The organism is Nonomuraea turkmeniaca (genome assembly GCF_005889735.1).
GTDB lineage: Bacteria > Actinomycetota > Actinomycetes > Streptosporangiales > Streptosporangiaceae > Nonomuraea > Nonomuraea turkmeniaca.
Genome location: NZ_VCKY01000005.1, coordinates 57,672 through 109,715, shown reverse-complemented (window position 1 = coordinate 109,715; position 52,044 = coordinate 57,672). Strand labels below are relative to the sequence as shown.

Sequence of the window (52,044 nt, the reverse complement as noted above, 5' to 3'; positions counted from 1 at the left end):
CCAGCCCCCGTCGCCGCCCGCCGGGGCTCCGCGCCCACCCCGCAACGATCTGCCGCGTGACGTGCCCGACTTCACCGGACGCGAAGCCCAGCTCGCTGCCGTGCTGTCGGCGGTGGACAGCAGCCGGGTGCTCGCCATCGACGGCATGGCGGGCGTCGGCAAGACCTGCCTGGCGGTGCACGCCGCACACCAGCTCGCCGCCGACTACCCCGACGCTCAGCTCTATCTGGACCTGCACGGGTTCACCGAGGGGCGGGAACCGCTCGGTCCCGACCCCGCGCTGCGGGCCTTGCTCGCCGCCCTCGACGTCCCGTCAGAGAAGATCCCGCAGGAGGGCGGCATCGAGCCGCTGGCCGCCTGCTGGCGGTCCGAACTGGCCCACCGGCGGGCCGTCGTGGTCCTCGACAACGCCGCCGACGCCGACCAGGTACGCCCCCTGCTGCCCGGTGCCGGCCCCTCCGTCGCCCTGATCACCAGCCGCAACCGGCTGCTGGGCCTGGACGAGGTGCCCCCGGTGTCGCTGGACGTGCTGACCCCGCAGGAGAGCGCCGAGCTGCTGGCCCGCGCCAGCGGCGACCCGGGTGGACCCGACAGCCGGCTGGCCCGCGATCCGGAGTCCGCCGCCGAGGTGCTGCGGCTGTGCGGGCATCTGCCGCTGGCCCTGCGGCTGGCCGCGGCCCGGCTGCGGCACCGGCCGGGCTGGACCGTGGGCATCCTCGTCGAGCGGATGGCGGAGGGCGCCACCGAGTTCGACACGGCGTTCGCGATGTCGGTGCGACAGCTGGACCGGGCGCAGCGCCGCTTCTTCCGGTTGCTGGGCCTGCTGCCCGGCTCGACCTTCGACGAGCACGTGGCGGCGGCACTGGCGGACATACCGCTGCGCAGCGCCCGGGCGATGCTGGAGGACCTGCTCGACGCGCACTTGGTCCAGCAGCCGGCGGCCGGCCGCTACGGGCTGCACGACCTGGTGCACCAGCACGCGCGCCGGGCCGCCACCGAGCAGGATTCACCGGCGGAGCTCGAGCAGGCGCTGGGCCGGGTGCTCGACTACTACGTGCACGCGGCGGCCGCCGGTGACGCCGCGATGTCGTCCCTGTCCCCCAGCCGGGCGGTCTCCGCGGGCCGGCCTCCGGCCGAGCTGCCTCAGTTCACCGACAAGCGTGCGGCCCTGTTCTGGTTCGTCACGGAGTACACCAACCTGATGGCCGTCTTCGAGGCGGCGGTCGCGGCCGGAGCCGACGTGCACGTGTGCGAGCTGCCGCGCTTCATGCGGGCGTTCTTCGCGCGGCGCTGCGGCACGACGCACCTCAACGTCCTGTTCGAGCGGTCGCTGGTCGCCGCGCAGCGCCTGGGCGATCCGCTGCAGCTGGCCGAGGCGCACAGCGACCTGGGCTTCGCCCGCTACAACGCGGGCCGGATGGCGGAGGCGGGCGCCGCGTACGAGGCGGCGGCACCGCTGGTGTCCCAGATCGGGGACGCCAGGTCGGAGGCCGAACTCACCATGCGCCGCGGCTACCTGAAGTGGGACGAGGGCAATGTCGAGGAGCCGCTCGAGCTCTTCCGGCTGGCCGGCAAACTGTACGCGGACGCCGGCTGCCCGATGGGCACGGCCCACGCGACCGCGTACGAGGCCTGGGCGATGCTGCAGCTGGGACACCGCGAGGAAGCGGCCCGGCTGGCCCGCGAGGCGCTGGACATCCCGCACACCGACCCCGCCTGGCCGCCCACGCTGACGGCCAGGATCACCCTCGGCGTGGCCATCGCCCACGAGGAACCCGACGAGGCCGCCGAGCACCTGGAGCAGGCGCTGGCGCTGGCCCGTGAGGACGGGCACAAGCACAACGAGGCATGGTGCCTCAACTGCCTGGGCGTCGCGCTACGGCAGATGGGCCGGTACGAGGAGGCGCTGGCCAGCCATCGGCAGGCGTTCGCGCTGCTGGACGAGCTGTTCGAGGAACACTGGAAGATCCATTTCCTCAATGGCTACGCCGAGACCTGCCGGCTGGCGGGCCTGCCCGAGGAGGCCCTGCGCCTGCACCGGCAGGCGCTGGAGCTGGCCCCGAAACTGGGGTACCGGTACGCGGAGGCACTGGCCCACGAGGGAATCGCCGCCGTCCTCGACGAGACGGACCCGCCCGGGGCCGCCGAACACCGCGCGGCCGGGCAGGCCATCCTGCAGGAGCTCAAACCAGGGGCCTGACGTGACCGGTCGCTCCCCCGGATCACGTCGGGTCCGAGCTTCACGCGCCGCGGCGTCCTGCCGAACCCGACCGTGCGGGGACGTGAACCCGTTCCGATCCGTGACCATGCCGGGACCAGGACAGCGCTGCGGACAGCCCGTCGCCTGACCAGGGCGACGGGCCCGATTCTCCTCCCTCATCGGCTCGTGAGGCTGCGTCGCCGGTCACCGCCGACCGGCCGGCCCAGCCGGTCGTGCCCGGTCATCGGCTGCCCGTCGGTGTGCTCACCGGAGAGCTCGGTGGCGGCTACCTGGTCTGGCTGCTCGTCGCCGAACGCAGGGCCGGCAGGTTGTAGAGCTCCAGCTCATAGACGGCATACATGCTCCAGCGGGTGTAGTTCGCATCGTTGATCTTCAAGCGCAGCTTCCTGACGCCTTGCAGGTCGGGAAGATCGGCGACCGAATACTCCATGATTCCGTCGTCATCGTCATGCGTCCACCGGAAGGCGACGCCCTGCGCGGCGGTCGTCCAATCAGTGCCGTTGGCCGAGACCTCGACGTCGACATCGGTCAGGCCCTGCGGAATGCCGCCACGGGTTGCGACCACGAGCGTGTTGAACGCCTTCGGCTCGTTCCAGTCCAGCACGATTTCGTGCGGGAACGGGTTCGTGTCGGTGTAGCCCTGCTTGGCGGCGAACATCGTGCCGTATTCGCCGTCGACCATCTTCTGCGGGCCGTACTGCACGCCGCCATCGCCATCCCGGGCCGCCGAAGCCGACACCGCCGAATGGCTGCGGGCGATGTTGGCGTCCGCCGTGTTGACCGCACCCTTCACGAGCGTGAGCTCATAGACCTTCGCGGTCTGGCCATCGCCGGCCAGCGTGCGGATCTCGATCTTGTTCTTGCCGTCCGCCACGTTGACGTCGACGGTTGCACCATTGGCGACGGCGCCGCCGTCGACGGTGATCGTGCCCCCGGCGTCGGCCAGCGTCGGGGTCAGGCTGACACTGCTCGTGCCCTGGTCGACGAGCAGCGCATGGTCACCGCGATGCCCCTCGAACGTGAATTCCGCGACGTTGGTGAGCTTCAGGTCCTTCAGCGTCGCGTCGAAGTGCTGCTGCCCAGGTGCGAGATGCACGCGGAATCCGTCGAACCGCACCTCCTTGTTCTCGAGGTTGGTGATCTCGATCCGGTGCTTGCCCGGCGTCAACCCGGTCTTTCGATACGCGGTGAAGCGGTCGTACTGGACCGCCTCGTAGAGATCGATCACCGTCGCCGGACCACCGTCGACCGACACGGACACCTTTCCGGTCGTCGCGTTCTTCTCGAAGAACGCGTCGATACCGGTGCCGTCGAACTCGTAGGTCGCCTTGTTGCCGGTGGCCGTGCTGATGTGGACGCTGCCGAGGTAGGCGGACTGCCGCTGCCGCGGCGCCCAGCCGGCGGAGTAGGTGATGGTGTCATCGGTGTTGTCGAGCAGGAAGGTGCGCGGGATGTCCTGACCCTCATATGGGCTTGTCGGCTGGGGAATCGCGCCGACGGTCTCGCCCGCGGCCGCCCGCACGAGGTAGCCGTGCAGAGTATCGAGATATGCCGGGTCGAGAGTGTAGCGCCGCGGGTCCTCCGGGCTGATCGCGCTGTCCACGATCTGCTCCGCCAGGGCCGGGTCGCGCTTCTTCAGGATGTTGAGGAGCTCGTAGTCCTCGAGTCCGTCGCGATGTGCCTCGAGACGCAGGCTGCTCTTCACCGTCAAGTTGGCCCTGTCGGGATAGACGATGTAGGAGTCGCCCTTCCAGGGACCCACGTACCACGCGTTCCACGCCCAGTGCAGATGCCCCTGCACGCCCTCGCGCTCGAGGTCCCAGAACAGCATGCGGCCGGTCATCGTCGGCTGCGTCCAGAACCGGTTGAGCCACGGCGGAGTGTTGACCTCACAGGTGTAGACCCACAGCTCCTGGCCCGCGGCCTGCTGTGCCTTGTAGCCGGCCTTCTTGCGCTCGAATGCCGGCGTCAGCGGAACCCAGGTGTCGACGTAGGGCTTGGTCCTGTCGTCGAGCAGGATGCCGTCGGGGTCGGCGTCCATGGTGCGGAAATCAGCGCCGATCTGGGAGTTGATCTGCTGGATCTTGCGCGCGACATAGGTCCAGAGGTTGCGCACGTCGGCGGTCCCTGGCTCGTCACGGATGTGCTGGTACCACGTCAGGCCGTTCGTCCAGCCCTTGCTCTTCAGGTGCTCGTGCAGCGCGGTCAGGTAGTTCGTCAGGAAGGCGTCGGTGACCGGCAGGCTGTCCGGCAGTTTGGTGTTCCACCCGTCGTTGGGCTTCTCGTTGTCCGGCATCTTGTTCAGCGCGTGGATGAGATGCTGGTTCGCGAAGTTGGTGATCCCGTGCCGCTTGAACGCCTCGACGTAGCGGTCGAAGTTCGTCCAGTCGATGTCGCTCGGGATTCCCTGGACGAAATCCGACAACTCCGTGCCGGTGGACTGCAGGAACAGGTCGGTGCGCAGCCAGACCATGTTGGTGCGATATTCAGCGAGCTTGCGTGCGAACTCGTCCATGAGGCCGAACCACGCGTCACTGTAGGTCTCGACGCCGTAGTAATACTTGCCGACGTCGTAGGCCTGGCCGGCCTCACCGTTCCAGCTGAAGCCGTCCCAGGTGAAGCCGTTCGTCATCGTCCAGTGGTAGTTGGTGAACGGTGACTTGTCGATCGTGGGGATCTCGACGTTGTGCACCCTGAACCGGATCGGGACCGAGTAGTCGCCACGACTCGTCTCCACCGTCGCCGTGCCGCGATAGGTGCCGGGCGCCGTGCCGCGTGGCACGAAGCCGGTCACGAAGACGGGCTGAGTCTGGCCCGCCTCGACCCAGGTCGCCTTGTCGTTGGACAGCGGGTCTGGCATGACCGACTCGGGATAGAGCAGGTTCCCCTCGCGATCGGGGAAGAACGGGTTCGCCGCGACCTTGCTGTCGTCCTTGTAGGCGACGAAGCGGTAGCTCAGGTTGGCTCCCGCGATCCGCCGCTTGCCGCCTGCGGTCAGGTCGCCGAATCGGACGCGCTCGATGCGCAGCCGTTCCTTCGCGCGCACGGCGATCTGCGCGCTCTCGTACTCACCGCGGGCGGCTGTGAAGGTGATGGAGGTGCTCGGGCTCTGTGGGACCGTCGTCGTGCGATAGACGGTCTTTTCCGAACTCTCGACCCATAGCTGCGCGGCGTTCGCTCCGGCCATGGCAGCCGGCACGAAGGGTCCGAATGGCGCCAGCAGCAGGGTGACGCAGAGTAAGGGGAGGACTCGATGTCGCATGGGCACTTATGATGGATTCTTGTTTAAGTCTGGTCAAGTGATGGACCGCCCGGCGGTCCACTCAAGGGCGTTGATCGTCAAGAGGAAGGCTTCGGGAGGGGAGCGTCAAAGTCGTAGAGGCGGGCGTCCACGTGATCGAGCGCCCGCCGTACCGCACCCAGGACCACGGCCTGCTCCCCCAGATCGGAGATCGCCACCACGGGTGGTTCGAGGCAGAACGGGTCCAGGTGCCGACGCACCGGCGCGAGCAGCACGTCGCCCGAGCGGGAGACGCCGCCGCCGAGCACCACCAGCTCGGGATCCACGGTCAGCACCAACGCGGCGATGCCCTCCGCCAGGTCGCGGGCGTACTGCTCGACCGCCCACCGGGCGGCCGGATCCCCGGACCTGGCCGCGGCGAAGACCTGGGCGGCGGCGTCCTGTGGCGGCGTGCCGGGCGGCAGACCCTGGAATCCGGTCAGATGGACGGGCGCGCGGTGCCAGCCGAGCAGCGGCAGCGCACCTATCTCGCCCGCGCCGCCCCTGGCGCCTTTGAGCAGCTTGCCGCTCACCAGGATGCCCGCGCCCGTGCGCACGCCGGCCAGCACGAACACCAGCTCGTCGACGTCGCCGGCCTGGCCGCGCCAATGCTCGGCGAGCGCGGCCAGGTTGCAATCGTTCTCCACCAGCACGGGGCAGTCGAAGCTCGCGCGCAGCTCGCCCGCCAGATCGAGGCCGGTCCACTCGGGCAGGCCGACCGACAGCTTCACCACGCCCTCGGTGGTCACCACCCCGGTGGTGCCCGCGCAAACGGCGGCGATGCGGTCGGCGGTCAGCCCGGCGGCCTCCAGCGCGCCCGCGATCGCCGTCCTGAGGCCCGCGAGGCGCTCGGCGCGGCCGGCGGTGGAGGCGATCTGCTCGTCGTGCGCGGCCACGACCGTGCCCCCCAGATCGGCGACGCTGACCCTGAGCGTGTAGGAGCCGATGTCGATCCCGAGCACGTGGCCGCCCGCCGCGTGGAAGGCGAACAGCCTGGCCGGCCGCCCCATCTGCCCGCTCTCCGGCGGCAGCTCCCTGAGCCAGCCCGCCGCCAGCAGCTCCTCGACCAGGCCCTCCACGGTCGGCCTGGAGAGCGCGGCCCCCCTGGCGAGTTCGGTCAGTCCGAGCGGCCCCTGTGACCGGACCGTGCGGAGCGTCGTCACGAGATTGATCCGGCGAAGCCGAGAGGTGTCGCCGCCGCGAAGTGTCACGCTTGCCCCCTTGACAGATACTGCCCTGCACAAATAAAAACATCCTTCATTAATAATGTGCAACTCGTAGGGGATGTTGATGGTCACTCTTGCCGTGATCGGAGCGGGCCTGCGTGGCCTCGGCTACGCCAGACTGGCGCGCGAAGGCGGGCTCGCCGAGGTCGTGGCCGTCGCCGAGCCCGACCAGGACAGGCGGGCGGACTTCGCGACCGAGCACGGCATCCCGGCCGAGCGCGCCTTCGCCGACTGGCGGGACCTGCTGGCCGGTGAGCGGCTGGCCGACGCGGTGATCGTGGCCACGCAGGACCGTCTGCACCTCCAGCCCGCCGTACGCGCGGCCGAGCTGGGTTACCACATCCTGCTGGAGAAGCCGATGGCGCCAACGGAGAAGGACGCCGCGGCCATCGCCGAGGCCGCCGACCGCAACGGCGTGATCCTGGCGGTCTGCCATGTGATGCGCTACGCGCCGTACACCGTCAGGCTCAAGGAGCTCCTCGACGAGGGCCGGATCGGGCAGATCATGAACATCCAGCACTTGGAGCAGGTCGGCTGGTGGCACCAGGCACACTCCTTCGTGCGGGGGAACTGGCGAAACGAGGCCGAGTCGGCCCCGATGTTACTCGCCAAGGCGTGTCATGATCTCGACTGGATCGTGCACATCAAGGGCGAAGTGCCCGAGCGAGTCTCCTCCTTCGGCAATCTGGTCCACTTCACCGAGGAGAACAAGCCCGCGCGGGCTGCCGACCGATGCCTGGACTGCTCGGTGGAAGCCACCTGCCCCTACTCGGCCAAGCAGTTGTACATGGAGTGCCTCGCCGATCCGAACCGGCACTTCTGGCCGCTTGGCGCGATCACCCGCGACTTCACCGAGGAGGGAGTGCTCACGGCCCTGCGCGTGGGTCCGTACGGCAGATGCGTCTACGCCTGCGACAACGACGTGGTCGACAGCCAGGTGGTGATCATGGAGTTCGCCGACGGCACGAGCGCCACCTGCACCATGACCGCGTTCAGCGCGCTCGAGCACAGAAAGACCCGGATCTTCGGCACACACGGCTCGATCGAGTGTGACGGCGAGACGCTCCGCGTCCACGACTTCCTCACCGATGAGGTAGCGGTGATCGACGCCCTCGCCGGATCGGACGCCTCGGCGGCCTCAGGGCACGGAGGCGGTGACGGGGCGCTGCTGGAGGCGTTCGTCGCCGCCGTCCGTGACAATGACCCGGCCCTGGTCCCGACCACCGCACAAGCCAGCCTCGCCACCCACCGGGTGGTCTGGGCCGCGGAACAGGCCAGGCACACCCGCACCGTCGTCTCGATAGGAAAGGCCCCCCACCATGCGTAAATTGACGGCTGTCCTCCTGATCGGCGCCCTCGGCCTGGCCGCCTGCGGCAAGAAGAACAGCGGTGAGACCGCCGCCCAGGAATCCCTGTCCTACCGCTCCTCCTGGGGCGCGGCGGAACCGCAAGCGAAGATCATTAAGACGCTTTTCGACGATTTCGCCAAGGAGACCGGGGCCAAGGTCGACCTGAAGTTCGTCGGCCGCACCGGCAACGAGAACCTCAACGCCGAGATGGCCTCCGGCCAGGGCCCCGACCTGTTCGACACCACCACCGGCGACATCGAGACCCTGACCGCCCAGAACCTGATCAGCCCGCTGGGCGACGTGGAGGCCGCGCAGGTTCCCGGTGAGGGCAAGACGGTCAAGGATGTGCTCCCCGAGCCGGTACGGCGGGCCTCCTCCGGCAAGAACGGCCTGGCCTATCTTCCGCACACGATCATCTCGACCGCCGTCTGGTACAACGCGGCCGAGCACCCCGGGCTGAACCCGCAGACCTGGGAGGAGTTCATCGCCTTCCTCGACGAGTCCAAGAAGGCCGGCCGTACCCCGATCGGCCAGGACGGCACCATCGCCTTCTACAACGTCTTCTGGTTCTACAGCCTGCTGGTGGGCGCCAACGGCGCGGGGAGCCTCGCCGAGCTGGCCAAAGACCCCGCCAACTGGGACAAGCCCCAAGTGCTCGACGCGGCGGAGAAGGTCGAGCAGCTCGCCAAGGGTGGTTACCTCCAGCGGGACTTCATGGCGACCAAGTTCCCCGCCGCGCAGAACGCCTGGGCGCAGGGCACATACGACCTGAACATCAACGGCACCTGGCTGGCCAGCGAGGTCCAGCCCCAGCTGACTCCCGGCTTCAAGGTCGCCTCGTTCCAGGTCCCCGCGGGCGGTAAGAAGTCCATCGAAGTGGGCACCCTCGGCTGGGCCGTCAACGCCAAGGGCAAGAACGTCGCCACGGCCAAGAAGTTCCTGGCCTTCGCACTGCAGAAGAAGTACATGGAGCAGTTCTCCACCGTGGCGCTGAACATCCCCTCGCGCGGCGACGTGCCCGCGCCCGCGCACATGGCGGACGTGCAGAAGGCGGTGCTGGAGGCCAAGGAGACACACCTGTCCTACGACTACGCGGGCGCCGACAAGACCTGGTGGGGCGATATGTTCCTGCCTCTGAGCGACAAGCTCATCTCGGGCAAGATCGACGCGGCCACGTTCATCCGCGAGGGCAAGAAGCGGACGGCCGACCACCTGGCGAACGGGTGAAAACCTACGAGCGGGCCTTCTGGCCCTTCCTGCTGCCCGCGCTCCTGGTCTACACCCTGCTGTTCGTCGCGCCCTCGCTGTTCGGGTTCTGGGTCAGTCTCACCAGATGGTCGGGACCCGGCTCGGAGATGACCTGGCGCGGGCTGGACAACTACGTGGCGCTGCTGCACAACGAGGTCTTCGCCACGGCCTTCACCAACACCTTCGTGATGGCGATCGCCGGCGGGGCCCTGATCTTCGGCTTCACCTTCCTGTCCATGGTCGTGCTCAGGCAGCTCAAGGGGCGGGCGTTCATCAGGTCCGTCGTCTTCCTGCCGTTGGTCATCTCGATCATCGCGATCGGCGCGGCTGTGGGCTTCCTGCTCAACCCTGAGGGCGCGCTCAACACCGTGCTCGAGTGGTTCGGCCTGGACCCGCAGCCCTGGCTCGGCCCCGAGATGGTCTTCCGCTGCATCGTGGGTGGGCTGGTCTGGTCGAGCACCGGCTTCTACGTCGCGCTGATGATGTCGGCCGCTGATGCCATCCCGGCGCACGTGTATGAGGACGCCCAGCTCATCGGGGCCACCAAATGGGAGCAGTTCCGGCACATCACGCTGCCGTTGACCTGGGACGTCTTCGCGGTCTCCGCCGTACTCTGGGTGGTCAACAGCCTGAAGATCTTCGACATCGTGCTGGCCTTCACCACCGCGGGCACCGCTGCCGCGCCGCCGATCCCCGCCCGCACGATCGCGGTGCAGCAGTACATCGTGGTGAAAGGCTCTGGCCTGCCGGAGCTCGGAAGCGCGGCGGCCATGGGCGTGATGACGCTTCTCGTGACGGCCGTACTGATCGTGCTGACCCGGCGTATCACCAGGCGTGATCGAGTGGAGCTGTCATGAGACGTCTGATCGGGGACATCCTGCTGCCCAGGGTGACGGCGGTCGCGCTGTGGGTCTGGGTGGTCTTCAACCTCGCCCTGGTCGGGTGGGTGGGCATCCAGTCGCTGAAGGACTCGGGGGACGTGTGGCTGCATCCGTTCGCGCTGCCGGAGACCCCGCGATGGGACAACTTCAGCTCGGCGTGGCAGGCGGCCGAATTCTCCGCCGCGGCCTTGAACAGCGTGCTGCTGACGGTGTTCGGCGCCGGGTTGATCGTGGCGATCTCCGCCCCCGCCGCCTATGTGCTGGCCCGCTCGAGCCGGCGCGTCGCCGCCCCCACGATCAGCTATTTCGCGATGGGGCTGAGCATCCCGCTCCAGACGATCCTGGTGCCGATCGTGGTGATCAAGCTGTCGGTCTACACGTTCATGGAGGACTGGGTCACCGGCTGGTGGGACAACCGCATCACCTTGCTGATCTTCCAGGTGGCGCTGTCGGTGCCCTTCGCGGTGTTCGTGCTCACCGGGTACATGCGCTCGCTGCCGCACGAGATCGAGGAGGCGGCAGAGATCGACGGCGCCGGTCCGCTCCGCGCGTTCGTTCAGGTCATCGTGCCCGTGGCCAGACCGGGCCTGACCACCGTGCTGGTGCTCAACGTCATGGGCCTGTGGAACGAGACCCTGCTGGCCCTGCTGATCACCCCCCTCCCCGAGGAACGTAACCTGCCCGCCGCGCTCCTCGGTCTGTACAGCAGCATGCAGTACAGCTCCGACTGGGGTGGCATGTTCGCGGGTATCGTGATCTTGGTCTATCCCATGATCGTGCTCTACGTCTGGCTGGGCCGCCGCATCGTCGACGGCATGACCGCCGGAATCAGCAGATGACCCGCCGATCACCGCTGTGGAGGGACGCCGCTCGCCGTGTCACCTGCCGGCTGGGGCAAGGCAAGGGAAGGAGACGACATGAGTGACGTGGGTGACTACGTGTGGCCCAGTGATCCGGCCGTGCTGGCCAAGCTGAAGTGGTGGACCGACCAGAAGTTCGGCGTGATCATCCACTGGGGGCCGTACAGCAGGCTGGGGGTGTTCGAGAGCTGGACCCTGTGCCAGGAGGACGAGTCGTGGTGCCAGGCCCCGCCGGAGTGGCGCGACGACCCGGAAGGTTACCGCGCCTTCTACGAGCGGCTCCCCGAGGGCTTCGACGCGCCCGCGTTCGATCCGGACAGGTGGGCCGAGGCGTGCGCGGCGGCCGGGATGCGCTATGTGGTGTTCACCACGAAGCACCACGACGGCTTCGCCATGTACGACACGAAGTTGTCGGACTACAAGTCCACCAATACCCCGCTCGGCCGGGACGTCGCCCGTGAGGTGTTCGACGCCTTCCGCGCGCGCGGCATGGGCGTGGGCGTCTACTTCTCCAAGGCCGACTGGCACCACCCCGACTACTGGGCGCCGGGATTGCCCACGCCCGACCGGCACGCCAACCACGCCGATCCCGTCAGGTGGCAGCGGTTCGGCGAGTTCGCCCACGGCCAGATCGAGGAGCTGCTGTCCGGCTACGGCCCCGTCGACGTGCTCTGGCTGGACGCGGGCTGGGTCAAGCCGCCCCACGAGGACCTGGACATGCCCCGGCTGGCCGCCCGCGCCCGCGAGCTGCAGCCCGGCATCCTCGTCGTGGACCGGGCGGTGCACGGCCCCCACGAGGATTACCACACGCCCGAGCAGACCGTGCCGGAGCGGCTCCAGCCCTTCCCCTGGGAAAGCTGCCTGACGCTCGGCCCGTACTGGTACACCTTCGGCCCCGGCGAAACCTACAAATCCGCGGCCGAGATCGTCCACACGCTGTGCCGCATCGTGGCCCGCGGCGGGAACCTCCTGCTCGGCATCGGCCCCGACCACACCGGCGCGCTGCCCGACGCCGTCCACGAGCGGCTCACCGAGATCGGGGCCTGGCTCGACGTCCACGGTGAAGCCCTCTACGGCACCCGCCCGTGTGAGCCGTACGAGTGCGACGACCTCGTCTTCACCCGTCGTGCGGACACCCTCTACGCGATCGGCCTGCGCACCGACCTCGACCAGGTCAGCGTTCCTGTGGCGTACCCGCCACAGACCGTTCGGCTGCTCGGCCACCCCGGCCCGCTGAGCTGGAGCGCCGGTGACGGCGCCGTCACCGTGCGGCTGCCCGAAGGGCATCGCGCCGCCCATGCCTTCGCCCTTTCCCTCACCATGCCCCCGGCGCCTCCACCCGAGCCATGAAGGCCTGGTCGTCAGCTCATCCTGGACGGCGACGTCCTCCACCCGATCCAGGGTAGGCAGCGCCAGCACCCGGGAGGTCAGCTCCTCACGGACCGCGGCGTCGATCCGCCGCCCCACCCGGTCGGCCCGCTCGCTCGCGATCTGCGACGAGTGGGGCATCATGGGGTCGATGTCCGCCATGTCCATCGTCACGTTGATTCCCGTCTTCATCGTGTTCCTCGCCGGTCAGCGTCGCCTCGTCAAGGGGATCGCCACCACGGGGCTGAAGTAGCAAGGACGAACCACCATGACCCTCTCTGGCGACCCCCACGTGCGCCCGCTCGGCGGAACCGGTCTTCCCGTGAGCACGATCAGTCTGGGCACCTCGACGCTCGGTAACCCTGCCCAGCCCAACGGCTCTCCTGCGCCGGAGTCCGTGGAGCTCGCGCGGACGCTGCTCTCATCGCCGTACGCGGTCATCGACACCTCCAACGCGTACGCCCAAGGCCGCAGTGAGGCCGCCCTCGGGCAGGCCATCGGGGCGTTCGGGCTGCCGGCGGGACGCCACATCGTGTCCAAGGCCGACGCCGACCCCGAGACCGGGCGCTTCGACCGGGATCGCGTCTGGCGGTCCTTCGAGGAGACGACGGCGCGGCTCGGGCTGGAGACGCTGCCGCTGCTGCACCTGCACGATCCGTACACGATCACCGTCGAGGAGGCCTTCGCGCGCGGAGGGGCGGTGCAGGGCATGATCGAGCTTCGCGAGCAACGGCTGGTCGGCGCCATCGGGATCGCCGCCGGGGAGATCCAGCTGATGACCCGGTACGTGACCAGCGGCGCCTTCGACGTCCTGCTCACGCACAACCGCTACACCCTGGTCGACCGGCGCGCCGAGGAGCTGATGGCCGATGCGGCGGCGCGTGACATGGGCGTCTTCAACGCTGCTCCGTTCGGGGGCGGACTGCTCGCCGGCCGCGGCACCCGCTACGCCTACCGCGAGGCGTCGGCGGAGCTGCTGGCCTGGGTCGATCGTGCCCGCGAGCTGTGCCACGCGTGGTCGATCGAGCTGGCCGCCGCGGCGTTGCACTTCTCACTGCGCTGCCCGCTGATCCACTCCACGGTGGTCGGCGTCAGCCGGCCGGAACGGATCACGCAGCTCGAGGACCTGCGCCGGACCTCGATTCCCGACGACTTCTGGACCGCACTGGACGCGCTGGGCAGGCCGCCCTCCACCATCGACGACTGATCCCGGCACACCTGCCCTCCGCCGCCGTCACGCCGAGGTGGGCAGCCCTCTGGGACTCAACAACGCCGGGCCGGTCACGAACGAGGGCCCGGTCGTCTTCACCAGCCGGGAGGCGTAGGCGCGGCGGGTACAAGGAGTGCCTGGACTTCTCGCGCCCCGCCGCCCAGCGGGACGTCGCGCGTACGGTCACGCGGCTGCGCGCCATCGCCCCCAACACCGGTGCCTCCTTCGCCCTCGCCTGGCACCTGCCGCTCACCTGCGCCGGCTGGCCGGCCCCGGTGACCAACCCACCCACGCCCATGCCCCGTACGCTGCCGCCGCTCCTGGGCGCGGGAACCTGGCAGGACCATGACTCCACCCGCCGCGTGGTCGAGCAGATCCCCGGCAGCCGCACGATCGAACACGACGGTCCGGGCCACAACCTCTTCGGCGCGATGGCCAACCCCTGCGTCATCGACCACGTCAGCAGATACGTCACCGAGCGCCGGCTGCCGCCCCGGGGGACCACGTGCCCATGAGCCGACGGGTGGCAAGCCGTCGCGGGAGACGCTGGTGGATCGCGGGCGCCGTCACCGCGGTCCTCCTCACCGCCGCCGCGGCGCTGACCGCGATCGTCTTCCCGTCCGTCGCGGCCACCACCTGCCCCGGCTGTTACGGCCTGGAGCGGCTCCAGCCCGGTCTGTACGCCGAACCCGGCCTGCCGCAAGACCGACGCCGGCACGTGACCGAGGTCGTCGAGCAGGCCAACAAGCGGGTACGCGACTTCTTCGGAGGACGGAAGACCTCTCCGGACATCCTCGTGTGCCTGTCCGAGGACTGCTACCGCAGGATCGGCGGCGGCCGTGAGCGCGGCATCGCCGTACTCAACCGTTCGGTGATGTTGTCCCCGCGCGGCGTCGACCCCGTGATCGCCTCGCACGAACTGACCCACGTGGAGCTCCACGCCCGCCTCGGCGGCACCGAGGTCCCGCAGTGGTTCGACGAGGGCCTCGCCGTCCTGGTCAGCGACGATCCCCGATACCTGGCCCGCACCGGCGACCGCTGCCTGCTCGACTCCCGCCGGCCCCTCCCGGCCACGCTCGACGACTGGCTGCGGGCGGCGTCAGCGGATCCCCGGCTGTATGCCGAAGCCGCCTGCCAGGTGAGCCGGCGGGCAGGGATGAACGGCGGAAAAGAGGCCGTACGAACCTTCATCGAACAGCTGTCAACAGGACAGGCCGTCCTGGACGAGAAGGCCGGGTAGGCGGCAACGCGGTCGCCCGGCTCCGCCCCCCCGGGCCGGAGCGGTTCACCTCACCGCCCGCGACTCGGTTTTGCGGGCCTCTCAGGCCGGCATGGCCGCCATGGCCTTGCACGCGTCGGCGCAGGCCTTGCACTTCTCGGCACAGCGCATCATCGTCGCGTCGTCGCTCATGGTCATGCACGCCTCGGCGCACTTGCCGGCGACCTGGGCACACATCCGGGCCATGTCCATCGCCATCGGGGACTGGCGCATCATCATGTCCGCGCACAGGCGGGTGATGTCGGAACAGTCCATGAGCGCGCCCATCATCGCCATGTCGACATGCCGGCCGCCCTGCTTCAGGCAGTAGCTCATGGTCTGCTCGCAGGAGCTGTGACTCTCCATGCATGCGTCGATGCATCGCTGCATCTCAGGACTCAGCTGTCCTTCAGTTCGCATTGTTCCTCCCGTGTCGACGACCGCTCCCGTGCCGGGCCGCGGGTCTTGTGGTCGGATACCCCAATGCGGACAGAAGGGACTGCAAAGGCCGGAAGCTTTGGCGTATGTTGACACGTTCGTTGAGCACCCGGACGCCGGCGCGACCGGGTGCCTGGTACGCCACCCGTGCCTTACGGAACCCGAGCCGCCTCCACCAGCCGGGCGATCTCGGGGAGCACGGCCTCGGCTACGGTGATCTTCCGGTCGATCAGGCCGCTGGCGTGGAAGAGATCTGCCGCGCGCTGCTGCTCGGCGACGAAGTCCTCAGTGACGGGGTGCAGCCCGAACGGACGGTGGCGCAGGGCATGCTCCCAGGCGTCGACGTCCCCGTGATCGGCGTCCTCCGCGGCGAACAACTCCGCCGCGGCCCGGTGGTTCTGCTGGATCCAGGCGTCGGACTCCTGCAGAGCGGCGACAATGGCGGCGAGCTCTCCGGGATGTTGCTCGGCGAAGTCGCGGCGGGTGAACCAGAGCGAGCGGTGGCTGAACAGTCCGTCCGTGGCGACGAGGTCCCGGGTGGTGGCTTCCTGCTCGACGCGGGTGAGGGCCGGGTACGAACCGACCCATGCGTCCACTGCGCGGTCCAGGAACAGCTGGGCGGCGTTCCCGTACGCGTCGACCGGCTCGATGTCCTTCCACGTCAGCCCTGCCCGGTCGAGGGCGAACAGCAGGAGTGTGGTCTGCCAGGAGCCATGCCCGAGCGCGACCCGCTTGCCCTTGAGGTCCGCCGGCGTCTTGATCGGGGAGTCCTCGTGTACGACCAGCCGGCCGTTCTCATGACGCGAGCCGGAGATCGCCACGTACACGATGTCGTGCCCCTTGCCCTGTGCGGTGACCGGGGGCGTGGAGCCGGTGCCGATGAAGTCGTAGCCGCCGTCGAAAAGCCGGTCACCGTGCACGGTGGGGAGCCCCTCGGTCGGGGCGGGACGGCCACCCTGCGGGAGGCTGCGCAGGTCCACCCACTCCACATCGGGCAGGGAACGCTCCAGGATGCCCCGGTGCCGCAGCACCCAGAGTGAGTTGTTGCTGGGGAAGTAACCGACGCGAACGCTCATCAGATGGAACCTTTCGTTGCCGATATCGGGGACAGCGAGGAGTGCCGGCGGATCTCGTGGCCGCGGAGCAGCGGAAGCACCTCTTCGCCGACGCGGTACGCCTCTTCGAGGTGTGGCACGCCGGCGAGGATGAAGGCGTCGACGCCGATGCCGATCAGCTCGTCGAGCCGCTCGGCGACCTGCTGGTAGCTGCCGACGAGTCCGAACGCCGGACCGCCGCGGAGCAGGTGGAAGCCGCCCCAGACGTTGGGCGACACCTCCAGTTCCCGGTAGTCGCGCACCGGCCAGGAGACGAACGACTGGCTGCGCAGCCACCCGACGGAGTCGCCGTCCGCGCCGCGCAGCGCCGCCGGGTCGACGTGTGCCCAGCCGCGCCGGATCTCGTCCCATGCCGCCTGCTCGGTCTCGCGGGCGAGCACGTCGACGCGTACGGCGAACTTCGGTGCCCGCCCGATCGCGGTGCTGTGCTCGCGAACCTGGGCGAACTTGGCCGCCAACGCGGGGAAGGGCTCCAGCCACGACAGGTAGTAGTCAGCGTGCCGGCCCGCCGCCTCGATCGCGGCCTTGGACGAGCCGGAGAAGTAGATCTCCGGGAAGGGCTGCCGCGCGAGCGGCTCGGGCAGACCCGCTCCCTCGACCTGGTAGAAGCGGCCCTGGTAATCAAACGGGCCACCACTCCACACGCCCTTGAGCACGTCGAGGAACTCCGAGGTACGGGCGTACCGGTCATCGTGGTCGACCCGGTCACCCCACCACAGCTGGGCGGGACCGCCACCGCCCGAGATGATGTTGTAGACCACCCGCCCGCCGGTCGCCCGCTGCAGGCTCGCCGACATCCGAGCCGCCTGCACCGGATGGAGGAATCCCGGCTGGTAGGCGATCATGAAACGGTAGGTGGTGGTCTCGCGGGCCAGGGCCGCGGCCGCGGCCCACGGATCGTCGGTGAAGGGGAACGACGGCAGCAGGCCGCCGACGAACCCGGAGCTTTCCGAGGCTCTGGCGACATCGGCCATGTGCTCGACGTACGAGTACCCGTCGCGGCGGCCGTTGCGCACCCCTGGAGCGAGGCTGCCCGGCACTACCGGCGCCCACTCCCCTCGGCTGGACACCCGGCGCCGCAACGACTGCTGGTCACCGTGGGTTCCGATCCGCCAGTAGATGTCAATGGGCATGCTCGATCTCCTTGGCGAACAGCGGCAGCAGCCGCTCACCCAGCCGGTAGGTCTCCTCGATGTGCGGCCGCGCGTCCAGGACGAAGGAGGTGACACCCCGGTCGAGGTAGCCGCGGAGTCCGGCTGCGACGGTTTCGTACGAGCCGACCAGGCCGAACGGGCCGGAACCGGCGATCCGGTCGAACCCTCCCCACAGGCGGGTACGCGGGTCCGGGTCCGGCAAGCCCTCCCCCGCGCCGCCGGCGAGGTCCCACAACCGCCGGGCCTCCGCCCACGCCTCGTCGTCGTCATCCCGTGCCAGGACGGGAAGCCGCAGGCCGTACTCGACGGGACGCCCTTCCCGCGCCGACTGTGCGGCCAGCTCGCCGACGCCGGTCTCGACGTCCTGGTCCGCGGTGAACAGGTGCACGTCGGCGTGGCGGGCCGAGAGCGCCAGCGCCTCCGGCGAGGTGCCGGTCAGGTAGACGCGAGGGAACGGCAGGCCCGAGTTCGGCGCCTGGAAGCCACCCGCGAGCACCTGGTAGAAGCGACCCTCGTACGTGTAGCCCTCCTCGTGCCACACGCCCTTGGCCACGGTGAGGAACTCCTCGGCCCGCGCGTATCGGTCCGCGCCGCGAAGGAAGTCCCCCTGCGATCGTGCGACGGCCGGGTCGAGGTCGACGTCGAGTTGCCAGCCGAGCCGGTTGTCGGTGAACCGCTGGAGGGAGGCGGAGAACTTGGCCGCGTAAACGGGTGCGGCGACCCCGGGGTGGAACCCGGCCACGACACGCAGGTGACGGCTCTGTCGGAGCAGGCCGGCGGCGACCACCAAGGACTCCTCACCGGCGGGATCGAACGGCACCAACGCTCCGCCGATCGCCGCCGTCTCCGCGGCCCGGCCGATCTGGGCGAGGTGGTCGAACGGGCCGAAGGCGCCGGGCCGCAGATCGGTGACGAACGGCGGCAGGGGGCGGCGTGGTCGCCACTCCCCTCGGTCCCGCCGCAGCGGGTCCCGCCCGTCGCCCTGGGTCGGCACCGTGACCAGGAAGTCCGGGTACGCCGCCATCACGCCACCGCCCCTGCGGTCCGGACCGGCGCCGCGGCCGAGGAGTCGCTCTGTCCCAGGCCACGCTGACCGCTCTGCGCCGCCGAGGCGTCGAGACGCTCGCGGGCCGATGCGAGTGGTCCGGGGGCGACCCACGCGCCGAGGTCCACGTCAGCGTCGAGGAAGCCATGCACCAGCAGGAAGTCCTTCTGGATGCGCAGCAGGTCCAGCCGCTCCGGCGAGAGGTCGGGGTGGAGCGAGTGGTGGAAGTCGCCCCGGTAGGCGGTGGCGACGGCGTCCGCCCCGGACCGCGTCTCGCCGGCGAGGATCTCGCGTACCCGGTCGAGGTTGTCCCGCGCCCAGTCGGCCGCGCGCAGCGTCTGGGTCAGGAATCCGATGACCAGATCGGGGTGCTCGTCCAGGAGCCGTTCGTGCACCGTGATCGGCCTGGGGGTGCCGTTGTTCACCCTGGTACGGCGGTCGGGGTACGCATCCAGGTCGACGGCTACGACAGCACCGATCTCCTTGGCCTGCTCCGCGGCTCGCGCCCCCTTGGCGTACACGGCGTCCACCTCGCCGCGGGCCAGCTCGGCGATGCCCGGCCAGGAGAACGTTCGGGCCGCCGCGTCCCGGCCGACCGACGGGCTGAACTGCGCGGTCACCTCCACGAACGTGACGTCGTCGAGGGTGAGCCCGCCCTGCGACAGCGCGCCCTTGATCCCGTGCAGGGCCATGGCGCGGGGGAAACTCGTGGCCCGGGTCTCGGCCCACGCGGGTAGCGCGACCCGCGCACCGGCCAGGTCCGCGGCGCCGCTGATGCCGGAGCCGGCCCGGACCAGGATGGACTGCCACTCCTCGATCCAGGTCAGTCCGATCAGCCGCGTCGGGGCGCCCGCCGACCGGGCCGCCAGCGCGGGCACGTTGCCGCCCTCCCTGAACAGCCCCAGAAGCCGGTGATCGAAATGGTGCTCGGCCAGCTCCGGTCCCACGTCCTGAAGGATGCCGACGTCCAGTCCGGCCACCCGGAACTCCTCGGCCAGCCAGCCCTGGCGGTGTGCGAGGCCGCTGGCGGTGGGGACAGGGCAGCGGGTGTACCAGATCTTGTCTATGGATGACATGAGACTCCTACGTCTACGTCGAAGCGAAGCAAGTGAATCCGGGAACGACGGTCGGGGGGACTAATGAGAGGCGGCCGGGACGACGCCCAGGTGGCTCAGGAACAGCCGGCGGTGGTCGACGAACGAAGGGCTGTTGCGGTCCCGCGGGTGCGGCAGGTCGATCGTCTGGTCGACGGCGAGCGTCCCCTCCCGCAACACCGCGACCCGGTCCGCCAGCCGTACGGCCTCATCCACGTCGTGCGTGACGAGGACGACCGCCGGACGGTGCCGCTCGCAGAGCTCCGCGACCAACTCCTGCATCTGGAGCCGGGTGAGCGCGTCGAGCGCGGCGAACGGCTCGTCGAGCAGGAGCACCTCCGGATCGCGGACCAGGGCTCTGGCGAGTGCCACCCGCTGCGCCTCTCCGCCGGAGAGGGTCGCCGGCCAGGCCCCGCCGTATCCGTCCAGCCCGACCTCGGCCAGAGCCCGGCGCCCCGGGTCCCGCGCGGCGGCCGGGAGTCCGAGGGTGACGTTGGCGAGCACCTTTCTGGCCGGGATGAGCCGGGGTTCCTGGTAGACCGTCGTACGGCGGCGGGCCGCCAGCACGGTGCCGGCGTCGGGCACTTCCAGGCCCGCCAGGATGCGGAGGAGGGTGGTCTTGCCGGTGCCGCTCGGGCCGAGGAGGGCGAAGAACTCGCCCCTGCGGATCTCCAGGTCGACCCCGGACAACACGGTCTTCGCCCCGAAGGCCTTGTGCAGCCCGCTGATCTGTACGGCCAGGTCGTCGTCGGCGTGCTGCTCGCCGATCGTCGGCTCGGTCATCGCGACCTCCCGCTCATCGGGCGACCACGTGTCGGCGCCAGGGCATGGCCAGGCGCTCCACCAGCCGGATCGCACCGTCGAAGATCAGTCCGAGGCCGGCGTAGATGAGGATGCAGAGCACCATGTAGTCGATCCGGAAGTACTGCTGGGCCAGCGTGACCAGGTAGCCGATACCCTCGGTCGCTCCGATCTGCTCGGCCGCGATCAGTCCGGTGAGCGAGACCGACAGGCAGATGCGCATGGCCATGAGGATGTTGGGCAGCGCGCTCGGAATGATGACACCGAGCGCCAGCCGGTGACCGCGCAGGCCGAAGCCACGCGCCGCCTCGACGACCTTGCGGTCTACGTTCCTGACGCCGAGGTAGGTGTAGGTGTACATCGGGATGGCCGCCGACACCGCGATCAACACGATTTTGAACGTCTCGCCGACCCCGAACCAGGAGATGAACAGCGGGACGAGGGCGAGAAACGGAACAGCCCGCATCATCTGCATGGTCGGATCGACCAGTTCCTCACCCAGCGCCGAGATCCCGGCGGCTACCCCGAGCAGCAGGCCGATCCCGGCGCCGACGAGCACGCCCAGCCCGGCCCGGTGCGCGGAGGCGAGCAGGTAGTCGGTGAGCTGGCCGGTCGCGATCAGCTCCCTCAAGGCGCCGAGGACGGAGGACGGCGCGGCCAGCACGTCCGGTGGGATGCGTCCGCTGCTCGACCCGTACCACCAGGCGATCAGCAGCAGCAGCGGTACGCCGATACGCACGCCGGCCGACAGCACCGGGGCGCGACGCCTGCTGCCGAGATGCCTGGGGATCTCCAGGCCAGAGGCAGCGGCAGCGGGCGGAGGTCCAAGGTCCGGCCGTCCTTCTGTGTCAACTGGCTTGTGCACTTGCTCCATGGTCATGGCCGTCACCCGGCCGAAGCCGGCGACGGTGACCCCGCTGCCGCCTTCAGGTCGAAGAGAACGTTCGCCGGGTCGATGGCCGCGGACACCACGCCGTACTCGCGGAACAGGTCGGCCACCTGCTGGATGTTGGCGCCGTCGTCCTTGGTGACGTAGCGAGGGACGTTGGCGTACGTGGCCGTGGCGAGGTTGTGCGCCAGTCGCGCGCCGCTCACCGCTGTCGGTCCCTGATCGAGGAAGACGTTCTCGAACTTCTCCGGCGTCTTCTTGGCCTGCTCGGTCAACTCCTGCAGGACCTGGAGATAGACGTGGACCGCCTCAGGATGTTGTTCGAGCAGTTCGTTGCGCGCGGCGCTGATGCCCAGGTCCTTGTCGGCCAGATCGCGTCCATGCACGATCACCCGGGCGCCCTTGGCCACTGCCTCGGGGTAGGCCTTGACGATCGCCCACCAGGCGTCCACCTTGCCCGTCGCGAAGGCCGCGGCCCCCTGGTCGGGGTTGAGGTAGACGCGCTCGACCTGGTCGACCGGGACCCCGGCCTGCTCCAGGGCGAGCAGCAGAAGATACTCGCCCTTGCCGCCCTTGTTCACCGCGACCTGCTTGCCGGCCAGGTCCTTCACGGACTTGATCGGGCTGTCGGGCCGTACCACCAGCCCATCGGTCTGCGGCGCGGCCGGATCCGTGATCGGGTCGGTGACCGAGAAGATCTTGATGTTCGGGCTGTTGGCCAAGTAACCGACGGCGGGCGAGATGGCGCCCGCGAGGACGTTCACCGATCCCGAGCGCACCGCGTCGATGGTCGCGGTGAAGGAGGCATAGGAGCCGCCCCACTCGACAGCCGCGCCGACCGCCGTGAGCCGTTTCTCCAGGATGCCCTCACGTTTGGCGTAGGCGAGAGGCCCGGCGTTGCCCGGATCCTGCAACTTGAGCACCGCTCCCGTCCCGCCGGAGGACGAGGATACGCCCCCGGCAGCGGACGATGTGCCGCAGGCGGCGGTCAGGCCGAAGAGCGAGACGGCCAAGGCCAGGACCGGGACATGCCGGCGCCGACGAGATTTCCACATGATGATGACGAGCCCCTAACAGTGGGATGAGGCGACAGGCGAAACCGGCGGCGTGCGGCCACCGGGACACGATGAGATGCCCTTGATCTGGGCGACCGGAGACGTCTCCAGCGCGGCGATGCGCGCGAGGGATCACCGCGCACTAACAGAGGCTGCTGTCCACGTACATGAAGTCGATCGCGCGCCGGGCGGTCAGGGTCATATTCGGCACATTACCTATATTTCAAGTAGGTAATACAGAAGTCAAGCACGTCTCGCCATGTGGGATGGCTGGATGGCGCCGATCACCCGTCCCGACGACACGATCCCCGTGGCCGGAGCCGTTCCCTGAAGTGAGACCCGCTGACAATCCGGTGCTCCTGTGCACGACCTGGAGATCGTCATCCGCCGCCGGTGAAAACCGGGTGACATTTCGCATCACGTGCTGCAAGGTTGCGCCGGGGTCGATGAGTTTTGTCGGTGGTGCCGGTCATTCTGTGCATGACCACAACTTCTTCTGAGACCGGAGGCTGGCACGCCAGCCATGACCATGTCATGTCCGACAACCCTGATCGAGGTGCCGTGACCAGCCCACAGCTCGACTCACCCGCCAAGTCCGCGGCCGTTGCAGGTCGCACCCCGGCCGTGATCCGGCTGCTGGTGCTCGCCACATTCGTGGTCATCCTCAACGAGACGATCATGATCAATGCGATCCCACGGTTGATGAGCTCGCTGAACATCACCGAGCAGACCGCGCAATGGCTCTCGACCGCCTTCATGCTGACCATGGCCGCGGTCATCCCGATCACCGGGTGGTTCCTGCAGCGGGTGTCCACTCGCCGCGCGTACGCCACCGCGATGGGTTTGTTCCTGCTCGGCACGGCGCTGGCCATCGTCGCGCCGTCGTTCGAGATGCTGCTGGGCGCCCGCATCATCCAGGCGTCCGGGACGGCCGTGATGATGCCGCTGCTGATGACCACGCTGATGCAGGTGGTGCCCGAGGCGGACCGGGGCCGGGTGATGGGCAACGTCACGCTGGCCATCTCGGTCGCGCCGGCAATGGGCCCGGCGGTCTCGGGGGTGATCCTCCAGTTCGGGTCCTGGCGCCTGCTGTTCGCCGTGGTGCTCCCCATCGCCGCCGTGATCGCTTGGCGCGGCCTGAAGCAGCTCGAGAACGTCGGCGTGCCCCAGTTCAGCACCATCGACTGGTTCAGCGTCCTGACCGCCGCCGCCGGCTTCGGCGGCCTGGTCTACGGGCTCAGCCAGTTCGAGGGCGGCGACGTCCGCGTCGCCGCCGCGATCGTGGCGGCCGGGCTGGCCACCATCGCCGTCTTCGTCTTCCGCCAGCTGTCGTTGCAGAGGCGCGGCGCGCCGCTGATGGACCTGCGCACCCTGCGCCACCGCACCTACACGGTCGCGCTGATCCTGATGTCGGTGTCCTTCATGGCGATGCTCGGCTCGATGATCCTGCTGCCGTTGTACCTGCAGAACGTCCGCCATCTCAGCGCCCTGGAGACCGGGCTCCTCGTGATGCCGGGCGGCCTGGCGATGGGGCTGCTCGGTCCGACCGTCGGCCGCCTGTTCGACAAGTTCGGCGGCCGGGTTCTGGTCATCCCCGGTGCGATCGGGATCATGTTCGCCCTGGCCGGCTTCACCCAGGTCTCGATGACCATGCCGTACTGGCAGATCCTCGGTCTGCACGCGCTGCTCATGGTGAGCCTGGCCGCGACCTTCACCCCGGTCTTCACCCTCGGGCTCGGAGCGGTTCCCCCGCGGCTCTACTCCCACGGCAGCTCGATCCTGAGCACGCTGCAGCAGGTCGCCGCGGCCTTCGGCACCGCACTCGTGATCACTGTGATGAGCGCGCGAGCCGATGCCCTGAAATCCGCGGGAGTCACCGAGGTGCTCGCCAACCTCGACGGCATGCGGCTGGCCTTCATCATCGGCGCGGTGCTGTCCGTGGCCGTGGTCATCACCGCCCTGCTCCTGCCGGCCCATGCGGACAACGCGGGCGAGCTCCAGGAAACCGGTTGATGAAGCCGACGTGACGGGGGGGAAGCGGGGGCCGGGCCGGGTGAGCTTGATCACGCTCTGCTAGCCAAACGCCAAAACTATGGTTAGCCTTTCCTAACTGCTGACCTTTTTGGTGGCTCACCGAACACGAGAATGGAAGCTCCACCATGCGCGCATGGCGTCCGGCCCTGGTACTCACCGCCCTGAGCGTTGTGCTCGCCGGTTGCGGCTCCGCAGACACCTCCGGCACTACCACCGCGGCCTCCGGCGCAGCCTCCGCCGCACCCGCCGGCCCCTGGTCGTTCACCGACGGGTCCGGCAAGGTCGTCAAAGCGGACAAGACTCCGACGCGGATCATCGCGCACGCGGGCGAGGCGGCCGCCTTGATGTCCTTCGGCATCAAGCCGGTCGGCATCTACGCCGACGAATCGGTCAAGACCGACGCGAACCTGAAGGATCTCGACCTGACCGGCATCGAGATCCTGGGCCAGGAGTGGGGCAAGATCGATGTGGAGAAGGCCGCGGCCCTGCGGCCGGACCTGATCGTCGGCGACTGGTGGCCTGCGGAGAAGGCGCACAGCGGCCTGGAGGAAGGTGTCGACGAGAAGAGCAAGAAGCTCGCCGAGCTGGCCCCGGTGGTGGGTGTCTCCCAGGGCAAGTCGATCGTCGACCTGGCCAAGGGGTATGAGGACCTCGCCAAGAGCCTGGGCGCCGCCGTCGACTCCCCGGAGATCGCCGCGAACAAGAAACGCTTCGAAGCGGCGGTCGCCACGTTCAAGGAGGCGGTCGCGGCCAAGTCGGGCCTCACGGTGGCCGCGATGTCGCCCGCGGACGACAAGGTGTACGTGGCCAACCCCGAGTACGCGCCCGAACTGCTGGACTTCCAGCGCTGGGGAATGAAGGTGATCAACCCGGACACGCCGGACCCCGGCTTCCCGTACTGGGAGAACCTGAGCTGGGAGAACGCCGACAAGTACCAGCCCGACCTGATCCTTTTCGACGGCCGTAGCTTCAAGCCCACCTCCAATGCGGATTGGGGTAAGAAGCAGCCCACCTGGTTCAAGATCAAGGCGGCCAAGGCGGGGGCGGTCGTGTCGTGGCCGGCGTACTGGCTGCACACGTACGGCCACTTCGCCACCGAGCTGGACAAGCTCACCGCGGCCGTCAAGGCCGCGGACCCGAACATCGGCGACTGATCAACGCTGATGAGCAGCTCGAACAATCTCGCACGCAGAGCCTCAGCCCTCGGTCCGGGGCTCGCCGTGCTGTGCGTGTTACTGGCCCTGGTCGCCTTTCTCAGCGTCACCCTGGGCTCGCGCTCGATCGGCCTGCCGGAGGTGCTGCGCGCCTTGGGCAACCTGGACACCGACGGGTCGATCAACAGCACGGTGACGCTGGAGCTACGTGTGCCCCGCACACTGCTCGGCATCCTGGTGGGCGCCGCCCTCGGCGTGGCCGGCGCCATCCTGCAGGGCGTCACCCGCAACCCCCTGGCCGACGCGGGGATCATGGGCATCAACTCAGGCGCGGCCGTCTTCGTGGTCTTCGCCGTCACGGTGCTCGGCGTGCGCGGCGCGGGTGTCTACGTCTGGTTCGCCTTCGCCGGGGCGATCGCGGCGCTCGTGCTGGTGTACGCGATCGCGTCACTCGGCCGGGAGGGCGCCACCCCGATCAAGCTGGCCCTGGCCGGCGTGGCCGTCACCGCAGGACTGGCTTCGGTGACCACCGGGATCGTGATGACCAATGTGGAAACGCTCAACGAGCTGCGGTTCTGGCAGGTGGGGTCGCTGGCCGGGCGGTACGCCCCGGTCCTGACCGGGGTCGCACCGTTCCTCATCGTCGGGCTGATCGCCTCGCTGGGTTTCGGGCGTGCGCTCAACGGGCTCGCGCTCGGTGAGGACATGGCCCGCGGCCTCGGCCAGCAGGTCACCCGGACCCGGGCGGCAGCGTTCGGCGTGGTCGCGGTGCTCGCCGGCGCCGCCACCGCCGCCTGCGGACCGATCGTCTTCGTCGGGCTGGTCGTACCGCACGTCGCGCGGTTCATCTGCGGCCCGGACTACCGGTGGATCCTGCCGTACTCCATGTTCCTCTCCCCCATCGTGCTGCTGCTGGCCGACGTGCTCGGCCGGGTGGTGGTCGTCCCCGACGAACTGCAGGTCGGTGTGGTCCTCGGGGTGCTCGGGGCGCCGGCGTTCGTCGGCATCGTCCGCTACGGCCGGCTGTCGGAGGTGTGATCGTGAAAACGACCACGACCGTCGCGCCGCAGGTCGCGACCGCCGGCGCGTTCCGCGCCACCAGGCGTCGCCGGACCAGCCGTTCGCTTGTGGTGACGTGCTCGCTGGCCGTGGCCGTCTGCGCGCTGTTCGTGCTCACCATGATGGTGGGCAGCTTTCAGCTCAGCGCGGGCGAGGTCATCGCCTCGGTGCTCCAACTGCGCGAGGACCCCAGCGTCGACTTCGTCGTCCGGGGGTTGCGGCTGCCCACCGCGGCGTCCGCGCTGGCCGTCGGTCTCGCCCTCGGCGCCGCTGGGACGATCTTCCAGCAGCTGCTGCGCAATCCTCTCGCGTCCCCCGACTTCGTCGGCATCAACTCCGGAGCCGGGCTCGCCGCCATCACCGGGATCGTGCTTCTGCAGGTCAGCGGAGTGGCCGTGAGCGCGCTCGCCCTCGCCGGGGCCGTCGCCGCCGCCCTCCTGATGTACGTGCTCGCCTGGCGCGACGGCGTCGCCGGCTACCGGTTCATCCTCATCGGCATCGGAGCCACGCTCTTCTTCGACGGCCTGATCGGCTACATGCTGACCCGAGCTCAGCTGTCCGACGCCCGGCAGGCGATGCATTGGCTGACCGGCTCCGTCGGGCAGGCCGACGCCAGTGAACTGCGGCTCCTCCTCGGCGCCCTGCTGCTCCTCCTGCCCACCGCGGTCCTCCTGCAGCGGCAGCTGCGAGCGCTCGAGCTCGGCGACGACACCGCTCGGGCGCTGGGCATCCGTACCGAGCTCAGCCGCGCCGGCCTGCTTGCCACGGCAGTGGTGCTGACGGCCCTGGCCGTCGCCGTGGCCGGCCCCATCGTCTTCGTCGCGCTCGTCGCCGGCCCGATCGCCAACCGGCTGCTCGGCCCCGCCACGGGCGGGATCATCCCGGCCGCGCTGGTCGGCGCCGCGCTGCTGCTCACCGCCGACCTCATCGCCGTCCACCTGCTGCCGACGGCGCTGCCCACCGGCGTGGTGACCGGCGCGGTCGGCGCACCCTACCTGCTGTGGCTGCTGGCCACCACGAACCGGCAAGGAGCGGGCGGATGACCCGGCTACACGCCGAGGGCCTGACCCTCGGCTACGACGACCAGGCGATCGTGACCAACCTCGACGTCCAGGTCCTGGACGGCAAGATCACCATGATCGTGGGCGCCAACGCGTGCGGCAAGTCCACGCTGCTGCGCGGCCTGGCCCGGCTGCTCAAGCCCCGCCACGGCGCCGTCTACCTCGACGGCAAGGCGTTGACCGAGATGAGCACCCACGAGGTGGCCAAAGTACTAGGGCTGCTGCCGCAGACCCCCCTCGCGCCCGACGGCATCACCGTCGCCGACCTGGTCGCCCGCGGCCGCTACCCGCACCAAGGGTGGTTCCGCCGGTGGACCGAACGCGACGACGACGCCGTCACCCGGGCCCTCGACGCCACCGGCACCGCCGACCTGGTCAACCGCCCGCTCCGGCAGCTCTCCGGCGGCCAGCGGCAGCGCGTCTGGGTGGCGATGGCGCTCGCCCAGGACACCGACCTGCTGCTGCTCGACGAACCCACGACCTACCTGGACATCAACCACCAGGTGGAGCTGCTGCGGCTGCTGCGAAAGCTGAACGCGGAGTCCGGCAAGACGATCGTGGTCGTCCTCCACGACCTCAACCTCGCCTGCCGCTTCAGTGACCATGTCATCGCGATGGCGGAAGGCGCCATCGTCGCCGAAGGCGCGCCGACCGAGGTGGTCACCGCCGAGTTGGTCGAGAAAGTCTTCGGCCTCGCCTGCGTCGTGGTGCCCGACCCGGTCGCCGGCACACCGATGGTGGTGCCTACCTGATCGCGAGGGGCCCCCTGGCGGGGGCGCTCCCTCATGGCGTCGTACTGCCGCTGGTGCAGCACTCCGGCCAGGTCGTTGAGCGTCTTGGCGAAGGTGGGGGGCCAAGGGCGAACAAGTTCGACCGGCTCTTCTAACGGTACATGATCCAGCACCACACCGGCGCGCTGCAGATGGTGGAGCGGCTCTACACCGAGAAGGGCGGCCTAGAGCCGGAGATCGACCAGTTCGCCACCCACGTCGACTCCGACCAGCGCATCGAGATCGCGCGCATGCGGCAACTCCTCACCGACGTCTGAACAGGACGCGGGATGGGTCCTCCCGGAAGGGTGTGGCCTGAGCGGATCCGCCCGGGCGAAGAGGCGCCGCGACCTGGCGACCTCATCATCATGTCCGTCTGCCGCGCGTGTCGCGCTCGCGGCGGACGGTCGGCCTCCTGCCCTTGATCGTGCTTCGCCGGAGGGCGGCGATCACCTCGTCGGCCGCGGCTTGTGGCACCTCCACCAGCGAGAACCTGTCGGCGATCTCGATCGCGCCGATGTCGCGTCCGCTCAGGCTCGACTCGCCGGCTATCGCGCCGACCAAGTCCTGTGGCCGCACTCCCGCGCTGCGCCCCAGACTGAAGAAGAGGCGCACCATTCCACCCGCCGGCGCGCGAGTGTATCGCTCGCTGTCCGGGGCCTCCCGCCCCCCGCGCCGCTTGTCCGCGGTGCGCGGGGCCACCTCGGGAATCTCCTGCTCGTCGAGCACAGCCCCGCTGGACTCGTGCACCAGCTTGACGGCGGCGAGCGCCACTTCCATGAGGTCGAACTCATCAGTGAGCGACTCGACCACCGCATGAAACGGCTCGAGGTCCTCCTGGATAAGGCATTCCTCCAGCGCGGCCCGGGTCAGCTCCATCCGGCGCGCCTGCAGGTCGGCGACGGTCGGCAGCCTCTCCACCTGGATCCGCTGTTTGGTGACCCGCTCTATCGCCTTGAGCATGCGGTGCTCGCGTGGCTCCACCAGCGTCAGAGCCGCCCCTTCGCGGCCGGCGCGGCCCACCCTGCCGATGCGGTGCACGTACGCCTCGGGCGCGGACGGGACGTTGTAGTTGACGACGTGGGTGAGTTGTTCGATGTCGAGACCTCGCGCGGCCACGTCGGTCGCGATGAGCAAGTCGGCCGTCCCGGCCCGCAGCCGTGACATCACCCGGTCGCGTTGCTCCTGCTCCATCCCACCATGCAGCGCCTCGGCGCGGTGGCCGCGCCCGTTCATGGTCTCCGTGAGCTGGTCGACCTCGTCACGGGTACGGCAGAAGACGATCGCGGCCGCCGGCGCCTCGACGTCAAGAAGGCGGCCGAGCGCTGCCGGTTTGTGCGCCCTGGCGACCAGGTACGCGCTCTGCTCCACCAATGGCGTCGCCTCGCGCCCCTCTGCCGCCGCATGCCCCATCTCTATCCGTACCGGATCGTTCAGGTGACGGCGGGCGATCCCATCGATGCGCGGTGGAAGCGTCGCGGAGAACAGGACGGTCTGGCGATCCTCGGGAGTCGCCGCGAGAATCTCCTCGATGTCGTCGGCGAACCCCATGTCGAGCATCTCGTCCGCCTCGTCCAGCACGACGGTGCGCAGATCCTCCAGGTCAAGCGTCCCCCTGCCGATGTGATCGAGGGCCCGTCCCGGTGTCGCGACCACGACGTCCACCCCGCGCTTGAGCGCCTGCAACTGCCGGCCGATGGGGGCTCCGCCATAGATCGGCAACACGCGGGTCCCCAATATCCGGCCATACCGATGGAACGCCTCCGAGACCTGAATGGCCAGCTCACGCGTGGGCACAAGCACCAGCGTCGCAGGCCCGGCGCCACCACCCGGGGGCGGCATACGCTGCAGCACGGGCAGCGCGAACGCGGCGGTCTTCCCCGTGCCCGTCGCCGCCTGCCCGAGCAGATCAGACCCCTGCACCAACGGCGGGATCGCCTCTCTCTGGATCGGCGTGGGCTCTTCATAGCCCAGAGCGGACAGCACCTCCAGGAGCTCAGATCGCAGCCCCAGATCGGCGAAGGTCGCCTCGCCGCCGGTTGCATTCATGGTCATCGCCGACTCCTCACAAACTTCCACGCCTCTGCTGCCGGTCATCTCCTGGGAAGGACTTCGATGCACCCAACCCCTGCCCCCGTACACGCTGTCCGGCGACCGGCCGGTGGAAAAGCATCAGCGTACAGACGTCCCACCACGCGTAATACCGCAGCTCTACCCTTGCCAAGGGCCGGGGGAACGTCTCCAGCCGGCCTTCGAAGGCGGTCGCCGTACGAGGAGGGCGAGGCTCGATCGCCCCGACCGACCGGCAAAGGACAACGATCTCACACACAGACGATCAACCGCTACTTCACGACTTCACTCCGACCTACGGCCCGCGGCTGCCGATGGCTGCTCGCGCACGTCCCTCGGGGCTGTCAGACCGGCCGGTCCTCCTCACCGCGAGGACCGCGACGTCATCGCGCGGGGCCGCCCCCGTGAAGTGCCGCAGGTCGGTCTCCAGGGTCTCGGCCAGGTCGCCGGGCGGCGCCAGGGCCCACGCGCGCAGGCGCTCCTCCAGCGGATAGAACGCGCCGTCGCGGTCGCGAGCCTCGGTGACGCCGTCCGTGCACAGCAGCAGCGTCGCCCCTTCGGGATAGGGGAACCGCGTGCCGCGGCGCGGCCCTGCCACCAGCCCCGCCAGGCCGAGGGGGACGGCCGGCTCGCCGAGCGCCGCCTGGTAGGCGTCGCCGTCGTGGATGACGTACGGCGCGATGTGCCCGCAGTTGACCGCCTCCACCTCCAGCGCCGGCCCGATGTCGAGCACCAGGGCGGTGACCATCCGCTCGGGCTCGCCGGTCTGCGTGGCGAACGCGTTCTGCCTGGCCACGGCCGACTCCATGGCGTCCACGACCCCGGTGAGCGTCTCCTCGCGGTACGCCGCCTCTCTGAAGGCCCCCAGCACCGCCAGCGCGGAGCCGATCGCCGGCAACCCCTTGCCCTGCACGTCCGCGATCAGGACCCGGGTGCCGTACGGCGAGTCGGCCACCTCGTACATGTCACCGCCCACCATCGCGTCCTCCTCCACCGGCTGATAGAGGCCGTTCACGACCACGTCACCGGTGCGCAGCGGCAGCGGGCGCACGATCTGCCGTTGCAGCGCGGCGGCCGCGGAGCGCAGCCGGCGCACCTCCTCCTCACGCCGCACCCGGTACCGGCACCCGAGCACGCTCATCACGCCGAACACCGTGGTGAACCCGGTCGCCAGCCGGTTGTCGTCCGGGGCCGCTCCCAGGAAGGCCAGGGTGCCCGCGACCACCAGCACCACCCACGCCGACGCGACGGCCGTCTGCCACACGCTGCCCAGCGCTGCGACGATCGCCGGCAGGAAGATCAGCAGCGGTGGCAGTCGCACGGCCGTGCCCGCGTACACGTCCAGTGCGACCACGACCACGGTGACGCACGCGATCCCCGCCGCGAACATCGGCGTCGAGAGTACGCGCCGGCCCCCGTCATCCTTCACGACTCTGATCGTGCCCAGCCGGAGAGGCGCGGAAAACACAATGGACCGCAGGCCACCATTTATATGGCGGGGCGACGTTCCGCCATTCTTCCAGCTGGACTTTCGAATCACGCCATGCCGCTATGCAGGCAGAATAGATGGATGGTCACGAAAGTCACCGCCTCTTCGTGCGTTTCTCATGCGAGAGCTCATCGGCACCGAAAATCTTCTCGCAAGCAGCCAAAATGAATGGCATCCGAATTTGTTGTCAGGAGGGGAGACGGGTACAGGGCGTCCACGCCGGCGTGCGCCGCTCCTGTCACCCTTGTTGAGCCAGGGCGTCGGTGACCAGCCGGCTCACCCGCTCCACCGCCTTCACGCCCGCGCCCATCGAGCCGTGCCGGTGCGAGATGACGGCGATCATGTACGTGTGCCTCCGATCCCGCACCCGCCCGATGCTGTTGACCGTCCACCGCCCTCCGTGCCGCTCACGCGGTAACCAGCCGTTCTTGAGCGCGACGTCCGCCCCCTCGCGCCCGGACGCGCTGACGCCCCACGCCTGCTCCGGCGCCACGCCGCCCATCAGCCCCAGCACGTACCGGCGGTTCTTCGCGGAGAGCGGGCTCTCGGGGGAGGTGAGCGCGGTCAGCAGCCGGACCTGGTCGGCGGCGCTGGTGGTGGTCGCGCCCCATGCCCCGCCCGGGTGGGGCTCCGTCTCGCGCAGGCCGAACTTCTTGTTCGCGGCGGCCAGCCCGGACGCGCCGCCGATCGCCGACCATAGGGCCGAGGCGGCGGCGTTGTCGCTGACCCGGATGGCCCGCGCGGCCGTCTGCCGCTCCCCGGCGGTGAGGTCGCGCCGCCGGCCCTGGGCCTTGAGCAGCAGCGCCATCACAAGGTCGACCTTGATGATGCTGGCTGTGGCCGTCCTGAGCCCGGGGTTGTAGGAGTACGTCATTCCGGTCGACAGATCCCGCACCGACACCGCTACCTGGCCGGGGACATCGTCCAGATAGCGGTCGAGCGCCCGGGTCAGCGACTGCTTGAACGCGGACGTCTCCGGCCGGGTCTGCGACGTGTTCGTGGTCATGGCGGCGATCTCGCGCCCGGCCGCGATGGTCTGGCCCAGGATGGCCGGGTACGCGGCTTGGACCGTTCCCGTGCCGATCACCACCTGCCCGGTCCCGATGGCCGTCAGCGCCAGGACGGCCGTGGCGAGCATGCGTGCCGTCCCCCGTTTCGCCCCAGGCTGGAGAGCCCGGCGCGTTCTCGCACCGATGTTCATTGATCCCCCTTGCGCGCACCGCCCCCGGGCGCTCCCCTGGCGGGTCCCGGCCCACCGCGCGCCGGAACCACCTCATATGTCCGTGGTTCGCCGGAGACCGCTTTCCGGATGAGCGATCGACGACCTTTTCCGGCAGCGACGGCACGCACGTCAGCCGCGCCACCCCGCCGACCTGGTACGCGACGCCCTGCCTGCGCTCCGGGAGGGGTCCCGGGCGGGCCGCAGTATTCTCGGCTCGGGTTCGCACCTGAAGGGATCTCATGCTCGCCGCAGTTCGATTCCCCGCTCTCGCCGTGGCCATCCTCGCCATGACAGGCTGCGCGGCCACGGGCGGAGACGTCCCGGCATCGAGACGGTCAACGGCCGCTTCCCCGTCCATCGCGTCCGTGACCCCGGCACCTGTGCCGACAGCGACACCGACAGCGACAGCGACACCCAGCGCCGACAAGGACTCCTACCAGGCCGGCATCTGCCTTGACACCGCCAAGACCATCCGGGAGGTGACGTGCGACCGGCCCCACAACTTCGAGGTCATGCTCTCGAAGCGACTCGAGCAGCGGCGAAGGCCGTCCGTACGCTCGATGAGCCGCACCTGCTGGTCCGCCCTGAAAACGTATCTCTCGAGTACCGACACGGCGGCGAGCCGGTTGGAGGCGACGCATTACGGGCCGTGGAAGGGCAAGGACGGGAAATGGCGGTTCAGCTGCCTGGCCGCGGAAAGAGGACGGAACGACAAGGAGGTACGACGCACGGGCTCGCTCGCCGGCGCCCTCGCGGGCGGCTTGGGCGCCTTCCAGCTCTGCCTGGAGGGCGAACCGCTGGACGAGGGCCCGTTGCGGGTGGTCCCCTGCTCACGACCGCATCGCAGCGAAGCGATTCCCGGCGTGATGGCCGTCGATGACTTTCCCCCTGGCCGGAAAGGCCTGATGAAGGTGGGGTTGCGGGCGGGGCTGCACTGTGAGAAGCCGGGCGCGGCCTACCTCGGGGGCACCAGGCGAGGGGCCGAGTCGAGGGGCGTGGCCCCGACGCGAGAAGCCTGGCTGGACGGCTTTACGGACGCGGTCTGCTTCGTGGTCAGCAAGACCCCGGTCAAAGGCGTCATGAAGTCGACCGGCCGCCCGTGACCGCCGGTGCGCCACACACCGCGCCGGGAAGGCCCCTCCTCTCCTGTCGACGCGGGGTCACGTGCTGTTTCGCCGCTCGTGGGCGGCGGCGAGGATGAGGTAGGCGCTGGCCGTCCAGGTGTAGGCGCGGTCGCGGAGCCCTTCGCCGGTGCGGGCGTCGAAGTTCTCGGCGAATCCTGACTTCTCGCACAGCGCGCGGAAGCGGGCGCTGATCTTGTCGGCCAGGTCGGTGTGTCCGGCGCGGCGCAGGCCGTCCTCGATCAGGACGGTCGAGGGCGCCCAGATGGGGCCGCGCCAGTAGCCGTCGTCCTGGTAGTGGTCGGAGGTCGGCAGCTCGGTGGCGGGCCCGAACGCGGTCAGGTGCCGCTGGATCCGGTCGGCCAGGGCCGCGCGAACGGGGTGCGGCAGCTCCTCCCCCAGGGCGATCGGCATGAGGTCGAGCAGGCTGGAGCTGGACCAGGTGCGGCCGGAGTGTGCGCCGCGGGCGACGAACCGTTCGCCGTCCCACAGTTCGGCGAGAAGGGCGTCGCGCATCCGGTCGGCCTGCTCGGTCCATCGGGCGGTCGTGTCCGGGTCGGGGGCCAGGCGGGCCAGCTCGCGCATCTGCAGCACGAGGAAGGCGGCCAGGTCGGCTGTCTGGACGACGCGCTCGGGGTCGAAGGTGGTGGCGTTGTCCCAGCCGCTGTCGTTGCCGTGCTGATAGTGCGGCAGATCCCCGCCGGGGGCGCGGCGGGCGTCGAGCCAGAAGGTGGTCCAGCGTTCCAGCAGCCGGTAGGTCTCGGCCCGGTCGGGCGCCGCGGGGAGATGGCGCAGGGTCCAGCCGTGGATGGGGGGCTTGACGAAGTTGTAGAGGATCTCGGAGTGGGTGACGGAGTCGGGCAGCGCGCCGGCTGCGTCCTGGTGGTCGAAGGGCAGCCGGAACTGGTCCCAGGCCAGCTCGGGCAGGCCGTCGGCGAGGGCGATGGCGTTGAAGCAGTGGTCCCAGCTCCACACCTTGTCCATCCAGTGCTTGGACATGAGCACGGCGGGCCGGGTGATGAACCCGGCCGGGCGGACGGTGGCCGACCACAACACGTAGGCGGCCAGTTCGGCGGCGGGCGTCCGGTCGCTGCGCCAGGGCGCGACCGCCGCGGCGAACGCGTCGAACTCCGCCCGCGCGGCCTTGGCCACCTGCTCGAAAGCGTCGGCGCCCGCGTAGGGGGCGCGGGCGGTCTCGTACTCCTCGACGGCGATCTCCCATTCGCCGCTCAGGACGAGACCGCGTTCGGCGGTGCCCAGCGCCTGCGTGCCGAGGGGTTCGGCGCGCCCGCCGAGGAGGGTGATCCGGTAGCGGCGGCCGGTCTGGTAAACGGTGAAGACGTACGATCCGTCGACGGGGTCCTGGTAGAAGTACGGTCCGCTGAACGGCGTCAGCACGGGGTCGGCGGCCAGCAGGCGGAGCCCGAGGCCGCGTCCTTTGACGCGGACGGTGTCGGGGGTCTCATAGGCCAGGTCGATCCGGCCGTCGTCGTTGCTCCAGGTGAGCTGGTGCGGGGTGGCGGTGACGGTGGTCTCGGCGGTGGGGATCAGCCGCAGGATCGGGTGCATGCCGGTCTGGTGCGACACCAGGTGCACGTCCTCGGCGTAGGTCTTCTCGGCCACCACGGGCGAGAAGCCGAACCAGGATCCGCGATAGCTGAACGGGATTTCCCGCAGGGAGAACACCGGGCCTGAAGCGGCGACGGTCATGAAACGAAGGTCCCTTCTCAGTCTTTGACGGCGCCTGCGGTGACGCCGGCGGCGACGTAGCGCTGGGCGACGACGAGCAGGATGGTGGCCGGGATGGAGGCGATCACAGCGGTGGCCATGATGGCGTTCCATTCCTGGTTGTTGTTACCGATGTAGTGGTAGATGCCGAGGGTGATCGGCTGGTGGTCGCCGCCCTGGTCGAGGGTGCTGGCGAAGATGAAGTCCGACCACGCCCACAGGAACGCGAACAGCGACACCGTGATGATCGAGTTGCGACTCACGGGCAGCACGATCGACCAGAACGTGCGCAGCACCCCGGCTCCGTCGGTGCGGGCGGCCTGCAGCAGCTCCTCGGGGATGCCGGACATGAACGTGGTCAGGATGAGCACCGCGAACGGGACCGCGAGCGTGGAATCGGCCACGATCAGCCCCGGAACGGTGTTGAGCACGCCGGTGCTGAGGAAGATGGCGTAGAACCCCATCGCCATGATGATGCCGGGGATCATCTGCGCGATGAGCAGCACGAAGCTCAGCACTCCGCCACCACGCGGGCGCAGCTTGGCCAGCGAGTACGCCGCCGGCGCCGCGAGCAGCAGGGTCAGCGCCACCGTGCCCAGCCCGACCACCAGGCTCACGCCCAGGTACGGAAGCTGCTGGTCCAGCACCGCCCGGTAACCGTCCAGGGTGCCGTCGACCGGAAACCAGTTCGGCGGGCTCTTGCGCATGTCCTGGTCGCGCGTGAACGACACGTTGATCATCCAGTAGACCGGGAACAACATCACGGCGGTCACCACCAGCCCGATCGCGGTCTTGAGATGCCTCATACCGGTGCCTGCCTTCGCTGCGCCCGGATGTAGATCAGCCCGAAGACCAGGGCCATCACGATCAGCAGGTTGCCGACGGCCGCACCGGGCCCGAAGGAGGGCACGAGGTTGCCGAAGCCGAGGCGGTAGGACCAGGTGGCGAACGTGGTGGACGACCCGCTCGGCCCGCCCTTGGTCATGATCCAGATGATGTCGAACACCTTCAGCGTGTAGACCAGCCCGAGCAGCAGCGTGATCGCCGACACCGGCCGCAGCAGCGGGAACGTCACCTTCCAGAACCGCTGCCACCCGTTGGCGCCGTCCAGGGCGGCGGCCTCGTAGATGGCCGGTGGGATCGCCTGCAGCCCGGAGTAGAGCACCACGAGGTTGAACGGGATGCCGATCCAGATGTTGGCGATGATCACTGACCACAGCGACCAGTCCGGCGAGGTCAGCCAGTTCACCGGCCCGATCCCGAGCCAGGCCAGAACGGCGTTCACCACGCCGGAGTCGCTGTTGAGCATCCACGACCACGTCGAGCCGGACACGATCAGCGGCAGCAACCACGGCACCAGGAACAACCCTCTGAGCGTGGCCGACAGCCGGAAGTTCTTCAGGAAGAACATCGCCAGCACGAGCCCGATCGTGAACTGCAAGGCCAGCGAGACCAGCGTGAACACCACCGTGTGCCACAACGCGGGCCCGAAGGTGGCATCGGCGAACACCTTGGCGTAGTTGGCGAACCCGGCGAACGGGGCATCGCCCTGCACGAACGAGCGCACCGTGTAGTTGCGCAGACTCAGCTCGACGTTGCGGTAGAGCGGATAGGCGTAGAACACCAGCAGGTAGAGCACGACCGGGGTGAGAAAGGCCCATGCCGCCCACTGACCTGACCGCACGCGTGCCGCCCGATGACCGTGTGCCGTCGATCGGGCGGACCGCGCCGGTGCTTCGATGACTCGGCTCATGCTGCTACTGGGTCGCGCTCGCCGCGGCCGCCTGCGCCGCCGTCATCGCCTCCTGCGGAGACTTGGACCCGCTCAGCGCCGCCTGCACCGCGCTCCACATGGGCTCGGAGATCTTCGGGTACTTGGTGCCCAGGTCGTCGCTGGTGCGTCCCTTGGCCGCCTTGACCGCGTCCACCCACACCTGCAGGTCGGGCGTGGCCGCCACCTGCTTGGCCTGCACCGCCTCCGTGGGCGCGATGTAGGACAGGGTGGTGGTCGTGGTGAGCGAGTTGTCGGTGCTGGTCAGGCAGGTGACCAGCTTCTGGGAGGTGGTGTAGCGGCCGGTGTCGGACTGCGCGGGGATGCTGACGAACTCGCCTCCGGTGGGCGCGGGCGCGGTGCCGCCGTCCTTGCCGGGAACCGGGATGATGCCGTACTCGAAACCGGCCTTCTTGGCGTTGGCGAGCTGCCAGGTGCCGTTCTCGGCGAAGGCGTAGTCGCCGCCGGCGAACTCCTGCCAGCTGGTCGTCTGGGTGTTGTTGATGACCGAGTTGGGGGCGTACCCCTTCTTCAGCCAATCCGTCCACAGCGCCACGGCCGAGACGCCCTCGGGCGAGTCGAGCTTGGTGAGACTCGCGCCGGAACCCCAGAACCAGGGAAGGAACTGGAAGCTGCCTTCCTCGGTGCCGATCGCCGAGAACGTGATGCCCTTCTTGCCCGCCGCCTTCACCTTCTCCAGCGCGGCGGTCAGCGAGGTCCAGTCCTTCACCGAGGCGATGTCCACCCCGGCCTCCTTCAGGACCTCCTTGTTGTAGTACAGGGCGAGGGTGTTGGCGCCGATCGGGACGCCGTAGGACTTGCCGCCGCTCTGGCCGGCCGCCAACAGGTTCGGCGCGATCGCGGAGACGTCGAGCTTGTTCTCCTCGGTGGTGGTGAGCACCCCGGCCTCGGCCAGCGTGGAGACGACCGGATTGTCCACGATCAGCACGTCCGGCGAGTTGCCCTGCTGGGCCGCCAGCAGGGCCTTGTTCGTCAGGTCGCTGGTGTCGTAGCCGGTGCGCTCGACCTTGACCCCGGCGTCGGTACCGCACTTCTCCAGCAGCTTCACCCACTCCGAGCTCTTGTCGTGCTGCGGGTACGGGTCCCAGATCGTGTACGTCCCGCCGCCCGCGGTCTGGCTCGCGCTCGTCGAACCGGCGCCCTCGGGCGATGACGAGCAGGCGACCAGCCCGCCCACGGCGGCCAGGACCGCCAGACTCGCGCCGGCCGTACGCCGGCTCCTTGCCGCTGAACTCATTGAGCTGACCTCCGCTGACAGGCGTTACGCGGCTGTTTCCGACTCGAGTCGAATCGATTCGCCGAATCGGTTCGACCGAAGATAGGCCCGCTTCACCGTGGGCGTCAATGGGCGGTGCGGCACGGTCTGCGCCAGCGGCGCATTCGCGCCACGGCACCCGCGGCGTACCTCCCATGAACCGGTTCGACCTACGATGGTCGCCGACCGGCGGATTCGGACGAGGAGCACGGGTGAACATCGGAGAGATCGCCAAGCGGGCGGGCGTGTCACGCAGCACCGTCTCGTACGCGCTCACCGGCAAGCGCCCGGTGTCGGAGGAGACCAAACGCCGCATCATGACGGTCATCGACGAGCTGGACTACCGGCCCAACGCCTCCGCCAGGGCGCTGAAGGAGGGCCGCACCCGCACGATCGGCCTGGTCATACCGCCGGCCGGCCGGCGCCTGACCGACATGCAGCTCGGTTTCGTGGCCAGCGTGGTCGACGCGGCCGCCCGCGCCGACCTGGACGTCCTGCTGTCACCCTCGGGCGGCGAGCACGACCGCTCCTTCGAGCGCGTCGTCACCGGCCGGCGCGTGGACGGGGTCGTCCTCATGGAGATCCGGCTGGAGGACGACCGGGTCGCCCGGCTGCTGCAGAGCGGTCTGCCGTTCGTCGGCATCGGCCGTACCCGCCACCCGGAGGACATGTCCTGGGTGGACATCGACTACGACACGCTCATCGCGAAGTGTGTCCACCACCTGGCCGACCTCGGCCACCGGCATCTGGCGCTGGTCAATCGCAACGCCGAGCTCGTCGCCGCCGGATACGGCCCCGGCCACCGCGCGCAGGCCGGCTTCGATCGCGCCGTCACCGAACGCGGCCTGCACGGCGTGCGGGTCTGCTGCGGCGACGATCCCCAGTCCGGACAGTCCTGCCTCCAGCAACTGCTCGCCGAGCAGCCGGAGCTGACCGCCATCGCCACCATCAACGAGGCGGCGGTGTCCGGCATGTACCGCGCGCTGGCGGAAGCGGGCTTGACCGTCCCCGGGGACTTCTCCATCGCCGGCGTGGCCGCCCAGCACTGGGCCGAGAACCTGCATCCGCCGCTCACCGCCGCCGACGTCCCGGCCGACGAGATGGGCGCCCGGGCCGTCGAGCTGCTCATCCAGCGCATCGCCGACCCGGCCACAGCCCACCGCCACCTCCTGGTCGCCCCGCCGATCTCGCTCCGCGGCACGACCGGCCCGGCGCCCGGTCACCGGCGCGCCGTCTGACCCCGGACACCGCCCCGCACGTGGGGTGATGCCGCAACTCCTCGCCGGCGGCATGACGTCCGGCGCCCCTGCCGGATCGTCCGGTCGAACCGATTCGACCGCACCTCGCACCCCCGGAAGGGGAAAGGCGCATGGTCTCACCCTGGTCCCGGCGGGCACGCAGACTCGACCAGCACGCCCTCCTCGCCTCCACGCTCGCACTGACCGCGATCGCGCTCGGCGCCCTGCCGGCGCACACCACCGACCAGGCGGCCCCGAACCTGATCCTGCACGACGACTTCGAAGGCGACCTGTCCGGCGGCGGCATCGCCGCCCGCTCCCCCTCCCGCCTGAACGGCACCCTCACCAACCCCGGCTCGGCCACCATCGCCTCCGGCGCCGACGGCGGCCAGGCGCTGTCCCTGCCCGGAGGCGTGACCGCCTCGGCCATCACCCCGTATGCGACCATCCCCAACGGCCTGTTCCGCGGCCGCGCATGAGGCTGGGTGCGCTGCTGGAGGCCGGGCTCGCCGAGGCCCAGCGCGCCGGTCGCATCCGCGCGGACGTGACGACCGACGACCTGCTCCTGGCCATCGGCATGCTGGCCCTGCTCCTCGGCGAGTTCCCGGCATCCGAGCGGACCGAGACCGCCGGACGCATGTGGAAGCTGCTCCGCCACGGAATCGAGCCCTGAGCTCGGCCATCCCGTAGAAACGGGGCGACGGCGTCCACCCGGGTGCACGACTCGACGACGGCCCGGAGCGGAGGCGAGAGACCCATGACGGAGGCGGTGGTGTTGCCCGCGGCGTACAGGCCCGGGACGGCCGTGCCGTCCTCCCGCAACACGCGGGCGTGCTCATCGGTGAGCAGCCCGCCCTTGGTGCCCAGGTCGCCCGGGTGGACGCCTCGATCGCGGTGCCCAGATCGCCCTCTGGCGCGGAGGAATACCCGCGGATGCCGTGGTGCTTGTGGCGCCCCTGCTCCTGGATCCGGAGCCGGACCGGCTGCCGTTGCCGGAGTTGCCCTGGAGCATCGTCACGTCCGTCAGGGACCGGGCGATCAGTCCCTTGTAGGAGGCAGCCGATGTGGCGCTCCGCTCAGAAGACCGGCTGGCCGATGCCGAGCAGGTTCCCCTCGCTGTCGCGGAACCAGGCGCCGCGTTCACCCCATGCGCCCTTGCTCGGGTAGTTCCCTTCGATCTCGGCGATCCCGTCCGTCGTCCGCCCGCCGCCCAGCAACCCCGGCAAGTCGACGTCCTCGAACACCACACCGCGCCCTTTGAGTTCCGACATGACGGTCTCGATGTCGTCGACCTCCCACGCCATCTGCGTGAAGGTGCCGGGAGAGGCTCCCGTCGATTGGAACACCACGAAATCGGCGCCCCCGCACCGATACAGCAGCCCACCCGGCCGTTCATCGACAGGCTCGAGGCCGAGCTGCTCGGAGTAGAAACGCCGCGCCCGGTTCAGGTCCTGGGCGGGCAGCCTGGTCGCCACACGCCCCCGGCCGAGAATGTTCCTGTCATCCGCGTTCATGTCTCCACTGTGCCGTGAGCAGCGGCCAACGGGCTGGAGGCCACACCGGGAAGGAAGGGAGTGGCCGCAAGGCGTGCCGGTCCTCCCCGGGGCGGCAGGGAGATCGCCCACCCCGACGACCCCGTGGCGGGTGGCGGCGGACAGCGCGGCCGGCACACCGGCGGGGGGACGTGCGGGTTCCCGTCACCGTCCGGTGCGGAGAGCGTGGAGACTCCTCAGCCCGTCCAAGCCTCCTTGCCTGTGGTGACCGGGCCGCCGGTCTTCACCGACTCCTCGATGGCGAGGCTGATCAGGTGGTCCTGGCAGGCCTCGGCGAGCGGGTACGGTGGCGGGCCCTCTGACGGGCCCAGGCACCCGTGCGCTCCAGGATGTCCGCGACCGCGATGTCGTCGTCGGACCGGGACGCGCCCTCGAACGGGTTGCGGTAGACCACCCAGCCGTCGAAGCTGATGTGCTTGAGGTCGCGCAACTCCAGGTTGAGGTCGATGCCGGTGTCCCGCCGGATCAGCCGCGACTCCACCGGCGTGGCCGGGTCGGCCAGCCGGACCACGTGGTCGTCGACCAGCTCGCCGATCGAGCCGCGCACCACGATGCGCCGCGTCCGCAAGGGATTCCACCACTGGTTGTCGGTGAAGTCGTACAGGCCCATCGTGCCGCCGAAGTCGAGGGTGGCGATGGTCGTGGTCAGCGTTGCGGCGTGTCGTCACCGGTCCACCCGTCGAACCCCAGCGGGTTGGCGAGCGGCGCCTCGAACGCGCTGGCACGTACCTCGGCGGCGTCGAACCCAATGCCCAGCAGGCCGCGGATCAGCGACACCGCGTGGTACAGGTGGGTCGAGGAGACCTGGACCGAGGTCGGCTCGCCGATCAAGCCCTCCCGGACGAGCGTCAGCCGGGCCGCGTGCCGGGCATCAGCAGATACTGCTCGCGCCTGCCGCCATTTGACGTAGAGCCGGGTTATCGCCGTCTGCACCAGGTCGTCGGCGCGGTGCCAGTCCTGGCACAACGGGTGTTGCATGACTTGACCACAGTTCGCGTCCGTCATCCCGGAGCCACTGTCGCGGCCCGGACGAGCAGTCCGTCCGGGTACGGCCTGTCGGTGTGCGGTCTCAGGACGTGCCTGACCGTCCGTTCCCAGGTGATGCCGGGGTGGGGTTGAACCGAGGGCGCGTCACACCACATCCCTTGCCGACAGCTCGAAGGAGTCGGTATCGATGCCGCGCGTCAGGATCCGCCGCGGATGGATGCTGATCCACGCCGGGTCGAACGGCATGTTGGCGCCGATACGCCTGCCGAGTTCCTCGCCCCCGGTGGTATGCGTCTCCGCCCGACCTCGGATCTCGATGCCGCGCGGAGTCCAGGGATCGACAGAGGCCAGATCGTCTACGGCGAACGCGACATCAGGGTGGCGCTCGGCGTCGCGGAACTTCTTGCTCGCGGCCATGTCGGTGCCGGCGTGGCCCCCGACCACGATGGTCTGGGTTTGCGGATCGTAGAAGACCCCTACAGGCACGATGTGCGGACGGCCGTCGGGGCCGACCGTGGCCAGGCGGCCGAGCAGTTGACTGGTCAGATATTCGATCTCGTTGGCGGTGAAGGTCATGAACCCAGTGTGCGGGGCCGGATCGGCGCCGGAGGAGACCGGGAGGAGGCTAGCCCTGACAGGGCCACGATGGCGGCGCCCGCCCGCTGCGACGGTCAGCGTTGATCGGTGAACTGTTCGGCGACCGGTGAGCCGGCCAGGGAGTCGACAAGGCGCGCCAGCAGCTCTTTGAGCAGCTCCTCGTCCCCGTTCGCGGTGGGCAGCCGGACCATGCTGGCCTCCGTCAGCCGCCCGACCCGCTGGCGCAGCCTGCGACCGCGCGGTGTGAGGAAGGCGCGGATACGCCGACGGTCGAGGTCGTCGACCCGGCGGTAGACCAGCCCCTCGTCGACGAGGTGGTCCAGGAGCTTGGTGAGGGTGGCAGGCGGGAGGAAGGCGTGCTCGGCGATCTCGGTCATGTGATGGCCGGCGCCGTCGGACAGCAGGGTGATCACCCGCCAGGCTTCGAGGGAGCAACCCTCGGCCTCGAGGATGACCGCGAGACGCCGGCCCAGCAGCCGCTCGGCTCGCGTCAGCAGTTGCATCAGGTCCGGCGGCTCGGGTGTGACCGGGGCCGTCATGTCCCTCCTTGATCCCGCGCGGGCCCTCATGCTACAGAGTGGTCCCGGATATCCGGAACCACTTTGAATTCGTGTATTGAACAGGAAAGCATGTCGCTGTGTTGCGGCATGGCGGACAGGAGCCCGGTCTGGTGGTCCCCGGATCACTGGACCCGTTGCCGCACGGTCTCACCGAGCTGATCGATCTCAGCGGCGAGACGCTGAACGTGGCTCTCGTCGTGCCGATGCGGGGCCCCGCCGGGATGTTCGGGCCGACGTGCGAGCTGTGCGCCGAGTTGGCCGCCGAAGAGGTGAACCGAGCGGGAGGCGTGCTCGGGCGGGAGCTTCGCCTGGTTCCGGTGGACGGCGGCGCCCCACCCGATCAGGTGGCGGCCGAAGTGGAGGCGCTGGTGTCCCTGGGTGCGGTGCAGGGGATCACCGGCTGGCACATCTCCTCGGTCCGCCAGGCCATCGCCCCGCGGATCGCCGGCCGGGTGCCGTACGTCTACACCGCGCTGTACGAGGGCGGCGAGCGCACCGACGGCGTGTTCATGACCAGCGAGACGCCGGCCGACCAGTTGTACCCGGCGATGCGGTTGCTGACCCGGGAACGGGGGTTGAGACGCTGGTTCGTGGTGGGCAACGACTATGTCTGGCCCCGCCGCACCGCACACGCCGCCCGCCGGTACGCCGCGGAGTGCGGAGCACCTGTCTGCGGCGAGTCGTATCTGCCGCTGGGCGCCCACGACTTCCGCGAGGTGCTGCGGCGCATCGAGCGCAGCGAGGCGGATGCGGTGCTGATGCTGCTGGTCGGCAGCGACGCGGTGCGTTTCAACCGGGCCTTCGCCCGCCGCGGCCTCGATCAGCGTTGTGTGCGGCTGAGCACGCTGATGGACGAGAACATGCTGCTGGCCAGCGGCACCGCGGCGACAGGCGAGCTCTACAGCACCGCGGGCTTCTTCGGTTCGCTGGTGACCCCGGAGAATCTGGAGTTCCACGGGCAGTACGCGGACAGGTTCGGGATCGAGGCGCCCCCGTTGGGCAGCCTCGGCGAATCCTGCTACGAGGGGGTCCTCCTTCTGGCGGCGCTGATCGAGCGCGCGAGGACGCTCGAAATGCGCACCATCATGGGCAGCTCCGAGGCGGTCTCCTACGAAGGCCCGCGCGGGCTGCTGCACATGCGGAAACGGCACGTCCGCCAGCGCATCTATCTCGCCGAAGCACATGGACTCGAGTTCAACGTGGTGGCCCAACTATGGGGCGGCGACCCGGCAACCCCTTGACAGTGTCCGTGTCAGCGCCGGAGAATGCTTCCCACGTGAAGCATCTACCGAAGAGTCGCAGTTCAGACGCCCTGTAGGCGTCGAGTTCCGGTTTCTGCAGGGTCGCCGCCCGCAGGCCTCCCCGCGAATTCGCGATTCGGTTAATTGCCAACGCATTTCGTCGTGGCTTATTTATGCCCGACGCATGCGTTGGCTTTTTTGTTTAGCCCGAACCAGATTTCCCTATCTTGGGCTGAAACAGCTAATTAAGGATCACGAAACATACTCGTAATAGCGTTCGATGACGCTATCCATGCCAATCGAGCGAGTGTGAACCACCCGACGATGGGCGTAACAGGGTGCGGCGACTACAGAAAGCATCCGGACCGTGGCCGCCGAACGGCGCAGACAACCCCATCTCCTCTTCCGGAGAACCTCGGCCCCGCAATGGCGCGGAGCCTCCATCGCATTGCTTGATTTGCCCCAGACGGGGACGAGGAGGCCTAATGTTCAGGGTTCGCGGACGCCGGATCGCGGCGTGCGCAGCGGTTGTCGCCACTGCGATGACGCTCGCCTCGTGCGGTAGCAGGGTCGACCAGAGCAGCAGCAGCACCGCTGCCACAGGAGCCGTCGACGCCTCGGGCACGACCATCAAGGTCGGGCTGCTCAACTCGCTGTCCGGCACGATGGCCATCAGCGAGGTGACGGTCAAGAACGCCCTCATGCTCGCCGTCGACGAGATCAACGCCGCCGGCGGCGTACTCGGCAAGAAGATCGAGCCGGTCAGCGAGGACGGCGCCTCGGACTGGCCCACGTTCGCGGAGAAGGCGCAGAAGCTCATCAGCCAGGACCGCGTCGCCGCGGTGTTCGGGTGCTGGACGTCGGCCAGCCGCAAGGCGGTCAAGCCGGTGTTCGAGAAGAACAAGGCACTGCTGTTCTATCCCGTGCAGTACGAGGGCCTCGAGCAGTCCCCGTACATCTACTACACCGGCGCGACCACCAACCAGCAGATCGTGCCCGCGCTGGACTACCTGAAGGCGCAGGGCAAGACCTCGCTGTACCTGGTGGGCAGCGACTACGTCTTCCCGCGCACCGCCAACAAGATCATCAAGGCGTACGCCGACGCCAACGGCATGAAGGTCCTGGGCGAGGACTACGCGCCGCTCGGCTCCACCGAGTTCTCCACGATCACCAACAAGGTGAAGGCGGCGGGCGCCGGCGCGGTGTTCAACACCCTGAACGGCGACAGCAACGTGGCCTTCTTCAAGGAGTACAAGTCCGCCGGGCTGACCGCGGACAAGATGCCGGTGCTGTCGGTGTCCATCGCCGAGGAAGAGGTCAAGAGCATCGGCACCCAGTACCTGGCGGACCAGCTGACGGCGTGGAACTACTACCAGACCACGCCGGGCGCGGCCAACGAGAAGTTCGTCAAGGCGTACAAGGCCAAGTACGGCGAGGACAAGCCGACCAGCGACCCGATGGAGGCCGCCTACGTGTCGGTCTACCTGTGGAAGGCGATGGTGGAGAAGGCCGGCGCCTTCGACGTGGAGAAGGTCAAGGCGGCCGGCGCCGCCGGCGACATCACCTTCGACGCGCCGGAGGGCAAGGTCACGGTCGACGGACCGACGCAGCACGTCCACAAGACCGCGCGCATCGGCAAGATCGGCTCCGACGGCCTGATCAATGAGGTGTGGAACTCGGGCGAGCCGATCAAGCCCGACCCGTACCTGAAGGACTATGCCTGGGCCAAGAGTCTGGCCTGACGGCAGCCCATCGCCAGGTGGACGGGGGAGCCGGAGTCGATCGGCTCCCCGCCCACCGTCCCCTCATGATCGGGAGGTATCCCCAGTGACGTTGGTCTTCAGCCAACTGTTCACCGGCATCAGCATCGGCGCGGTGCTGTTGCTCATCGCCCTGGGCCTGTCGCTCACCTTCGGCCAGATGAACGTCATCAACATGGCCCACGGCGAGTTCATCATGGCCGGCGCGTACACCGTGTACGTGGTGCAGCAGATCATCACCAACGCCGGAGTGTCCCTGCTCGTCGCACTGCCGGTGGCTTTCCTGGTCGCCGGAGCGATGGGCGTCGTGCTGGAGTTCCTGCTCATCCGCCGCCTGTACACCCGACCACTGGACACCCTGCTGGTCACGTGGGGCGTCGCGCTGATCCTGCAACAACTGGCACGAGACATCTTCGGCGCCCCCAATGTGCAGACCCGCGCCCCCGACCTGCTCACCGGCAGCATCACGATCTTCTCCAGCGGCGACGGCAACGATCTCATGGTGGCCAACAGCCGCCTGTTCATCCTCACCCTGGCGCTGCTGGCCGTCGCCGCGCTCACGCTGGGTCTGCGCATGACCCCGCTGGGACGGCGCATCCGGGCCGTGGTGCAGAACCGCGACCTGGCCGCGGCATCCGGGATCGCCACCGGCCGCGTGGACCGGATGACCTTCTTCATCGGCTCCGGGCTCGCCGGCATCGCCGGAGTCGCACTGACCCTGGTGGGGCCGATCGGGCCGACGATGGGCACCAACATCATCATCGACGCGTTCCTCGTCGTGGTGGTCGGCGGCATCGGGCAGCTCAAGGGCACCGTGATCGTGGCCTTCGCCCTGGGCATGATGCAGTCGCTGGTGGAGTACTCCACCACGATCAGCGTCGCCAAGGTGCTGGTGTTCCTCACCATCGTGGCCTTCCTGCAATGGCGGCCCCAGGGGCTGTTCACGCTACGTACGAGGAGCCTGGCATGACGACCGCGACCGGCCGGAGCGCCGGAACCGGAGCTGACGAGAAGCCGGAGCACTCCGCAGATCGGACACGCCGGTTCGGTCCCGGAACACCGTTGCGGGCGGCAGCCGGATTCGCCCTCGCGGCGATCGTGCTCTTCGCGGTGGCGCCGCTGGTACTGGGAGACTTCCGGCTCAACCTGCTGGCCAAATACCTGTGCCTGGCGATCGTGGCCGTCGGCATCGGGCTGGCCTGGGGCCGCGGCGGGATGCTCGCCCTGGGCCAAGGCGTGTTCTTCGGCCTCGGCGGATACGCGATGGCCATGCACCTCAAGCTCGCCGACGCCGGGCCCGGCAACCTGCCCGACTTCATGCAGCTCTACGGGCAGATCGACAAGCTGCCGTGGTGGTGGGAGCCTTTCGCCAACCCGGTCTTCGCCCTCGCCGCCACGGTGTTGCTGCCGGTGTTCGTGGCGTTCCTGCTCGGCTCGCTGGTGTTCCGCAGGCGTGTGCGCGGCGCCTACTTCGCGATCCTGTCCCAGGCGCTCGCCGCCGCCCTGGCGATCTACTTGATCGGCGAGCAGGGAACCACGGGAGGCACCAACGGGCTGACCGACATCCAGGGCTTCTTCGGCTTCCGCCTCGACGACCCGCTCAACCAGCGGGCGGTCTACTTCATCATCGCCGCCTGCCTGCTGCTGATGCTGGCGCTGGTCCGGCAACTGATGCACAGCCGGTACGGCGAACTGCTGGTGGCCGTGCGCGACGCCGAGGAACGGGTCCGTTTCCTCGGCTACGACCCCGCCAACGTCAAGCTGGTCGCCTACATGGTCGCCGCGGGCATGGCCGGACTGGCGGGCGCGTTGTTCGTACCCGCGGTGGGCATCATCTCCCCCGCGCTGATCGGCGTCGTGCCCTCCATCGAATTCGTCATCGGCGTCGCCCTCGGCGGCCGGGCCACCCTCATCGGGCCGGTACTCGGAGCGATAGCCGTGGCCTGGGCGAAGACGACACTGTCGGAGCAGTTCCCCGCCGCGTGGACCTACCTCCAAGGACTGCTGTTCGTGATCTTTCTCGCCTTCCTGCCGAACGGCCTGGCGTCGGTGGCCGGCCTCGTCCGGCGTCGCCGCCCCGCCCCCGCCGATCGCAAGGCCGCGCAGCCGAAGAGCGTTCCCCTGACCGCCGAGACCGGAGGAGCCGGCCAGTGAGCACCCAGAAGCCCGCCGGACTGCGCATCCGCGACCTGAGAGTGGTGTTCGACGGCTTCGCCGCCGTGGACGGCGTCGACATCGACGTCTCACCCGGAGACGTACGGTTCATCATCGGACCCAACGGCGCCGGCAAGACCACCCTCGTGGACGCGGTCACCGGCCTGGTCAAGGCCACCGGCTCGGCCGCCTTCGACGGCCAGGAACTCCTCGGCCGGAAGGTCCACCACATCACCCGGCTGGGCATCGGCCGCACCTTCCAGACCGCCGCGGTATTCGAGGAACTGACCGTGCTGCAGAACCTCGACATCGCGGCCGGAACGAACCGCGGCCTGCTGACCCTGCTGCGCAGGCGCAAGAGTGTGCCCGACAGCGTGGCCCAGGCGATGGAGACGATCGGGCTGACCTCGGCACGAGACCGGCTCGCCGGCACGCTGGCCCACGGACAGAAGCAATGGCTCGAGATCGGCATGCTGCTCGTACAGGACGCCAAACTGCTGCTGCTCGACGAGCCCGTGGCCGGCATGAGCCAGGACGAGCGTGACACGACCGGAGAGCTCCTCGGCATGCTCAGCGAAGACCGCACCGTCGTGGTGATCGAACACGACATGGACTTCCTCCGCCGCTACGCCCGTACCGTCACCGTCATGCACGCGGGCCGGATCCTGAGCGAGGGTTCCGTCGCCGAAGTCCAGGCCGACCTCAAGGTTCAGGAGGTCTACCTCGGACACGCCAAGGCCACCTCGCAGGCCCTCGTACAGGAGGTGTGATGCTGGAGTTCGACGGAATCGACGTGGGGTACGGCCGGAGTGTCGTCCTCCACGACCTGTCCCTGGCCGCGCGGGACGGCGGGGTGACCGCGGTGCTGGGCCACAACGGCGCCGGCAAGAGCACGCTGCTACGCGCCGCCATCGGCCTGCTCAAGCCGCGCGCGGGCACGATCCGGCTGGACGGTGCGGACATCACCGGGCTGGCCCCGCATCAGCGGGTGGCCCGCGGAATGGCCTACGTCCCGCAGGGGCAGCAGTCCTTTCCCCATCTGACCACCGCGGAGAACCTCCAGCTCATCGCTGACGGCCGCCGCAACGGGAAGGCCGCCACAGCGGAGGCGCTCGGCCTGTTCCCCGCACTGGCCGGCCTCATGAACCGTCGCGCGGGCCTGCTGTCCGGCGGACAACGCCAGCAACTGGCCATAGCCCGCGCGCTGATCACCGAGCCCCGGCTGCTCCTGCTGGACGAACCCACGGAGGGCATCCAGCCCTCGGTCGTCGCCGAGATCGAGCAGACCATCCTGTCGCTGGCCGGCCGCGGCGGGATGTCGGTCTTGCTGGTCGAACAGCATGTGGGCTTCGCGGTGCGGGCAGCCGGGCGGTACTACGTCCTGGAGGCCGGGCGCGTGACCTCCTCGGGTCAGGGCGGCGAGGACGCCGAATCCGCCGTCCGCGAAGCCCTGGCCGTCTGACATGATGTGCGGCGCTTCCCGCTCGCGCCGGCGCGGGGAGCCGCCGCACATCCTTGTGATCCATGCCGGGTGCCCGACCGGCGGCAGACCGTCACCTCGCCGACCTGGTGACCGGGTGGTGGGCCGGCGGGGTGCGACTGCCCGCCGCGATCCTCACCTGGCTGCACCGCGACGAGGTACGAGACCGCCTGTACAGCGCATTCGAGCGTGATCACGACGCGTCGTGGGCCGATGACCTGGCACGCGCCTACGATGCGCTTGCCTGGCAGGTCCGCCCTGACCTGTGAGCCAGCCCGCAGGCGCCCGGTGGTCTGCTGGCCCCCCGGGCGCCGAGCCGGGTGGTGGGCGGCGGCGTCGGACGCGCCGACCCCGTGCAGCACGTTGAAGAGCACGGTCACGTCCTGCTCGCCCGGCAGAACGCCTCGGCGTACAAACCCGTGGCCGCCGCCCAGGTCGAGCAGGCTCTTGCCGCCCTCCGGCGGCGGCACCAGCGAGACGACCTCCTCCGCCAGCCACTCGGCGAGGCCGCGGTGCAGGTCGAGGGCGCGTGAGGATCTCCGCCCGGTGCCCGCGCCCCCGAAGGATCCGTCCCAGGCGCACGAACGGCAGGACATCGCCATGCGTGCGAATCCTGGATGTCGTGGGGGGCCGATGCTGAAGGTGCGGCCGTGGCCGCGGCCGCTCCCCCGCACGTGATTCACTCGCGTCCCGCAATGTCCTCTACAGCTTGTAGAGTATGCGCGTTACCTGGGGAAAGGATGGAGCGTGCTGCGCTGGTTTCGAGTCGTAGCGGTGGCCGAGGCGTGCTCGTGGGCGGGGCTGCTGGTCGGGATGTTCTTCAAATACGTGATCGCGACCGGTGAGCTCGGGGTGAAGGTGTTCGGGCCGATCCACGGGGCGCTGTTCCTGCTGTACGCGGCCGGAGTGATCCTCTCGGCGCGAGAGGCGGGCTGGAGCCGGGGCGCAGTGGTGCTCGGCCTGGCGTGCGCGGTGCCGCCGTTCACCTCGGTGTGGTTCGAACGGCGGATGGCGGCGCGCACGGCGGCCAGGCAACTCGCCTGATCCGGACTCGCCTTCCCCGACGTTCCACTGGTCAAGCTGCACAAGGACCTCCGCCCATCCCCTTCTCCCTTCTCGTGGTGGTTCTGTGCGGAGCGGCCGGGCCGAGACGTCTTTTGAGTGGGTTGGCCAGGATCGGCAGGGCGCCCGTGGCGGGTGGTGCACCAGCAGGTGCGCGTGGCCGTG

At 69.3% G+C, this 52,044-nt stretch carries 50 protein-coding genes and 3 pseudogenes (1 of these 53 cut by a window edge); 29 read left to right on the top strand and 24 right to left on the bottom strand.

Annotation, left to right across the window (positions count from 1 at the left end; translation table 11 throughout):
* Positions 1–2,200, top strand: a 2,200-nt coding sequence (locus ETD86_RS02790; protein WP_138664482.1) for a tetratricopeptide repeat protein, incomplete at its 5' end; no start/stop codon positions are given.
* A 286-nt stretch (positions 2,201–2,486) separates the two neighbouring features.
* On the opposite strand, the gene ETD86_RS02785 is transcribed toward ETD86_RS02790, so the two are convergent.
* Together ETD86_RS02785 and ETD86_RS02780 are read right to left on the bottom strand one after the other, a co-directional pair.
* Positions 2,487–5,483: a glycoside hydrolase domain-containing protein gene (locus ETD86_RS02785; protein ID WP_138664481.1), complete on the bottom strand. Its 2,997-nt coding sequence runs from the start codon at positions 5,481–5,483 to the stop codon at positions 2,487–2,489.
* Positions 5,484–5,560: 77 nt separating this feature from the next.
* The gene (locus ETD86_RS02780; RefSeq protein ID WP_138664480.1) at positions 5,561–6,712 is read right to left on the bottom strand and encodes an ROK family transcriptional regulator; all 1,152 of its coding nucleotides are present in this window, start codon (positions 6,710–6,712) and stop codon (positions 5,561–5,563) included.
* Positions 6,713–6,791: 79 nt separating this feature from the next.
* On the opposite strand from ETD86_RS02780, the gene ETD86_RS02775 reads away from it, so the two are divergent.
* The 9 genes and pseudogenes from ETD86_RS02775 to ETD86_RS02735 all read left to right on the top strand — a co-directional run bounded on the left by ETD86_RS02775 (position 6,792) and on the right by ETD86_RS02735 (position 14,883).
* Positions 6,792–8,054 (top strand): Gfo/Idh/MocA family protein, encoded by a 1,263-nt coding sequence (locus ETD86_RS02775; RefSeq protein WP_342779216.1) that lies wholly within the window; start codon positions 6,792–6,794, stop codon positions 8,052–8,054.
* Between the two features lies 1 nt (position 8,055).
* Positions 8,056–9,303, top strand: a complete 1,248-nt coding sequence (locus tag ETD86_RS02770; protein WP_170222841.1) for an ABC transporter substrate-binding protein — start codon at positions 8,056–8,058, stop codon at positions 9,301–9,303.
* Positions 9,300–10,181, top strand: coding sequence for a carbohydrate ABC transporter permease (locus ETD86_RS02765; protein ID WP_138664477.1), 882 nt, complete (start codon positions 9,300–9,302; stop codon positions 10,179–10,181). Before ETD86_RS02770 ends, ETD86_RS02765 begins: the two co-directional genes overlap by 4 nt.
* Positions 10,178–11,044, top strand: coding sequence for a carbohydrate ABC transporter permease (locus ETD86_RS02760; protein WP_138664476.1), 867 nt, complete (start codon positions 10,178–10,180; stop codon positions 11,042–11,044). The genes ETD86_RS02765 and ETD86_RS02760 overlap by 4 nt, the downstream gene beginning before the upstream one ends.
* 78 nt (positions 11,045–11,122) lie before the next feature.
* On the top strand, positions 11,123–12,415 hold the full coding sequence (locus ETD86_RS02755; protein WP_138664475.1) for an alpha-L-fucosidase: 1,293 nt from the start codon (positions 11,123–11,125) through the stop codon (positions 12,413–12,415).
* A gap of 143 nt (positions 12,416–12,558) precedes the next feature.
* Positions 12,559–12,686: pseudogene (locus ETD86_RS02750) on the top strand (carbohydrate ABC transporter permease); the annotation flags it as partial.
* 15 nt (positions 12,687–12,701) lie between these two features.
* Positions 12,702–13,640 carry an aldo/keto reductase gene (locus tag ETD86_RS02745; RefSeq protein ID WP_138664474.1) on the top strand — a complete coding sequence of 313 codons (939 nt, stop codon included), beginning with the start codon at positions 12,702–12,704 and terminating at the stop codon, positions 13,638–13,640.
* A complete protein-coding gene (locus tag ETD86_RS58960) occupies positions 13,589–14,158 on the top strand; it encodes an alpha/beta hydrolase (protein ID WP_281286862.1) in 570 nt (189 codons plus the stop codon). Before ETD86_RS02745 ends, ETD86_RS58960 begins: the two co-directional genes overlap by 52 nt.
* An 8-nt stretch (positions 14,159–14,166) precedes the next feature.
* The gene (locus tag ETD86_RS02735; protein ID WP_170222839.1) at positions 14,167–14,883 is read left to right on the top strand and encodes a hypothetical protein; all 717 of its coding nucleotides are present in this window, start codon (positions 14,167–14,169) and stop codon (positions 14,881–14,883) included.
* A gap of 81 nt (positions 14,884–14,964) precedes the next feature.
* Here ETD86_RS02735 and ETD86_RS02730 read toward each other — a convergent pair whose 3' ends face one another.
* The 8 genes from ETD86_RS02730 to ETD86_RS02695 all read right to left on the bottom strand — a co-directional run bounded on the left by ETD86_RS02730 (position 14,965) and on the right by ETD86_RS02695 (position 22,360).
* Positions 14,965–15,291: a four-helix bundle copper-binding protein gene (locus tag ETD86_RS02730; RefSeq protein WP_484213957.1), complete on the bottom strand. Its 327-nt coding sequence runs from the start codon at positions 15,289–15,291 to the stop codon at positions 14,965–14,967.
* Positions 15,292–15,491: 200 nt separating this feature from the next.
* The gene (locus tag ETD86_RS02725; protein ID WP_138664470.1) at positions 15,492–16,415 is read right to left on the bottom strand and encodes an ABC transporter substrate-binding protein; all 924 of its coding nucleotides are present in this window, start codon (positions 16,413–16,415) and stop codon (positions 15,492–15,494) included.
* Positions 16,415–17,587: an LLM class flavin-dependent oxidoreductase gene (locus ETD86_RS02720; protein ID WP_138664469.1), complete on the bottom strand. Its 1,173-nt coding sequence runs from the start codon at positions 17,585–17,587 to the stop codon at positions 16,415–16,417. The genes ETD86_RS02725 and ETD86_RS02720 overlap by 1 nt, the downstream gene beginning before the upstream one ends.
* On the bottom strand, positions 17,577–18,632 hold the full coding sequence (locus ETD86_RS02715; protein ID WP_138664468.1) for an LLM class flavin-dependent oxidoreductase: 1,056 nt from the start codon (positions 18,630–18,632) through the stop codon (positions 17,577–17,579). Before ETD86_RS02715 ends, ETD86_RS02720 begins: the two co-directional genes overlap by 11 nt.
* On the bottom strand, positions 18,632–19,729 hold the full coding sequence (locus tag ETD86_RS02710; protein WP_138664467.1) for an ABC transporter substrate-binding protein: 1,098 nt from the start codon (positions 19,727–19,729) through the stop codon (positions 18,632–18,634). The genes ETD86_RS02715 and ETD86_RS02710 overlap by 1 nt, the downstream gene beginning before the upstream one ends.
* A gap of 60 nt (positions 19,730–19,789) precedes the next feature.
* A complete protein-coding gene (locus ETD86_RS02705; protein ID WP_138664466.1) occupies positions 19,790–20,530 on the bottom strand; it encodes an ABC transporter ATP-binding protein in 741 nt (246 codons plus the stop codon).
* Between the two features lie 13 nt (positions 20,531–20,543).
* Positions 20,544–21,287 (bottom strand): ABC transporter permease, encoded by a 744-nt coding sequence (locus ETD86_RS02700; protein ID WP_246147551.1) that lies wholly within the window; start codon positions 21,285–21,287, stop codon positions 20,544–20,546.
* 146 nt (positions 21,288–21,433) lie between these two features.
* A complete protein-coding gene (locus ETD86_RS02695) occupies positions 21,434–22,360 on the bottom strand; it encodes an NrtA/SsuA/CpmA family ABC transporter substrate-binding protein (RefSeq protein ID WP_246147549.1) in 927 nt (308 codons plus the stop codon).
* A gap of 693 nt (positions 22,361–23,053) precedes the next feature.
* Here ETD86_RS02695 and ETD86_RS02690 point away from each other — a divergent pair.
* The 6 genes from ETD86_RS02690 (at position 23,054) to ETD86_RS02660 (ending at position 28,848) form a co-directional block, all read left to right on the top strand.
* A complete protein-coding gene (locus ETD86_RS02690) occupies positions 23,054–24,505 on the top strand; it encodes an MDR family MFS transporter (protein WP_246147547.1) in 1,452 nt (483 codons plus the stop codon).
* Between the two features lie 146 nt (positions 24,506–24,651).
* Entirely contained in the window at positions 24,652–25,680 is a 1,029-nt protein-coding gene (locus ETD86_RS02680; protein WP_170222838.1) for an ABC transporter substrate-binding protein, read from the top strand.
* A gap of 9 nt (positions 25,681–25,689) precedes the next feature.
* The gene (locus ETD86_RS02675; protein ID WP_138664462.1) at positions 25,690–26,718 is read left to right on the top strand and encodes a FecCD family ABC transporter permease; all 1,029 of its coding nucleotides are present in this window, start codon (positions 25,690–25,692) and stop codon (positions 26,716–26,718) included.
* Positions 26,719–26,720: 2 nt separating this feature from the next.
* A complete protein-coding gene (locus ETD86_RS02670) occupies positions 26,721–27,782 on the top strand; it encodes a FecCD family ABC transporter permease (RefSeq protein ID WP_138664461.1) in 1,062 nt (353 codons plus the stop codon).
* On the top strand, positions 27,779–28,552 hold the full coding sequence (locus ETD86_RS02665; protein WP_138664460.1) for an ABC transporter ATP-binding protein: 774 nt from the start codon (positions 27,779–27,781) through the stop codon (positions 28,550–28,552). The genes ETD86_RS02670 and ETD86_RS02665 overlap by 4 nt, the downstream gene beginning before the upstream one ends.
* Before the next feature lie 140 nt (positions 28,553–28,692).
* The gene (locus ETD86_RS02660; protein ID WP_138664459.1) at positions 28,693–28,848 is read left to right on the top strand and encodes a DUF305 domain-containing protein; all 156 of its coding nucleotides are present in this window, start codon (positions 28,693–28,695) and stop codon (positions 28,846–28,848) included.
* Between the two features lie 88 nt (positions 28,849–28,936).
* Here ETD86_RS02660 and ETD86_RS02655 read toward each other — a convergent pair whose 3' ends face one another.
* From ETD86_RS02655 to ETD86_RS02645, 3 genes are all read right to left on the bottom strand, one after another.
* Complete coding sequence (locus tag ETD86_RS02655; RefSeq protein WP_138664458.1) at positions 28,937–30,625, bottom strand: DEAD/DEAH box helicase; 1,689 nt, start codon at positions 30,623–30,625, stop codon at positions 28,937–28,939.
* Between the two features lie 310 nt (positions 30,626–30,935).
* Entirely contained in the window at positions 30,936–32,069 is a 1,134-nt protein-coding gene (locus tag ETD86_RS02650) for a PP2C family protein-serine/threonine phosphatase (protein ID WP_246147545.1), read from the bottom strand.
* A 298-nt stretch (positions 32,070–32,367) separates the two neighbouring features.
* Positions 32,368–33,267 (bottom strand): serine hydrolase, encoded by a 900-nt coding sequence (locus tag ETD86_RS02645; RefSeq protein WP_170222837.1) that lies wholly within the window; start codon positions 33,265–33,267, stop codon positions 32,368–32,370.
* Between the two features lie 449 nt (positions 33,268–33,716).
* Between ETD86_RS02645 and ETD86_RS02640 the strand changes: the two genes are divergently transcribed.
* Positions 33,717–34,454: a septum formation family protein gene (locus tag ETD86_RS02640; protein WP_211369779.1), complete on the top strand. Its 738-nt coding sequence runs from the start codon at positions 33,717–33,719 to the stop codon at positions 34,452–34,454.
* A 57-nt stretch (positions 34,455–34,511) separates the two neighbouring features.
* Here ETD86_RS02640 and ETD86_RS02635 read toward each other — a convergent pair whose 3' ends face one another.
* From ETD86_RS02635 to ETD86_RS02620, 4 genes are read right to left on the bottom strand one after another with little or no spacing between them, the layout of a single operon-like run.
* Positions 34,512–36,182 carry an amylo-alpha-1,6-glucosidase gene (locus ETD86_RS02635; protein WP_138664455.1) on the bottom strand — a complete coding sequence of 557 codons (1,671 nt, stop codon included), beginning with the start codon at positions 36,180–36,182 and terminating at the stop codon, positions 34,512–34,514.
* A 17-nt stretch (positions 36,183–36,199) separates the two neighbouring features.
* Entirely contained in the window at positions 36,200–37,006 is an 807-nt protein-coding gene (locus ETD86_RS02630) for a carbohydrate ABC transporter permease (protein WP_138664454.1), read from the bottom strand.
* Positions 37,003–37,953: a carbohydrate ABC transporter permease gene (locus ETD86_RS02625; protein WP_138664453.1), complete on the bottom strand. Its 951-nt coding sequence runs from the start codon at positions 37,951–37,953 to the stop codon at positions 37,003–37,005. Before ETD86_RS02625 ends, ETD86_RS02630 begins: the two co-directional genes overlap by 4 nt.
* A gap of 4 nt (positions 37,954–37,957) precedes the next feature.
* Positions 37,958–39,229, bottom strand: coding sequence for a sugar ABC transporter substrate-binding protein (locus ETD86_RS02620; protein WP_138664452.1), 1,272 nt, complete (start codon positions 39,227–39,229; stop codon positions 37,958–37,960).
* A gap of 230 nt (positions 39,230–39,459) precedes the next feature.
* Between ETD86_RS02620 and ETD86_RS02615 the strand changes: the two genes are divergently transcribed.
* From ETD86_RS02615 to ETD86_RS02605, 3 genes are all read left to right on the top strand, one after another.
* On the top strand, positions 39,460–40,485 hold the full coding sequence (locus tag ETD86_RS02615) for a LacI family DNA-binding transcriptional regulator (RefSeq protein WP_138664451.1): 1,026 nt from the start codon (positions 39,460–39,462) through the stop codon (positions 40,483–40,485).
* Positions 40,486–40,616: 131 nt separating this feature from the next.
* Positions 40,617–40,964 (top strand): hypothetical protein, encoded by a 348-nt coding sequence (locus ETD86_RS02610; RefSeq protein ID WP_138664450.1) that lies wholly within the window; start codon positions 40,617–40,619, stop codon positions 40,962–40,964.
* Positions 40,961–41,158 (top strand): SbtR family transcriptional regulator, encoded by a 198-nt coding sequence (locus ETD86_RS02605; RefSeq protein ID WP_138664449.1) that lies wholly within the window; start codon positions 40,961–40,963, stop codon positions 41,156–41,158. Before ETD86_RS02610 ends, ETD86_RS02605 begins: the two co-directional genes overlap by 4 nt.
* A gap of 92 nt (positions 41,159–41,250) precedes the next feature.
* Here ETD86_RS02605 and ETD86_RS02600 read toward each other — a convergent pair.
* From ETD86_RS02600 to ETD86_RS02575, 6 genes and pseudogenes are all read right to left on the bottom strand, one after another.
* Positions 41,251–41,361, bottom strand: a pseudogene (locus ETD86_RS02600) (FAD-binding protein); the annotation flags it as partial.
* A gap of 200 nt (positions 41,362–41,561) precedes the next feature.
* Positions 41,562–41,999: a VOC family protein gene (locus ETD86_RS02595; RefSeq protein WP_138664448.1), complete on the bottom strand. Its 438-nt coding sequence runs from the start codon at positions 41,997–41,999 to the stop codon at positions 41,562–41,564.
* A gap of 289 nt (positions 42,000–42,288) precedes the next feature.
* The gene (locus tag ETD86_RS02590) at positions 42,289–42,648 is read right to left on the bottom strand and encodes a hypothetical protein (RefSeq protein WP_138664447.1); all 360 of its coding nucleotides are present in this window, start codon (positions 42,646–42,648) and stop codon (positions 42,289–42,291) included.
* Positions 42,649–42,683: 35 nt separating this feature from the next.
* Positions 42,684–43,016: a hypothetical protein gene (locus tag ETD86_RS02585; protein WP_170222835.1), complete on the bottom strand. Its 333-nt coding sequence runs from the start codon at positions 43,014–43,016 to the stop codon at positions 42,684–42,686.
* A gap of 153 nt (positions 43,017–43,169) precedes the next feature.
* Positions 43,170–43,601, bottom strand: coding sequence for a PPOX class F420-dependent oxidoreductase (locus ETD86_RS02580; protein ID WP_138664445.1), 432 nt, complete (start codon positions 43,599–43,601; stop codon positions 43,170–43,172).
* Positions 43,602–43,696: 95 nt separating this feature from the next.
* Positions 43,697–44,161, bottom strand: coding sequence for a MarR family winged helix-turn-helix transcriptional regulator (locus tag ETD86_RS02575; protein ID WP_138664444.1), 465 nt, complete (start codon positions 44,159–44,161; stop codon positions 43,697–43,699).
* Between the two features lie 131 nt (positions 44,162–44,292).
* On the opposite strand from ETD86_RS02575, the gene ETD86_RS02570 reads away from it, so the two are divergent.
* From ETD86_RS02570 to ETD86_RS02530, 9 genes are all read left to right on the top strand, one after another.
* Entirely contained in the window at positions 44,293–45,423 is a 1,131-nt protein-coding gene (locus ETD86_RS02570; protein WP_246147543.1) for a substrate-binding domain-containing protein, read from the top strand.
* A 485-nt stretch (positions 45,424–45,908) separates the two neighbouring features.
* Positions 45,909–47,165: an urea ABC transporter substrate-binding protein gene (gene urtA / locus ETD86_RS02565; protein ID WP_138664443.1), complete on the top strand. Its 1,257-nt coding sequence runs from the start codon at positions 45,909–45,911 to the stop codon at positions 47,163–47,165.
* 85 nt (positions 47,166–47,250) lie between these two features.
* Complete coding sequence (urtB, locus tag ETD86_RS02560; protein WP_138664442.1) at positions 47,251–48,153, top strand: urea ABC transporter permease subunit UrtB; 903 nt, start codon at positions 47,251–47,253, stop codon at positions 48,151–48,153.
* Complete coding sequence (gene urtC, locus ETD86_RS02555; protein WP_138664441.1) at positions 48,150–49,337, top strand: urea ABC transporter permease subunit UrtC; 1,188 nt, start codon at positions 48,150–48,152, stop codon at positions 49,335–49,337. Before urtB ends, urtC begins: the two co-directional genes overlap by 4 nt.
* Positions 49,334–50,107 (top strand): urea ABC transporter ATP-binding protein UrtD, encoded by a 774-nt coding sequence (gene urtD, locus ETD86_RS02550; protein WP_138664440.1) that lies wholly within the window; start codon positions 49,334–49,336, stop codon positions 50,105–50,107. Before urtC ends, urtD begins: the two co-directional genes overlap by 4 nt.
* On the top strand, positions 50,107–50,799 hold the full coding sequence (gene urtE / locus ETD86_RS02545) for an urea ABC transporter ATP-binding subunit UrtE (protein WP_138664439.1): 693 nt from the start codon (positions 50,107–50,109) through the stop codon (positions 50,797–50,799). Before urtD ends, urtE begins: the two co-directional genes overlap by 1 nt.
* 62 nt (positions 50,800–50,861) lie before the next feature.
* Positions 50,862–51,086: a hypothetical protein gene (locus ETD86_RS02540; protein ID WP_138664438.1), complete on the top strand. Its 225-nt coding sequence runs from the start codon at positions 50,862–50,864 to the stop codon at positions 51,084–51,086.
* 84 nt (positions 51,087–51,170) lie between these two features.
* Positions 51,171–51,350, top strand: a complete 180-nt coding sequence (locus tag ETD86_RS02535; protein WP_138664437.1) for a hypothetical protein — start codon at positions 51,171–51,173, stop codon at positions 51,348–51,350.
* Positions 51,351–51,564: 214 nt separating this feature from the next.
* Positions 51,565–51,861 (top strand): DUF3817 domain-containing protein, encoded by a 297-nt coding sequence (locus ETD86_RS02530; RefSeq protein WP_138664436.1) that lies wholly within the window; start codon positions 51,565–51,567, stop codon positions 51,859–51,861.
* Positions 51,862–51,924: 63 nt separating this feature from the next.
* Here ETD86_RS02530 and ETD86_RS59880 read toward each other — a convergent pair.
* Positions 51,925–52,044, bottom strand: a pseudogene (locus ETD86_RS59880) (IS200/IS605 family transposase) (its annotated part continues 54 nt past the right edge of the window); the annotation flags it as partial.

Bases quoted from the DNA above. Each gene is read 5' to 3' on its own strand.
- ETD86_RS02665 (WP_138664460.1), top strand. From the start codon at position 27,779: ATGACCCGGCTACACGCCGAGGGCCTGACCCTCGGCTACGACGACCAG.
- ETD86_RS02705 (WP_138664466.1), bottom strand. From the start codon at position 20,530: ATGACCGAGCCGACGATCGGCGAGCAGCACGCCGACGACGACCTGGCC.
- ETD86_RS02580 (WP_138664445.1), bottom strand. From the start codon at position 43,601: ATGACCTTCACCGCCAACGAGATCGAATATCTGACCAGTCAACTGCTC.
- ETD86_RS02630 (WP_138664454.1), bottom strand. From the start codon at position 37,006: ATGAGGCATCTCAAGACCGCGATCGGGCTGGTGGTGACCGCCGTGATG.
- ETD86_RS02605 (WP_138664449.1), top strand. From the start codon at position 40,961: ATGAGGCTGGGTGCGCTGCTGGAGGCCGGGCTCGCCGAGGCCCAGCGC.
- ETD86_RS02715 (WP_138664468.1), bottom strand. From the start codon at position 18,632: ATGGCGGCGTACCCGGACTTCCTGGTCACGGTGCCGACCCAGGGCGAC.
- ETD86_RS02755 (WP_138664475.1), top strand. From the start codon at position 11,123: ATGAGTGACGTGGGTGACTACGTGTGGCCCAGTGATCCGGCCGTGCTG.
- ETD86_RS02760 (WP_138664476.1), top strand. From the start codon at position 10,178: ATGAGACGTCTGATCGGGGACATCCTGCTGCCCAGGGTGACGGCGGTC.
- ETD86_RS02660 (WP_138664459.1), top strand. From the start codon at position 28,693: ATGATCCAGCACCACACCGGCGCGCTGCAGATGGTGGAGCGGCTCTAC.
- ETD86_RS02625 (WP_138664453.1), bottom strand. From the start codon at position 37,953: ATGAGCCGAGTCATCGAAGCACCGGCGCGGTCCGCCCGATCGACGGCA.
- urtC (WP_138664441.1), top strand. From the start codon at position 48,150: ATGACGACCGCGACCGGCCGGAGCGCCGGAACCGGAGCTGACGAGAAG.
- ETD86_RS02775 (WP_342779216.1), top strand. From the start codon at position 6,792: ATGGTCACTCTTGCCGTGATCGGAGCGGGCCTGCGTGGCCTCGGCTAC.
- ETD86_RS02610 (WP_138664450.1), top strand. From the start codon at position 40,617: ATGGTCTCACCCTGGTCCCGGCGGGCACGCAGACTCGACCAGCACGCC.
- ETD86_RS02720 (WP_138664469.1), bottom strand. From the start codon at position 17,587: ATGCCCATTGACATCTACTGGCGGATCGGAACCCACGGTGACCAGCAG.
- ETD86_RS02635 (WP_138664455.1), bottom strand. From the start codon at position 36,182: ATGACCGTCGCCGCTTCAGGCCCGGTGTTCTCCCTGCGGGAAATCCCG.
- ETD86_RS02590 (WP_138664447.1), bottom strand. From the start codon at position 42,648: ATGGGCCTGTACGACTTCACCGACAACCAGTGGTGGAATCCCTTGCGG.
- ETD86_RS02620 (WP_138664452.1), bottom strand. From the start codon at position 39,229: ATGAGTTCAGCGGCAAGGAGCCGGCGTACGGCCGGCGCGAGTCTGGCG.
- ETD86_RS02540 (WP_138664438.1), top strand. From the start codon at position 50,862: ATGCCGGGTGCCCGACCGGCGGCAGACCGTCACCTCGCCGACCTGGTG.
- urtA (WP_138664443.1), top strand. From the start codon at position 45,909: ATGTTCAGGGTTCGCGGACGCCGGATCGCGGCGTGCGCAGCGGTTGTC.
- ETD86_RS02680 (WP_170222838.1), top strand. From the start codon at position 24,652: ATGCGCGCATGGCGTCCGGCCCTGGTACTCACCGCCCTGAGCGTTGTG.
- ETD86_RS02710 (WP_138664467.1), bottom strand. From the start codon at position 19,729: ATGTCATCCATAGACAAGATCTGGTACACCCGCTGCCCTGTCCCCACC.
- ETD86_RS02595 (WP_138664448.1), bottom strand. From the start codon at position 41,999: ATGAACGCGGATGACAGGAACATTCTCGGCCGGGGGCGTGTGGCGACC.
- urtE (WP_138664439.1), top strand. From the start codon at position 50,107: ATGCTGGAGTTCGACGGAATCGACGTGGGGTACGGCCGGAGTGTCGTC.
- ETD86_RS02730 (WP_484213957.1), bottom strand. From the start codon at position 15,291: ATGCAGCGATGCATCGACGCATGCATGGAGAGTCACAGCTCCTGCGAG.
- ETD86_RS02745 (WP_138664474.1), top strand. From the start codon at position 12,702: ATGACCCTCTCTGGCGACCCCCACGTGCGCCCGCTCGGCGGAACCGGT.
- ETD86_RS02785 (WP_138664481.1), bottom strand. From the start codon at position 5,483: ATGCGACATCGAGTCCTCCCCTTACTCTGCGTCACCCTGCTGCTGGCG.
- ETD86_RS02725 (WP_138664470.1), bottom strand. From the start codon at position 16,415: ATGAGCGTTCGCGTCGGTTACTTCCCCAGCAACAACTCACTCTGGGTG.
- ETD86_RS02585 (WP_170222835.1), bottom strand. From the start codon at position 43,016: ATGCAACACCCGTTGTGCCAGGACTGGCACCGCGCCGACGACCTGGTG.
- ETD86_RS02575 (WP_138664444.1), bottom strand. From the start codon at position 44,161: ATGACGGCCCCGGTCACACCCGAGCCGCCGGACCTGATGCAACTGCTG.
- ETD86_RS02675 (WP_138664462.1), top strand. From the start codon at position 25,690: ATGAGCAGCTCGAACAATCTCGCACGCAGAGCCTCAGCCCTCGGTCCG.
- ETD86_RS02655 (WP_138664458.1), bottom strand. From the start codon at position 30,625: ATGACCATGAATGCAACCGGCGGCGAGGCGACCTTCGCCGATCTGGGG.
- ETD86_RS02645 (WP_170222837.1), bottom strand. From the start codon at position 33,267: ATGCTCGCCACGGCCGTCCTGGCGCTGACGGCCATCGGGACCGGGCAG.